This is a genomic window from Bradyrhizobium sp. 613_E4_N2_2, from assembly GCF_052075995.1.
Taxonomy (GTDB): Bacteria; Pseudomonadota; Alphaproteobacteria; order Rhizobiales; family Xanthobacteraceae; genus Bradyrhizobium; species Bradyrhizobium barranii.
The window spans coordinates 7,984,769-8,040,745 of record NZ_CP197234.1 but is presented as its reverse complement, the minus strand read 5'-3'; the positions used below and the strand labels follow the sequence as shown (position 1 = coordinate 8,040,745).

Here is a 55,977-nt window from a genome sequence, read left to right as displayed (position 1 = left end):
CCTTGCACTTTGTGCGTCGCGGCCGCATATTGTTGCGGTGCGGTAGCGCTCTGCGTTACCGCTGCCCTCCTTGGGCGTTTCCTCCCTAGACTTGGGCCGCTTCTTCATCAGAAGCGGCCCTTTTTTCTTTGAGCCTCGATCTTCACTTCGAGCGCGCGAAAACGCGAAGCGAAGATTCGGCGCACGATACGCTGGCAGCTTGATCTGATGTTTGATCGGCGGCGCGATCGCGCGGCGACGGCTCGCTATTATTCCGCCGCGGCCTGGAACGGGCCGAGATCGCCGAACGGGATCGTCGTCGCCAGCACGTCGGCGAGCACGCCGAAGTCGCTTGCCACTTGCGCAAAGCGCGGACTGCGCTCGCGCCGCCGCTCGTCCATGTAGATCGCGCGGTTGAGCTCGAGCTGCACCGCGTGCAGCCCGCTCGCGGGGTTGCCGTAATGCTCGGTAATGAATCCGCCGGCATAGGGCTTGTTGCGGCCGATCGAATAGCCGAGCCCGCCCATGGTCTCCTCGACCCTGTCCGGAAGCAGCGGCGTGCAGCTCGTGCCGTAGCGGTCGCCGATCACGATGTCGGGCCGCCGCGGCTCGTCCCTGCTGACGCCGACCGAGGGCATCGAGTGGCAGTCGACCAGCACCACGGTGCCGAACATCTGGTGCACCTTGTTGATCAGCCGGCGCAGCGCGCGATGATAGGGCTTGTAGAGCGTCTCGATCCGCGCCAGCGCATCGTCGACCAGGATGCGTTCGCGATAGATCTCCTGGCCGTCGCCGACCACGCGCGGGATGGTGCCTAACCCGCCGGCGACCCGCATCGAGCGGGTATTGGCAAAGCTCGGCAGCCGTCCGGTGAACATGCGGGGATCGAGCTCATAAGGCTCGCGATTGACGTCGACATAGGAGCGGGGAAAGTTGACCCGCACGGTCGGAAAGCCGCGCTCGCTCAAATGGCCGATCAGCTCGTCCATGAAGGAATCTTCGGACCGCCGCAGCGTCGTCAGGTCGATCCTGGAGGCGCTGAGGAATTCGTCCGGATAGGTCGAGCCGGAATGGGGCGAGTTGAAGATGACAGGCGCGCGCCATTGCGCGGGCTCCACGATCTCGAAGGCGGGCGACACGTCGCCGTCAAACCGGGTCATCTTCTCAGGCTTCGTCCCTTCGCGCCGCGGGATCCGGGTCTCGGATCGAATTGATTCGGCCGGTGGAGCGGCTCTTATGTGTCGTCATTGTCTGGAATCGCAACCATTCTGCCAAGCGAAAAGATGTGATCGGCGCTGGAACATGTCTTAACCGTGTGGGCAGGGAAGCGGGGATGCGCCAGCGCGGCTCGATTGATTCGTGCCGCATTCGGGTTCACAAGGGACCGGCAGCGCAGCCAGCCCAGGGTAAAGATTTTCACCCCAAATTTACCCTCTGTCGGGCTTAGTAACCTCTGCTGATATCCTCTGGGGATTTGACGTTTCCTGCCATGCCCAAAATCCTGCTCGCCGAAGACGACAACGACATGCGCCGTTTCCTGGTCAAGGCGCTGGAAAACGCTGGTTTTCAGGTCTCGTCCCATGACAACGGCATGGCCGCCTATCAGCGGCTCCGGGAAGAGCCGTTCGAGATGCTGCTGACCGACATCGTGATGCCGGAGATGGACGGCATCGAGCTCGCCCGCCGGGCCTCGGAACTCGACCCCGACATCAAGATCATGTTCATCACCGGCTTCGCCGCGGTCGCCCTGAACTCGGATTCGGACGCCCCCAAGAACGCCAAGGTGCTGTCCAAGCCCGTGCATCTGCGCGAATTGGTCAGCGAAGTGAACAAGATGCTGGCGGCCTAAATCGGCCCCCTTCGGTCCTTGCACCGGCTCCCCTGAGCCGTTATAGGGACCCGACCCGATCTAGAGACATCTAGGGCGCGTAGCTCAGCGGGAGAGCACTACCTTGACATGGTAGGGGTCACAGGTTCGATCCCTGTCGCGCCCACCATCCTTCGCTCGCGATAGCGAGAGAAGGATGCCACGCCGAAGCCCAAAGGGCGCAGGCGGGCTGCCCGCGGCGAGCTTCGGCCAGGCAAGCCCAAACAATCCGCGATTGCGAAGCCTGCGTGTAGCCCGGATGGAGCGAAGCGCAGTCCGGGGTGTATCCTCTCCGACGCTGTCCCGGATTACGGTGCGCTCCATCCGGGCTACGATTCTGGATCGCGGCTATTTCAGTTCCGTGTTCGCGACCGGCAGGACCGAGGCGACGGACCAGCCGTTCGCATCCCGCACGTAGGTCTGGCTGATCAGAAACGTATTCTGTTGGGCCGGCTTGCCGGGAAGGCCGCGCGTGAAGACGATGGGAACGAGGACCTGCATCACCTCGTTCGAGATCACGGCGACGTGGAATTTCGACATATCGGGTTCGAGGTGCCAGGTGCCCTCGTAGTAGCCCTTGAAGCGGTCCGCGACCGCATCACGGCCTCTGGTTTCGATGCCTCTCGCAAACAACAGCGTGCCGGGCGAATTCCACAGCATGGCCTTCACATCGTCCGCGTTGTGCGCATTCTGCGCGGCAATGAATTTTTCGAAGATGGTTCGCGCCTCGGCATCATCTGCCGCGGCCAGCGCCGGCCCGGCTGACCAGGCGGTCGCCGCGAGAAACAGCGCTGCAGCAATTGCCGCAACATGACCGCGCCGTGCAAATCGTCGTAGCCTGATGGAGCCGCGAGACATCTTGGAAGGGGGCATGATCATCTCTCTTTTGGATGACAATGATCATACCATTGATCGTGCCGCCGGCTTTTCAGGATCGCGCGAGCGGCGGTCACCGTCGCATCACGGATGCGTTGGTTCAGGCCACGTCCGATACCGCGGACGTGGCGCATCGTCGTCACACCGCCATCCGCCTCACGTCAGCGGCAACAGATGATCCGGGATCGGCACGGGTGCGGCCGGCACCAGCGATGCGACCGAGACGTGCGGCCAGGTCAGCCCGGCGAAATCCAGCATGACCTTCTGTGAATACTGGATCTGCGTCGTCGCCACCCTGACGTGGCCGCCCTTGAATCCCTTGTTGGGCACGAACGGGATCGCGGCGACGAAGCTCGGAACCAGCGGCACGTTGCTCCTCTGGCGCGGTTGCAGGATCACCGGCGGCGTTCCGGGCGGCAGGGCCGGCACGTCGATGTCGTAAACCACCGTCTCGATCCAGAACACTGCGTCCATCTGGAAGGCGTTGGCGTTCGAGCCATTGCCGCCCGGTGTCGGAACGGGCAAGCCCTGAAGGAACGCGATGTTCGCGGCGCCGCCGGCAAAGCTCGGCGCCTGCGGATGCGGGCCGGGCGAGGGGATGGCCGGCAAGGGGCCGCCGGACAGCGGTGTGCCGGGCTTCGTCGAGGTCTCGATGACGATGGTCTGCGTGATGGTCTGATGCGCGATCTGATCGCGCAGCACCGTGTTCGGGTCGGTGATCATCGCCTGGGTGAGCTTGCCGGAAGCCATCAGTGCGGTCAGATCCTGAGGTAGCCTGCGAGTCGTCTTGTTGGTCGCGGTCTGGTTCTGGAATGTGATCTTGTTGCCCGGATTGCCGCCGATGAACGGTGTGATGTCGATGGCCGCGATGGTTGGCTTACCGGCGACCGGAGGCAGCGCGGTGCCTTGCGCAGTGATCGTCGTGCCGTGCGGGATCGACGCCATGCGCGCGACGGTGAACGGCTCGTGCGGATTGGTGGTGGCGGGCACCGCCAGCCAGATGCCGGGTTCGAAGTGAATGCCCACGGGCGTTCCCGTGGTGATGTCGTTGATGGTCTGGAGATACGGCACGCCGTTGAGGAATGCATCTGCCTGCTGCAGCGAGCCGCGATTGGGGATCGAGCCAAGATTGTTCGAGAACGACATCGTCTCGTCGGTGAGATTCAGCTCCAGCACGTTGTCGTCGGGGTCGGTGGTGCTGATCGGCCCCGGCATCGGCGTCGGCGTGATCTTGCTGTCGGGCCGGAAGATCGTATTGAATCCCTGTCCTGTGAAGGTGCCCGTGAAGGCCGACAGCGGACCGAGGATGGGCGGCAAGGTGACCGGCGGACGCGCAGCTCGCGCGGCGGCCCCCGCGGCGGGCTGCGCGGCGTCCCTGAACACCTCGTCGACCTCGTGGATGGAGAAATTCGCGGTCTTGGTGAATGCACTGGTGAGTGGTTTGGGCTCGTCCATGGTGATCCCTCGCGGTGCTGCAACTGTCGATGCCGGCATTTCCCCGGGCCGGCTGTCCGGGCAGGTGAGTCCTGCGCTGTTGCGCCTCGTGATCCCGATCGCGTCTCGTGATCCGCCCGATGCCGGGCATGACAACATCGTTCACGCGCGCTCATGCGCGCGTGCCGACTACGAACATTGATCGGCCCTACGTTGTTGGCCGGGCCGGATACTGAACGGATCTGCGTGAATCGATCGTGATTTTCAACTTGTGGTTCGGGCAAATATGCGGTCGGGAAATAGCCGAGCCCTGCGAACTGAGTGAAGCATTGCTTCCTTCTCCGTGCTCGAAAATGAGATCATCAAAATGGAGGTCGGGCGCCTGGCCGGCTTCGGTTATGCTGGGCTATCATACAACCTTAAGATGGTCGCAAATGTGTGCCAGGTCACAGGGCCAAAGAGTCGCAGCAACGAGAGACGAGCGAGGCTGCCCATGAGCGTTTCCGTCATCGAGCAAGCAAAGATCCAGGCGCAGGTGCTGGTGCCGCTGGTCAAGGCATTGCAGGCCGAGCTCGGCGAGGCGCGCGCCAACGCGCTGGTGCGCAAGGCGCTCGGCGATCTCTATCGCGGCTTCGGTGAGGAGTTCTGGAAAACGAAGAACGAGACCGATCTCGGCAACGCTGTATCGTCGGCGTTCAAGACCTATGCCCGCGACGACGCGCTCGCCTATGACGTCGTCGAGCAGACGGCGGACACCTTCGCGTTCGACGTGACGCGATGCGCCTATGCCGAGTTCTACAAGGCGCTGGGCGAACCGGAGCTCGGCTTCCTCCTGGTCTGCACCGCCGATTTCGCGACCGCGGAAGGGTTTGGTCCCGACGTCAGGCTCACGCGCACGCAGACGATCATGCAGGGCGCCAGCCATTGCGATTTTCGCTACCGGCGCGATGCGGGGGGATCACGGTGAAGGGAATGCAAATGATGCGGGCAAGCTGCCTTGCCATGGCTGCGCTGGCGCTGATGGCATCACGCGCCGATGCGGCGATCATCGATTGGCAGGCCGAGCTCCAGCGCTGCCGCGTGCTGCGGCAGAACGTGGCGCCGCTGCTTCAGGCCGGCGAGGGAATATCCGCCGTCGGCCGCTCCAACAGATCCGTCCGTCGCTGCATCTGGATCCAGCGCATGGCGGTGCGCAAGAAAATCCCCGGCGCGGAGGCGTGGTAGCAGGCGCCCGTCAGGTGGACTGGCTCTTCTGCCGGAGCAGCAGGTCCTTCAGTCCTGTCGGATAGAGGCTCGGTCCGCCCTGCGGAGCGGCGTCTTGCGTCGATCGACAGTCCTGCGGGCGTCGCCTCAGCCGGCGGACACGCCCGGCTTGAACAGGGCTCCGACCGGCAGCTTTTCCTGGAGGTCATACGAACTCGGCCGGTTCTCCTTGACCCATCTTGTTTCGGCGTGGGATTCGAATGGCGGCGGAATTTGCCCCTGAATCGACCAAAGGTCGGCCGGTAGCTCGTCGATGGTGACCTCCCAGTCGTATCCCCGGTCCTTGACGTAGGGCGCGATCAACTTGTCGACTGCTTTCACCCACCATTCCCTGATGACGGGGCCGGGCATCGTCCTCGCCATGTGGTCGATCTTGAAGCGGACGAATTTCTCGTGCGAAGCTCCGCCGACATAGACCGAACCTGCGGCGACTTCCTCGAAGATCATCACGGCGTAGAATTTCGGGATGGGAATCCTCGCATACATTGCGGTGACCTTCTCTGCGAATTCCTTCTTGTCATGAGCCGAGTAGGCCCCGACGGGGTGATAGACTTTCCACAACGGCACTCGAGTTCTCCTTGACGTTGGCTGGTTCTTAGGGAAGCCCGCGCAGCATTTGGTATGATGGGGATAATATCACTGACTGCGCCGTCGGCTCTTCAGGATCTGGCGACCCGCGGTAACCGCTGAATCACGTCTGCGTTGGCTCAGCCTTGTTGGGGCCGCCACAGCTGGGCGAGCCGGAGCTCGGCTTTTCTCCTTTGTCTGCACTTCCGACTTCGCGACTGCGGAAGGGTCCGGCCCCGACGTCAAGCTGACGCGGGCGCAGACCATCATGCAAGGCGCGCGAGCCATTGCGACTTCCGCTACCGGCGCGACGCGGGGGGATCACAGTGAAAGGAATGCGAACGATGCGGGCGACCTGTCTTGCAATGGCTGTGCTGGCGCTGATGGCGTCATGCGCGGATGCGGCGGTGATCGACTTGCAGGCCGAGCTCCAGCGCTGCCGGGCGCTGCGCGCGAACATCGCGCCGCTGCTTCAGGCCGGCGAGGGGATATCCGCCGTCGGCCGCTCCAACAGATCCGTCCGTCGCTGCATCTGGATCCAGCGCATGGTGGTGCGCAAGAAAATCCCCGGCGCGGAGGTTTGGTAGCCAGGCGCCCGTCAGGCGGACTGGCGCTTCCGTCGGAGCAGTACATCCTTCAACCCGTTCGGATAAAGGCTCGGCCCGCCCTCGACGTCGAGCTCCGCAAGATCGAACCAGCGTGCGACGATCTCTTCGCCGTTATCCTCGCGGAAGTCGATGCGGTCCTGGCCGCTGAACGCGCCGTCTGGAAGCGCGACCTCGGCGATGAACATCACCTCATGCCCGGTCGATCCCTCGTGCAAAAAAATGTTCTCCATCACCAGCGGCTCGCCCGTGATGGTGATGTCCACGCCGAGCTCTTCGTTGAATTCGCGCACCAGCGCAGTCCGCCAGCTCTCGCCGAACTCGATCTCGCCGCCGAGCGGGCGAACGCCCTTGATCCGCGCCGCATCGTCGCGCACCTCGGCCGCCAGCAGCCGCCCGCCCCGCCAGTGCAGGCCGAGCGCGACGACGCGGATGTGAGGGTGGGGCCGCCACGTGGACATGGGGGCATCGTTATCGTGCCCGCCGGCGCTGCGCAATGCGCGGTGGCGAGGCCTTGTCGGGCTTGATCCGCACTGCCTTCGGCATGCAAATGCTTCGCAGCCTTGATCCGTGAACCTCCGCCTGCCATTGTCCGGTCATCCATGACGGCGACGAGCCTGGTGAGATACAATTTGCGGGGTTCGGCGAAACGTGTCGCTTCGCCGGACGTGACGAGAAGGCAGTTTTCGAGATGAACAGCGTGAACAAGCCCGGCGGCAACTATTTGCCGGTGATCATCCATGGTGGAATTGCGTATGTCAGTGGTCAGCTGCCGCGTCGCGGTGAGGACCTGCTGTATGCGGGCAAGGTCGGCGCAAATGTCGATATCGCGGCCGCGCAGGAGGCCGCTGCTCTTTGCGCCGATCTCTGCATTTCGGCCATCAACCACGCAACAGGCGGAGAGGACAGGATCGTCCAGGTCCTGCAGCTCGTTGGATACATTGCTTCAGCGCCCGGATTTACCCAGCAGTCGCAAGTCATGAATGGGGCCTCCGACCGGCTGATCGAGCGCTTGGGCGATCGCGGTCGTCACACGCGCACGTCTGTCGGCGTCGCCGAGTTGCCGCGGGGCGCTCCCGTCGAGCTGAGTATGATTGCCGCTGTTCGGTCGTAAGAGGCGGTCTTATCAGACGAGATACTTCTTCACCGCTGCCTCGTCCCACGCGATCCCGTTGCCGGGCTCCTCGCCCGGCAGGGCAAAGCCGTCCTTGATCGTCAGCCGTGTCGCCAGCACCGCGTCGGCCCAGTCGACATATTCCAGCCAGTGCGCGGTCGGCGTCACGCAGAGCAGGTGCGCGCTGACCTCCGAGAACAGGTGCGTCGACATCTCGATGCCGGCGGCATGTGCGAGCGAGGCGGCGCGGAGCCACCCGGTGACGCCGCCGATGCGCTGCACGTCGGGCATCACGTAGTCGCAGGCCTCAGCGGACAGCGCCGCCTGCATCGAGAAGGCGCTGTCAAAATTCTCGCCGATCTGGACCGGCGTGCGGAGCGCATCCGCAATGCGCGCGTTACCAGCGTAATCGTCGTGGCGGATCGGCTCCTCGATCCAGGTCAGCCCCTCGTCGTCGAGCATCTCGCCGCGGCGGATGGCCTCGGTCACCGTCAGGGCCTGGTTGTAGTCGCACATCAGCGTGACCTGATCGCCGACGGCCTTGCGCACCGCGCGCACCACGGCGAGATCCTCCCGCGCATCGGGCCGGCCGACGCGGATCTTTGCCGCGTGAAAACCTTCGGCCAGCAGCTTGTGGGCTTCGTCCACCGCGGCGCCCGCCGGCATGATGCCGAGTCCCTTCGAATTGTAGGCCCTGACCGGCTTCGGCGCGCCGCCGAGCAGGCGCGCCAGCGGCAAGCCTTTGCTGCGCGCCAGCGCATCCCATGCCGCCATGTCGATGCCGGATTGCGCCAGCCGCTGCAGGCCGGCGAGGCCGAGCAGGGTGAAGCGCTGGGTCAGCTTGCGCTCGATCTCGAACGGCAGCAGCTCGTCGCCGGCGACGAGCTCCGACATTTCCGTGACCATCGCCGTCAGCGGCTTCAAGGCCGACGGCGTGATCGAGAACAGATAGGCATGCCCCACCGCGCCCTGGTCGGTCTCGCAGTCAATCAGCACCAGCGGCGCCTTTGCGACCGCGCCGGTCGAGGTCTTGAGCGGCAAATTCATCGGCACGATCACGGGGCGCGCATTGAAGCGCCTGATGCGGATGGTCTCGGTCATATGGAGGATCTCCCGGCGGAGTGAATGCAGGTTCATGCCGATCTTAAACATTCGCCATGAAACGAAAAGCCATTTGCTGCGACCCACCATGAAATGGGGTTGCGCGGCCTCGCATTTGCGGGCTCTGTGCCGCCGCAAGCTCTTGCCGCGAATTCCCGGGATTTGCGTCAAGATCGCACACGACGGAGCCACAGGGTGAAACAAGAGATCTCCGAAGAACAGCGCAAGAGCGGCATCCTCACGGGGGCCGTGATCGCCTTGCTCCTGCTCGCTTTGCCGGTCGCGGTGTGGCTGGACCTGACCGACCTCAGCAAGACCGCGCTGCGCCGGCAGGCCGCCGACCTCAACTCGGTGATCACGAGCGTGCGCAGCTACTATGCGTCCAACGTGGTCGGCCGCATCCTGGCTAACCCAAACGGCACCACCAGGGTCGTGCACAATTACGAATCCGTCCCCGGTGCGATCCCGATCCCGGCGACGCTGTCGCTGGAGCTCGGACGGGTGATCGGCGCGCAGCAGGAGAACATCGCCTACCGCTTCGTCTCGGATTTCCCGTTCCAGAACCGCGCCGCGCACCAGCTCGACAAGTTCGAGAAGGACGCGCTCGACGCGCTTCGCAAGGACCCCGAGCAGAAGATCGTCGAGACCGAGACCTCGCTGTTCTCCGACAAGGTCCGCCTGGTCGCGCCCGTCACGATGGGCCCGGCCTGCGTCAGCTGCCACAACAGCCACCCCGAGAGCCCGAAGAAGGACTGGAAGGTCGGTGACATCAGAGGCATCCAGGAGGTGATCATCGCGCAGCCGATCGCCGCCAACATCTTCTCGTTCAAGTTCCTGCTGGCCTATTTCCTGATCGCCGCCGGCTGCGGCCTGTCGTTCCTCTCGCTCCAGCGCCGCCAGGCCGGCCGTATCAAGGGCATGAACAAGGAGCTCGAATCCGCCAACGACTTTCTGGCTTCGTTGTCGATGAAGATCTCGCGCTACATCCCGCCGCAAGTCTACAAGAGCATCTTCAGCGGCCAGAAGGACGTCACCATCCACACCGAGCGCAAGAAGCTCACGATCTTCTTCTCCGATATCCAGAATTTCACGGCGACCGCCGAGCGGCTGCAGCCGGAATTGTTGACCCAGCTCCTCAACGAATACTTCACCGAGATGTCGGCGATCGCCCATGAATATGGCGGCACCATCGACAAATTCATCGGCGATGCCATGCTGATCTTCTTCGGCGACCCCGAGACCAGGGGCGACCGTGCGGACGCTGAGGCCTGCCTCCAGATGGCCTGGCGCATGCAGCAGCGTCTTGCCGAACTCAATGCGAAGTGGCGCGCCTCCGGCATCGAGCAGCCGTTCCGCTCGCGCATGGGTATCAATTCCGGCTATTGCAATGTCGGCAATTTCGGCAGCAGCGACCGCATGGACTACACCATCATCGGTGCCGAAGCGAACCTCGCCGCGCGTCTGCAATCGATCGCCGAGCCCGGCGGAATCGTGCTGAGCTACGAGACCTTCGCGCTGGTCAGCGACATCGTCCGCGCGCACGCGCTGCCCGCGATCACGATGAAGGGCATCAGCCGCGAAATCATTCCCTATTCGGTCGACGCGCTCAACGACGCTGCGGCGGAGAAGAGCGGTGTCATCACCGAGCGCGCGCCCGGCCTCGAGCTGTATCTCGACCCCGCCATGGTGAAGTCAGGCGATGCAGCACGCGTCCGCTCGCTGCTGGAAAACGCGCTGGCTTCGCTGAAGCCGGCGTGAAGGTGCTCTTACCCTCCCCTGGAGGGGGAGGGTCGATCGCGCGCAGCGCGAGCGGGGTGGGGTGATCTCTCAACACGGGCAGTGTTCGATGCGGAGAGACCGTCACCCCACCCCGCCTCATGTCTCGCTTCGCTCAACATGAGCCGACCCACGGGCGAGCTACGCTCGTCCCGGACCCCTCCAGGGGAGGGTAAGGGCCGACCTCTCACAACGCGACAGGTGCTCTCCCTCCCCCCTCTTGTCCGCCGCAGCCTTGGCGAAGGCGGATGCGGGGGAGGGCGGGGGAGAGGGGTGGCCCAGCAAAAGGTGCGTGCCTGAACGCCGCGCTGCACCAACCAGCGTCGACGCGAGACTCACCGCGCCGCGCCCTCCGTGAACGCGGTCTCGATCACATCGCCAAAAGGCTGCCAGGAACGGCCGTCGAACTGGACAAGCCGCATCTGCTTGATCGGCAGATAGCTGTTGGGCGAGGTGCTCATCCTGATGTTGGGCAACGCAACGGAGGGCTGCTGATCCCTCAGCGAAGCCGCCTGACGCATGATGTTCTCGCGCGACAGGTCGTCGCCGCATTGCTTCAGCACCTGTGTCAGCGCCTCGGCTGCGCCGTAGCCGTAGACCGCGGCGCTGTTGTTGGTGCTTTCGACGTGATGGTACTTGTCCATGAAGGCGAACCAGTCCTTCATGGCGGGGTCGTTCTTCCATGCGGGGTCGCTCGGATCCTTCAGGAAGGCCGCCGAGATCACGCCGGACGAATTCTCCAGGCCCGCGGGCGCCATCGCGTTGGCGATCGAGGCGGAGGCGTCGTTGACGATGATGACCGGGCGCCATTTGAGTGACGCCGCCAGCTTGATCACCTTGGACGCCGTCGACGGCACGCCGAGAAAGACGAAGATGTCCGCGCCCGCGCGCTTGAGGATCGAGACATGCCCTTCGAGATGCTCATCGGCAATGTCGAAGGCGATGTCGACGAGGACAAGGCGGTTCAGGTCGCCAAGACCTTCCTGGATGCCCCTGTAGAGCATGCGTCCGAACTGGTCGTTCTGCCAGAGCACCACGATCTTCTTCTTGGGGTAATAGGCCTGGATGTAGTTGGCATAGATGCGCCCCTCCGACCGGAACGACGGCTGCCAGCCCATGGTCCAGGGAAACGCCTTGGCCTGGCTCAGCTCCTCGTCGCCGGATGCGACGAACAGCTGCGGGATTCTCTTCTCGTTCAGGTACCAGCGCGTGGCGATATTGCCGGGCGTGCCGAACGAGCCGAACATCAGGTGTACGTCGTCCTTCTCGACCAGATTGCGCGTCAGCTCCAGCGCGGTGGCCGGATCGGAATTGTCGTCGCGCGTGATGAAGCGGATCTTGCGGCCGTTGATGCCGCCGCGCGCGTTGACCATGTCGAAATAGGCGGCCTCCGCCTGGCCGATGGCGCCGAATTCCGAGAGCGGTCCCGAATACGGCATCACGTTGCCGATGCGGATTTCATCGCCGCTCGCGGGTTGTTCGGCGTGTTGCTGGGACATCGCGCCAAGCGACGCGATAGCGATCATCGAAACGAACAGCATCCTGCCGATGACGCGCATGCTCGATACCTTGATATTGGCCCCTCCAAGAGGTCGGCTCAATCCGCACCAAGTCCGCTTGATCTACGTCAAGCGTTTGTCAAAGCTGTGGCTTGATCGCCCGCTTCAAGGCGACGCATCGCGAACGAAACGACAGCCGTGTTGACGGGCCATCAATCGACAGAGCGTGCCGTGTGGCACCCCTCTCCCTAACCCTCCCCCGCAAGGGGGGGAGGGAACGCATCTTTCGTTTGGCGAGTGACTCCATTCATTAGCGCGTCGGCGATGAGGGCACAGCGTGGCCACGTGCTCCGCTGCGCTCCCTCCCCCTTGCGGGGGAGGGCGGGGGAGAGGGGTGGCCCAGCAAAAGGTGAAAGTCGTCGCGCCGCCCGCAACGCGCCGCTACGGCAGCTCCCGCGCCTCGAGCTGATGCACCAGCAGCAGCGTCGGTTCGGCGAGGCTGTCGCCGGAGCCGTCGAGGCCGAAGGCGGCGGCGATGCCGTCGCGGCTGCGCAGCAGCGTGCTGCGCGGGCAGTGGCCGGCGCCGCACAGCGTCTTCTTCAAGGTCTCGCCCTGCGCCACGAGGCTCGCGGGATCGTTCGCGGCCCAGGCCAGCACGATCGGCGCATCGACGTTGAGGATGCCGGGGAAGACCGACCGCTTGTCATATTGGGTGGGGTCAGTGCCGAGATAGGCCTTCTCGCTGTCGCTCGCGTCCTTGCCCGCGCGGTAGATCCCGGACACCAGCACGACGGCGGCGACATCGGCGCGGTCGGTCTGGAACTCGGGATGCGCCAGCAAGGTGGCGACATGGAAGGCGCCGGCGCCGTAGCCGACCGCGACGATCTCGCGGGCATCGCCATTGAACAGGTCGATATTGCCGTGGACCCAGGATAGCGCCGCCGCGACGTCGGTTGCACCCATCGGCCAGGTCGCCGCAGGCGCAAAGCGATAGTTGACGCGCACGCCGATCATGCCGTTGCGCGCGGCAAAGCACATCGCCTGGTCCTGGACCTCGCGGGACAGGTCCGGCGCGCCGCGATCGCCGGTAAAGGTGTCGCCCCCCACGAACAGCAGCACGGGCCGGGGCGTATCCGCCTTGGTCTCGCTGCTGGTGGCGACGTCGAGCACATTGGCCTCGCTGTCGCCGTAGCGCAGCCCGCGCGAGAAGGAGATCTGCTCGCACAGCCGCGCGGTGCCACCGGCGGTCGTGTCGTTGTCGGTGAGGCCCACCCGGACGAGATTGGACGGCCCCGTGAGCCGCGCCGGCAATGGGCCGTGTGCCGAGGCTGCCGTCATGCCCAGGATGAGAAAGAAAGCGAGATAATTCTTCATGTTGGTATGTTGGTGCCGGCCCTGCGTGCCCGATATGGGTTCGCGCGTTTGGCCCGTCTTTTCAATTCGCCTTATTAGTTAGTTGGTCTTGAGGCGATTTCACGGCACCCGGTTTCTTGCCCATGTTCTTGCCCATGCGCGGTTCAATTCCCCGGCTGGAAGGTGCAGTCGGCTCCGCTCCCGTCCTTGCGGCGGATGGCATTGGGGTCGATCGTGCAGCTCAGCTTGCTCAGGCTCTCGAAGTTCGATCCCGCCGCACCATCGGGCGGAATGCCGGCGAGCGCTTCTGTCGCGAAAATTTCATTGGCCGTCGAGCCGTTCACGGTCCTGCTCTTCTTGCCGAAGGTCAGCTCGCAATTGCGTAACGTGATGTCGACATTGCCGGTGCGGCAGACGATTCTGTCCACAGTCACCACGATCGGCTTCTTGTAGGGAATCTCGGCATTGGCGGCGAACAGCATCGCCACCGCCTTCCTCTCGGCGCCGGTCAGGTCCGGCGACAGCGGCGCGATCACGCCCGCGAGCGCCAGCGCCGTCGAGCCCGAGACTTTCGCAGGCGTTGCCCCCGAGGCTCCGGTGGCGTTGAGCGCGCCGGCAAAAGCGAGCGCGGCGACGATGCGGGCCCAAATCCTGGATCGGGCCCTTGTCGTGAATGTCATTCGCGTCGCTTCCTCTCCGGTCACGGCTTCGCCGCCGCAAGGCGCCCCGAACCTATGACAGAATTGCTAGTCCGGGCAGAGCCATGCGCTTCAGGCTGCTTGTCGATGGCCTTGATGATCGCAGCCGCCGCCGTCTGGCCGGACTGGAGAGCCCCTTCCATGTAACCGAAATACGCAAAGCAGGTGTGCTCACCGGCAAAGAACAGGCGGTCCTCGAAGCCCTTGGCCAGCAACGGCCCGGCGAGGCAGACCTCGCCGGGGGCGGGACAGGAGTAGCCGGCGGCGGTCCATTCGTCGCGCGGCCAAGCCATGAACTCCGGCTGATCGGCCAGATGCGCGACATAGCCCTTGTAGACGCTGCCGATCTGCTGCGCGTAGAACAAGTCGACCTGCGTCTGGTCACCGGGCCGGTAGTGCTTGAGAGCTTCCGCCGCGACGTCGGCGCCGGCAAACAGGCTGAGCTCGACCGGTTGCTCCGGCGGGGCGATCTGGTTGTCCGTCCCTTCCCAGGTGACACCGAACTGGTTCGAGATGGCGGTCGGGGCGAGGCCCTCGCCGATCCAGAAGCGCTTCTTGAGCGGGCTGAGATATTTCACCGCCGTCCCCATCGTGACGTAGTAGTCGTGCGGCAGGTGGGGCGTGATCGTGATCTTGGCGTTGGGTGAGTCCGGCCACAGGCTCGGGGGTATCGCGAGCACGGCATAGTCGGCGGCGAAGGGCGCGCGTGCCGTTCCGTTGCCGGAGGGGCTGAATTCCAGGGTCACGCCTTCACTGTCGATGCGGATGGCGCGCACCGGCGTCGACAGGTGGGTGCTGGCGCCGTTGTCCTTGATGTCCTGCGCGAGACGAATGGCGAGCTCCTGATTGCCTTCCGAGCAGCGCAAAGTCTCGGTCTGGGTGAAGAAGGCGTCGATCTGGTCCTTCATCCGTCCGCCCGCGACGACGGCCAGATTAGCAAGAAGGCTCTGCTTGGTGGTCGGCTGGCCGGCGTCGTTGGAGAACTGCTCCTCCATGGCGTGCTTGGTGAGCTTCGAGCAGTCGAGGCTGGCGATCCACTCCGCAATCGTCCTGGCGTCGAGTTTCCTTGCGCCCTTGGCGCGCCAGGGCTTGTCAGGCTTGACCCTGCCGGCCCACCGACTGAGCTTGCCGAAAGCATCGTCCATCTCGTGATAGACCAGCTTCATCTGGCCGTCGGAGAGCTTGTGGCCGTCGAGAAACACCGGCATGTCGAGCTCGAGCGCGTCGAAATTGGTGTCCGAGGTGATGACGGACAGGCCGAGCTCGAACCGCTTGGCATATTTCAGCCAGAGCGGATGGTTGTAGCCGATCAGCTCGCCGCCGGCCTCGACGATCCCGCTCGGCTTCTTCTTGCTGAGAACCCGGCCGCCGAAGCGGTCGCGGGCCTCGAACAGCGTCACCTCGCAATGCGCGACGAGCTCGGAGGCCGCCATCAGGCCGGCGAAGCCGCCGCCGATGATCGCGACTTTCGGGCGTCGCACCGCCAGCGCGCGGAGCGCGGTGGGTGAGCGGATCGTGGGTGGGGTGGGTTGAAGGGCGAGCTTGTCCTTGACCCGCCGCTGGCGCTCCGCCCCCGAAATCCTGGGCCCGTAACGCCGGTGCAGCCGCGCAAACAGCGAACGCATCGCGAGCTTCCCTTGAAAATGTCTTCGGCCGGGACGGCGCCGTGCCGCGCCCTGAAATGCTGCAACATCGGCTAAAAATGGACCGGCCGATAGAATCGAGACTAACTTACAATCTTGCGGAGAGTCGAGTGGCGGCTTCTCTTCCGCCCGAAATCTTGCCCCTGCCCGGCAATTGAAGGGAAAATCCGCGAACCGCGCGGCGATTGCGCGGTGCGGCTGTTTTGGTCCGACGTGTCAAACATTTGGGGCGCGCGACCGCGGCCGCATGCCGGCCGCGCGTTCTACTGTGCATGGGGTTGTTTTCGCAGTTTTAGTTTTGGACCGGCCGTTACACCCGCTTCATCGTCCGGAAGGTGATGGAATAGCGGCGTGCCTCGACCGGCGGGATGCTGTGCTCCCATTGCGACCGCGCCTCGCCGTCCATCATGTAGAGCGAGCGCGGCAGGGCTTCGAGCGCGTGGCGCTTCCATTTGTCGCCGCTGCGGCGGCGGAAGCGGAATTTGCACGGCGAGCCCAGCGACAGGCCGAGGATCTCCTTGAAATGCGGCTTGTCGCGGTGCCAGCCGATGCCGACGCCGGTGTCATATTCGGTGCAGAGCACCTGCCGGACGCTGCCGCCAGCGAGGCCCGCCCAGGCCTCGACCTGCCGCACCACGGGCAGGACCCAGTCCGGGATCGGCTCGGCCTCGGCCAGCCGTTGCAGCGAATAATCATAACGATAGCCGAACGACGCCACCCGGCGGTTGCCCTCGAAGGCGCCGAACTGGAAGCGCTGCAGCGGCAATGCTGCGATGCGGCCGATCAAGTCCTGCTCGACGGCGGCCTCGACGAAGTCATCGGTATAGCGAAGCCCGCCAGGACCGGCTTGCGGTTCGGCGAACAGACCAAGTTGCATCATTCCTCGCATTTCCGTGATGGAACCTATTGGCGGCTGAAGCGACTTACATAGGACACGGAAAAAAACGTGCGAGGCTGTCATGGCAGAGAAGCATACCGCCGATCCGGCAGAGATCATGCGGGCGACCGGTCATCCCGAGCTGGAATATGCCGCCGGCTGGACCATCGCCGGTCTGGTCACCATCGGCACAATCGTCGCCGCCTGGGTGTTCGCGATCTAGGCTATCGGAAACTGGAGCTCGAAGGCCGCGCCCTCGTCGGTCGGCTTCAGCTTGATCGAGCCGCCATGGCTCGCCATCACCGCGCGCGCGATCGCCAGCCCCATCCCGGTGCCGCCCTGGTCGCGGCGGGTGGTGAAGAACGCATCAAAGATCCTGTCGCGGTTCGGCGCCGAAATCGGCTCGCCGTCATTGCAGACCGTCACAAGCAGGGTCGTCCGCTCGTCCACCGCCTCCAGCCTGATGGTCCTCGCCCGGTGCCGCATCGCGTTGTCGGCGAGATGCGACAGCACGATCAGCGCCTTCTCGCCGGACATACCGATCGTCCGATCGAGGCGGCCGCTGGCCTCGATTGAGCTTGCCGGAAACCGGCTCCTGAGGTCGGCGATCACGGGCGCAAGCTCGGTGCGTTCGTTCTGCGGCAGGCTTTCGGCGCGGGCGAGCTCGCGCAGCCGCTGCGCCATCGCCTCCAGCCGCTGCGTGTCCGACAGGATGTTGGCGATGAACGTCTTCTGCTCGGCCGGCGTCAGGCCTTCCGGCTTTCCTTGAAACGAATCCTGCAACAGCTCGGCCGCGCCCTTGATCGAGGTCAGCGGCGATTTCAGCTCGTGGGTGAGGTGGGCCGAGAACGTCGCGATATAGTCCGAGCGCCGCGCCAGCTGCTCGGCCATGCCGAGAAAACTGTGCGACAGCTGGGCGAATTCGCGGGTGCCGTAATGCCGGAGCGGCCGAAACGCCTCGCGATCGCCGCGGCCGATGCGCGCGGCGCGGTCGATCAGCTCGCGCATCGGCAGCGTGATGGTGCGCGAGAATACGAGGCCGATCGCGATCGTGCCGAGGATGACGGCGAGCCCCGCCAGCACGAACTTGGCCCGCTCCTGGTAGAGATGGTCAAAGATGTTGCTCGGCGTCCGCGTGGTGTAGATCACCCCGGCGACGCGGTTGTTGACGATGACGGGCATTGCCGAGAACACGTGCACGCCGAGGCCGCGGCTGAACGAATAGATTGGCGGCGGCGGCCGATCCGGGACGCGGTTGCGCAGCGTGGCGCGGTACTGCCCGTGCAGCGCGTCCGCGACCTCCTCGATATGGGCGAGCGATTGCCCGACCTCGTAGCGCCCGGCGATCACCACGCCCTGCGGATCGAGGATGCGAAAGCCCGCCAGCGTCACCTTCTGGGTCTCGCGGATGATCGGCGTCAGTCTTGCGCCGATCTCGACATAGGCTGGCTGCGCCGGCTGGGGCGCTGCTTGCGCATCCGGCCGCCGCCGCAAGAGATCGTTAGCGGTGAGGTCGAGCGCGGGACGGATCGGGGTGACCTGGTCGCCGGGGTCGGGCAGCACGTTGGGCGGCACCTCGGCGCCGAGTGTCAGGCCGCTGTCGAGCCGCGCTGTGACCTCCTGCGCATAGATCGTCGCGAGCACGCGGCTCTGCGCAATCAGCTCGGCCTGGGTCTGGCGGATGAGCTGGTTGTCGTAGAGGCGGAAGAAGAACAGGCCGACCAGCGGCAGCACGCCGACGGTCGCCAGCACCGTGAAGATCACGAGGGTGAGCGACGGCCGCCATTTGTCGGGCGCTGCGCTCATGCCTCTTTCTCGCAGCGGCCGAGCTTGAAGCCGACGCCGTGGATGGTCTCGATCACGTTGTCGCAGGCCAGCGCCGCGAGCTTGGCGCGGATGTTGCGGATGTGGCTGTCGATGGTGCGGTCGGAGACCTGGATGTTGAGCTGATAGGCCGCCCGCATCAGCTGCTCGCGGTTGAACACCGAGGTCGGCCGGGTCAGGAACGCGCGTAAAATGCCGAACTCGATCGCGGTCAGCTTTAGCGGCGTGCCGGCGAAGGTCGCGACATGCTGTTCGGGATCGATCAGCAGGCCGCCTTGCGACAGCGCGCCCGGCCCGGCCTTGGCCTCGCCATTGCGCGGGCTGAGGCGGCGCAGGATGACGTTGACCCGCGCCACCAACTCGCGCGGGCTGAACGGCTTCGTCACGTAATCGTCGCCGCCAATCTCGAGGCCGAGGATGCGGTCGATCTCCTCGTCGCGTGCCGACAGGAACAGGATCGGCACGTCGGAGGTCTTGCGGATCTCGCGGCAGACGTCGAGACCGTCGAACTCAGGCATGCCGATGTCGAGCACGATCAGATCGGGCCTGCCGGCGGCAAAGCGGGCGAGTGCCTCCTTGCCGTCGCGCGCCTCGATCACGTCCATGCCGGCCTTCTTCAAGGCGACGCGGATGACCTCGCGGATGTGGCCCTCGTCGTCGACGATGAGAATGCGATGCGCCAAGAACCTCTCCGCTTCCTCAGCCTGCCTGCTGATCCTTCGCCCGCGCGTCCAGCCTGCGCTGGAGCCGCCAGCTCCGAAAGCCCCAGCTCCGCCAGGCCAGATCCTGGCGCTGCTGTTCTACAAGGCGGTCGCGGCGCGACACAAGGCAGCTCTCGGGGGCGCCGGGCCGGAGCAAGATGGCCTTGTCGATGGCAGGCAGCGCCTGCGGCCCGAGCGTCAGGAGATAGTTGATGTCGATCTGCACGCCTTTGCCCGATGCTTCCCGGCTGTGGGTGACATTGTAGTCGGCAATGAACGCATCGAAGTTCACAAGCGAGCAGCCATAGAGCACGATCGCCAGCGCGATCAGATTGGCACCGACCAGCCATTGGTTGGACCGGTTGAGCGCGATGCGCGCCAAGATCAGGACCAGCCCGAGCGCCACCAGCCCCATCCAGATGAAGGCCGCGATCCGCCAATAGGTCAGCATGTAGATGTCGACATAGAGATCGAGGCGGAGGATGGAGGAGGCGACGAGCAGCACGTTCTGCCCGACCCAGAGATAGACCAGCGGCCGGATCACCTTCGATTTCTCGGCCGCCCCGCCCGGGCGCATCGCGACCAGCACGAAGGCAGCGGCGAGCAAAGCCGTCGCTATCAGCGGATAGGCGCCGCGATGGGCGTAGGCCGCATAGGTCAAATTGTCGGGCAGCGCCACATGGCCCCAGAGATAGATGCCGTCGAGGATGGACTGCGCCGCGAACAGCAGGTTGAACAGGATCAACGAGCGCAGAATGGTGGAGGGGTTCAGAAATTCGGCCGAGACCAAGGGCGGGAGCGGGGGCGGCACGGGGCCGTCGGCAACGGCGGTGGTGACAATCGTCCTGCGCCGCCAGCGCACATGGATGAACGGCCAAACCAGCGCCAGCATCATGGCCCAGAACAGCAGGCGCGGGATGCTGATATATTCGAGGATGAGCTTTGGATTGAGCAGGGACACCCACTGCTCGATCACCGGATTGGCCGCAGCGAACAGCGCGACGAAGACGGTGCTGAGCGTTGCCGGGAGCAGCCAGAGTGCAAGGCCGCGGGTGAACGCCGACATGTTGAAGACCTGGAGCGCCTCGAGGAAGAACCTGAAGGGACCGAACAGGACAAAGTTGCGCAGCGCGCGGGCACGCTCCGTGAGCTCGGTCGTTTCCGGATTGGTCGCGATCAAATGCGCAATGGCCAGCGCCATGGTGAGGATCAGGAAGGACAGCATGTTGAGCTCCTCGATGGCCGGAACGAGGCCGGCGACGAGAATGGCCGTGCCGATCATGGCGCGCCGCAGATCCAGGGCCGCATGATTGAAGAGCACCGACACGCAGGCCATCGCGATCGCAAAGAGCGTCAGCGACAGCCCGATCCGCTGGCCGTAGAACAGCCAGTCGGCGAGCGTGGCCAGCACCAGCGCGAGGCCGACCTTGGCCGGGATCGAGGAATGCCTGATCGGCTGGATTTCCGCTGCTATCGTCGAAGCCAGGCTCGTCATGTCCAAATGACCTTTCGTGATGGGTGGCATCACGAAGTCTGAACGGCGCTTGTGCAGAAGGCGGGACCATCGTCTGCACGGTTTCAGGAGTCTTTTGCAGTTTTCGTGCAGGCGCGCGTTTGCCTCTCGCACAGCGTGATTCGCTTTGATAGGTGCGAAGCATTCGCCACTCATAGCGTGTGACGCATCATGCAATTCCTCGGTCGTATCGGTCTCGTCCTGCTCTGGCTGGCCGCGCCTCTCGTCGCATTCGCGGCCGCCAACAAGAACGATCCCTATCTGGTCCCGCTGCGCGGCGCGGGAAACCTCGCGCTTGTCGTCGCAAGCCTCGCGATCGTCATCCTGCTGCTACGCAAAGGGCGTTGGCGTACCATCGCGGGCAAGCTGCTCGTCGTGCTCTGGTGCCTGCCGCCGGTCCTGATGTCGGCGGCGCATCTGAAGTTCGAGCTGCGCAAGCACGACGTGCTCGCCGCGAGCGCCACCGAGGCGCGTCAGCTCGGACCTCACTTCATGGTGGGCTATTCCTCCTTTCCCGAGGTTGCGCGCCTTGCCGAGCAGGGCTTGATCGGCGGCGTCTACGTGACCCGGCGCAACATCCACGGCCGGACCGTCGAGACGTTGCGCGCCGAGATCGCGGCGCTCCAGGACAAGCGGCGCGCCGCCGGCCTGCCGCCGCTGGTCGTTGCGGCAGACCAAGAGGGCGGCATCGTCGGACATCTCGCGCCGCCGCTGACGAAGGTGCCGGCGCTGGCGACGCTCAGCGGGCTCGCCCCCGACGAACAGCAGGCCAGGGCCCAAGAGTTCGGCCGTATCCACGGCCGCGAGCTCGCCGGGCTCGGCGTCAACCTCAACCTCGCGCCGGTGCTCGACCTCAAGCCGCCGGTTCGGCGCAATCGTCTCGATTTTCACACGCTGATCGGTCAGCGCGCGATCGCGACCGACCCTGCCGTCGTCAGCACGATCGCGAGCGCCTATGTGCGCGGGCTGGAAGAGTCAGGCGTCGGTGCTACGCTGAAGCATTTTCCCGGCATCGGCCGCGTCCGCACGGACACGCATCATTTCAGCGCCAAGCTCGATACGCCGGTAAAAGAGCTCGAAGCCACCGACTGGCTGCCGTTCCGCGAGGTGTTGTCGCATTCGCGCAGCGCGCTCATGGTTGGGCACGTGACGCTCACGACCGTCGATCCCGATCGCGCCGCCTCGCATTCGAAACGCGTTATTGATGGCATCATCCGCGACAAGTGGGGTTACCAGGGCATGGTGATGACCGACGACCTCGTGATGGGTGCGATCTACCAGCACGACGTCTGCAAAGCCGTGGTCGAGGCGATCAACGCCGGCGTCGATTTGCTGCTGGTTGCCTATGACGGCGCGCAATTCTACCGGGTCTTCGCCTGTGCGCTGGATGGGGCGCGGCAGGGCAAGCTCGACGCCGCGATGCTGCGCACCAGCGCGGCACGGTTGGCGCTGGGCTTTCCGACCGAGCAGGCGCGGGCCGCCTCGGACGTCGTCCGCGTTGTCGAGCGGCATCAGCCCTTCGCGAACTGGCGGTAGTCGGGTTCGCGGTGAAACCAGAACTCGTAGCCGGTGATGGCCTTCTGCATGGCGACGTCGTGGATCGGCTGGTTGAGCGGAACGACGGGAACGTCGCGCATGCAGAGCGCGATGAAATCCTTCACGCACCGGTCGTATTCCGCCGCATCCGCCGTGAAGCGCGCCTTGTCGATCAGCGCGTCCATCGCCTTGTTCTGGTATGACGAGATGTTGAAGATCGAATTGTTGCCGTGGAAATTCCAGTAGAAATAGTACTCGGGATAATCGAGCCAACCGCTGAAGCGGTTGAGCGCGAGCGGCAGCTCCTTCTTGTTCAGCGTCGTGCGCCAGTTCGCGCCGGGGATTTTTTCGATGGACGCCTTGATGCCGATCTTGGCGAGGTTCTCCTGGATCAGAATGGCGGTCGGCTCGCCGACGGTCGCAGTGCCCGTGTCGAGCGACAAGGTCGTCTCCAGGCCAGACTCAAAGCCTGCTTCCTTCATCAACGCCTTGGCCTTGTCGAGATCGGTGACATAGGGAAACGGCTGCGGCCAGACCGGCTTTGAGACTTCGGCGGCTCCGCCATACATAGGAACGGCGCGGCCGAAGAACGCGCTGCTCTGGATCTGCTCATAAGGCATCGCCCAGGCGATGGCCTGCCGTAGCTTCACATTGTCGAACGGCGGCTTCGCCGTGTTGAGTGCGATGTACCAGAGCGCATTCGGGATCGGCACCCCCGATACCTTGACCTTGCCCTCCCGAATGATCTGCTCGAAATCGCGCGGCGCAAAGCCGCTGGAAATATCCGCATCGCCCCGCTCCAGCATCGCGCGGCGCGTGCCGGCCGAGGGGACGTCGCGCGCGATCACGCGCCTGATCTTCGGCAGCGGTCCGCTCTTCCAGTCGTCGAAGCGCGCCAGCACGGTCTCGCTTCCTGGCTTCCAGCTTTCGATCCTGTAGGCGCCGCCACCGGCCTCGTTGGTCCTCAGCCAAGCCAGCGCCCAGGGATCTTCCGCCGTCGCGTTCTTCTTGGCGAGTTCGGAATTGATGATAAAGGGCACGACGACGGCGACGTTGAACAGCAGCATCTTGTCCTTGCGGATATAATCGATACGGAAGGTGTGATCGTCGACCACCACGAACTGCTCGGGCTTCTCCAGCGAACCCGCCGACATCTGGAAGGTCGGAAAGCCGCCGACCTTCACGGCGCGGTCGAACGACCATTTGACGTCCTTGGCGGTAACAGGCGTGCCGTCGTGGAATTTCGCGTCCTTGCGAAGCTTGAAGGTGCAGGACATGTCGTCGGCTGCGACCTCCCAGCTCTCGGCGAGTTCAGGCGCGAGCTTCTCGCGATCATAGGACGCGGTCCCGTCGGGCAACGTCTTGGAGGCGTAGGTCAGCAGGCGGTCGTAGCAGTTCCAGGACAGGCCGTTCACGGTCTGGTTGGAGCCGACGCCCTGCATGTCGAGCGAGTTCGGCCCGAGCTCCTGCACCACCAGCAGTGTCTCGCTACGCCCTTGGGCAGTGGCGAAGCGAGGTGCGATGGCGGTCAATCCAGCTGCGCCAAGGCCTCCCAGCAACACATTGCGGCGGCTGATGTCGAAAGACGATGCATTCATCGATGCCTCCTTGAGCCAATTGCGACCAAAGGAGGCAAGCGCCATGCCAGTAAATGCGACGCATGGTGTCGCAGCCCGCTGTGCCCGCGGAACGGTCCGGCGCGTCGCTCATGGCGTCTGCTTCATGTCGGTCGCGAGATAGTCCACCAGAGCGCGCACCTTGGTCGAGGGGCGGCGGCCACCCGGGAAGACGGCGTAGACGTCGATGGGCGAAAGCTTGTAGCTCTTCAACAGGGGGACCAGCGTGCCGGCGGCGATCTCGGGTCCGGCCATGATTGGCGATGTGATCGCGATGCCGAGCCCCGCCTGCACACAGGCGAATACGCCGGGGCCGGAATCGGTGGTGATGCGGCCGCGGACATCGACCGATGTCTCCGTTCCGTTCCGCGTGAACGACCAACTGGTGCGGCCGGACTGGCCTGGTCCGAAAATGCAATCGTGGGACGCGAGGTCCGCCGGCGTTTTCGGTGTGCCACAGATGGCAAGATAAGACGGCGATGCCACCACGAGGCGCGGCAATATCCCGAGACTTCGCGCGCCAAAGCCGGAGTCGTTGAGCAGGCCGAGCCGAATGGCGACATCGGTCCCCTCGGCGACGAGGTCCTGGCGTTCGTCGACCACGGATAGCTCGACGCGCAGCAGCGGATGCGCAGCCAGGAATTTCGGCAGGCGCGGGATGATGTTCCGGGCGCCGTACATGACGGGCATCGTGATGCGGATCGTGCCACGCAGCGAGTCGATGCCGCGCGCGGCGTCCTCGGCGTCCTCGATATCGGCCAGCACTTCGCGTGCGCGGGTGAGGAACAGCGCGCCGGCGTCGGTGACGGTGATGCGGCGCGTGGTTCGCAGCAGCAGCTTGACGCCCAGCCGGGCCTCCAGCTCGCCGATGATGCGGGACACCGAGGGCTGCGACAGGCCGAGCTCGCGTGCGGCCTTCGAAAAGCTGCCGCTCTCCGCCGCGCGGACGAACACGGCCAATTCTTGCAGTCGATCACTCATTTGAAATCCAGATAAATGTTGTCCGTATCGACCGTATACCCCTTCATTTTCAAATGATCCAGATAGGACGGGCCAACAGCAAAAGATGGAGCTACCCATGGCCCTGCAAGACAAACTCGATGCCTTCAAAGCCGACTTCGAAGCCGGCCGCTTCCCGCTCAAGCCCAGCAAGGAGGCGCTCGACACCATGCACCGCGCCACCGCCGAACTGATCGCGAGCGGCCAGGCGCAGCGCGCCAAGAAGGCCGGCGACGCCGCGCCGGAATTCATCCTCAGGGATCCCGACGGCAAGCAGGTCGCGTCGCGCGACCTGCTCGCGAAGGGACCGCTGGTCGTGTCGTTCTATCGCGGCGTCTGGTGCCCGTATTGCAACCTCGAGCTCCAGGCGCTGCAGGAGACGCTGCCGGAGATCGCCGCGCGTGGTGCGAGCCTCGTTGCGATCTCGCCGCAGACAGCGCCGAACAGCCGCAAGTCGGAGCGCGAGAACAAGCTGTCGTTCCCGATCCTGAGCGACGTCGCGAGCGGCCTCGCCGACGCCTTCGGCATCCGCTTCGCGCTGCCGGCCGATCTCGTCTCGCTCTACAAGTCCTTCAAGAACGACCTGCCGACGTTCAACGACAATCCGGCCTGGGTGCTGCCGATGCCCGCGCGCTACGTCATCGGCCGCGACGGCATCATCGCCTATGCGGAGGTGAACCCGGACTATACGCAACGCCCCGATCCGTCCGAACTGTTGCCGGTGCTCGACCGGTTGCGGGCCGGCAAGGCGGCCTGATCGTTACGGCGTCACCGCTCCGCGTGTGACCGCACGCGGGGCGGTCAGTTGCTTCCACGTCGAGTTGGCGACATGCACCGGCGAGAACGCCGGACGCTCGACATAGTGCCCGTCGCCGGCCTCGGCGCGCAGATCGCCAGCCTTCCAGACGATGCGGCCACGCGACAGCGTCGCGGCCGGTCCGCCGGTGCAGGCAAAGCCTTCGAACACGTTGTAGTCGATCCGGCTCATCTGCCGCTTCGCGCTGATGGTCTTGCTCGCCCTGGGGTCCCACACCACGACATCGGCGTCCGAACCGACGGCGACGGCGCCCTTGCGCGGGTAGATATTGAGGATGCGCGCGATGTTCGCCGAGGTCACCGCGACGAATTCTTCCTTCGTGAGCCGCCCCGTCGCGACGCCCGCGGTCCACAACAATGCGAGCCGATCTTCGAGGCCGCCGGTGCCGTTCGGGATCTTCCTGAAATCGCCGAGCCCGAACCGCTTCTGCTCGGTGGTGAAGGCGCAATGGTCGGTGGCGACCACCTGGAGCGAGCCTGATTGCAGGCCGGCCCAAAGACTGTCCTGATGCGATCTGTCGCGGAACGGCGGCGACATCACGCGCTGCGCGGAATGATCCCAGTCCCTGTTCTGGTACTCGCCGGCATCCAGCAGCAGATGCTGGATCAACGGCTCGCCGTAGACGCGTTTCCCAGCAGCCCGTGCGCGGGCAATCGCCTCATGCGCTTCGCGGCAGCTCGTGTGCACGATATAGACCGGCGTGCCCGTCATGTCGGCGATCATGATGGCGCGGTTGGTGGCCTCGCCCTCGACCTCCGGCGGCCGCGAGTAGGCGTGGCCCTCGGGGCCGGTGACGCCGCGCGCGATCAGCGCTTCCTGCATCAAGGCGACGACGTCGCCGTTTTCCGCATGCACCACCGGCATGGCGCCGAGATGGGCGCAGCGCGCGAACGAGTTGTAGAGCTCGTCATCGTTCACCATTAGCGCGCCCTTGTAGGCCATGAAATGCTTGAAGGTGTTGATGCCGTAGGTTTTGACCACGGTCTCCATCTCGTCATAGATCTGCTTCGACCACGACGTCACCGCCATGTGGAAGCCGTAGTCGATCGCCGCCTTCTCGGATTTGTGCCGCCACTCCTGATAGGCCGCGAGCATCGACTGGCCGGGATCGGGCAGGCAGAAATCCACCACCATGGTGGTGCCGCCGGTCAGCGCCGCCTTCGTCCCGGATTCGAAATCGTCGGCGGTCACCGTGCCCATGAACGGCATTTCGAGATGGGTGTGCGGATCGATCCCGCCCGGGATGACATAGGCGCCGCCGGCATCGACGATCTCCGCGCCCGTCGGTGCATCGAGCGATGTTCCCATCGCGACGATGGTCTCGCCGTCGATCAGCACGTCCGCACGGCGCGAATGATCATGATTGACGACGGTGCCGCCGCGGATGAGGAGGGGCATGGGAGACTCCGGAGAGAGGACGAGATGCGGCGAAAGCTAAGCGTGCTGCCAGCGATGCGACAGGCGAAATTTTAGTCAGGCGTCGCCGCCGGTTTCGCTGCGCTCTCTCGGCTTCTACGCCGCCCGCGCGATCAAGCCGTCGATCATCGCCCGCACCAGGCCCGCGATTTCCTTCCGCAGCGCCGGCAGCGGCACGGCGACCAGCCTCTGCTCGAGCCCCAGCGCCACCATGCCATGCACGGCCGAGAACAGGCTGCGTGCGGTGATGCCGAGCTCTTCGGTCCCTCTGTCCGGAAACAACGCTGCCAGCGGCGCGTAGATGTGGCGGAACAGCTGCAACTGGTCGTCGACGGACCAGTCGGGGACTTCCTTGCCGGGCGCCATGCGATGCTCGAACATTGCGCGCCAGAGCTCGAGATTTTCTGCGGCGAAATCGCAATAGGCGATCGCGATGCGGACCAGCGTCTCCTGCGGCGACGGATTGCCCGCGCTCACCGCCGCGCTGAGCACCTTGTCGAGCCGGAGTAACGTGCGCGAGCCGACGCGCAGGACCAACTCGTCCACGTCGGCGACGAGATTGTAGACCGCGCCATTGGCGCAGCCGATCTCGCGGGCGAGATCGCGGGTTTTGAGACCCGCCAACCCGCGCTCAGCGATCATCCGCTCGGCCGCCTGGATCAGGTCGGCCCGCAATTTCTCTCGACGTTCCAAGGCTTTAGTCATTTATTAATCAAATTCTTGAGCGACGCTCAAATATTTATTGAACGATGTTCAAGGTTTCTGCTACAAACCATCTGTGAGCAACGCTCATAACAGGGAGCAGCAAATGTTCAAGACCGTAGTGACACTTTTCCGCGGCAGCGTGGCCGCCGCAGGCGAGGAACTGGAAGACCGTACGACCCTTCTGATCCTCGACCAGCAGATGCGCGACGCGGCCGCCGCCGTCGAGCGCAGCAAGCGGACCCTGGCGCTGGCAATCGCCCAGGACCAGCAGGAAGGCCGCAAGCTCGAGGCGACCGTGGCCCGCATCGCCGACCTCGAGACCCGCGCGGTTGCGGCGCTCGACGGTGGCCGCGAGGACCTCGCCAAGGATGCTGCCGAAGCCATCGCAGGCTTGGAGGCCGATCGCGATGCGGCGATGACCGCACGCGCATTGTTCGCGACCGAGATCATCAGGCTGAAGCGCCACGTCGCAAGCGCGCAGGCCCGCATCACCGAGCTCGATCGCGGCCGTCGTGTCGCCCGTGCCTCGGAAGCGGTGCGCTCGCTTCGTCGCAGCGGCATTGAGGCGGCACGCCCTTACGAATCCACGCTGCCGGAGGCGGAGAGCACCTTGAGGCGCCTGCGCGACCGGCAGATGGAAGCCCAGGCCGCTGACGACGCGCTGGTCGAGCTCGATGCGGCCAGCGGTCCGCTCGCCACCGCCGAACGGCTCGCCGAGCAGGGCTTTGGCCCCCGGCTCAAGACGACCGCGGACGACGTGCTGGCGCGGTTGAAGTCCAAGCGCATGCCGACCGCCTGATCCCAAACCCAATCATCATTCGAACCAACAGGAGACCATCATGAACCAGAACGGCCAGCCCCACAGCAGCGCCTGGGTGACCTTCACTTACGCGTCCTTCGCAGCCTCCGCGTTCCTCGTCGCCATCGGCATCTTCTTCCTGCCGATCGATCTCTGGATGAAGGGATATCTCACCATGGGCATCGTGATGCTGATCCAGACCTGCATCACCTTGACCAAGACGGTGCGCGACAATCACGAGAGCAGCCGGCTGGTGAACCGGATCGAGGATGCCAAGGCCGAGCGACTGCTGATGGAAGTGTCCAAGGCGGCTTGAGGCGAGAGCGCATAAAAGCGCGAAATAGCTGCAGTATGGAGCGGCGGATGCCGTAGCATCCACCGCTCGCGCCGTGAGACCATCCACCATCGAGCGGTCGCCGCGTGCGACGAATCGCGGATCTTCATATCGCGCCTGCGAAATGCAACCGAGCCATGACGGATCGCGCGGGCGGGCGACCTTGCGCGCCGGCACGGGCAGGGGCACTCTGCGCAAGCGGCGCACAAGAACGCCGCCAATAAGATTGCACGAGGAAGCTCCATGGCGGTGACGCGGATCGACTGCGACATCCACCCGGCGGTTGGTGGCACGCGCACGACGCTGCTTCCTTATCTCAGCGATCACTGGAAAGAGCAGGTCGTGAGCCGCGCCATCGACGGGCTTGATCTCACCTCCTATCCGCCGAGCATGCCGCTGACCGGCCGTGCCGACTGGCGGCCGGCCAATGGCGTCAAGCCCGGCTCCGACCTCGCCATGGTGCAGAAGGGCGCCTTTGATCAATTGGGCGCCAGCCACGCGATCCTCAACGTGCTCTATGGCGCGCAGGCCGTGTTCGACGCCTACATGGCGGCAGACTTCTGCAAGGCTATCAACGACTGGATCGCCGCCGAATGGCTGTCGCGCGATCCGCGCCTTCGGGCCTCCATCGTGGTGCCGATGCAGGATCCGGATCTCGCGATCGAGGAGATCGAGCGCCGCGCCGGCGACAATCGTTTCGTCTCCATCCTGGTATTGGCGCAGGGCGAGACGCTGTTGGGTCGGCCGCATTTCTGGCCGGTGTACCGGCTCGCCGAGAAGTACCAGCTACCGCTGGCGATCCATGCCGGTACGCAATATCGTCAGGCGCCGAGCTCGGCCGGCTGGCCGTCGCACCGCTACGAATATTACTTCGTCGAGGCGCAGGCGTTTCAGGCGCAGATCCTGAGCCTCATTTATGAAGGCGTTTTCGGCAAGTTTCCCAACCTGAAGGTCGTGCTGATGGAATCCGGCGTGAGCTGGCTGCCGGCCTTCATGTGGCGCGCCAACAAGACCTGGCGCGGCGTCCGCGTCGAGGTTCCCTGGGTCGAACGCGAGCCGGCTGCAATCATCCGCGACAATTTCCGCGTCACCATGCAGCCCTTCGATGCGCCGGGCGACGCCAAAAGCGTCGAGGAGATCATCGACCAGATCGGCTCGGAAAAGATGTTCCTGTTCGCGTCCGACTATCCACACTGGCAGTTCGACGGCGACGATCCGATTCCGCCGAACCTGCCGAAGAGCATCATCGCGAAGATGTGCGTCGACAATCCGCTGGAGACGTTTCCGCGGTTGTCGCTGAATTGACGCATGATCCGGAAAAGTGGGTACCGGTTTTCCGATAAGATCATGCGCAAACAAAAAGTTTGGAGGATCGCATGAGTGACGTCATCGACCGCCCGCTGCTCGACGAAGAAAAGCCCGCCGCCTCGCGGTTGCGCATCGTCGATTGCGACGTGCATCCGAGCTTGCGCTCGACCGATGATCTCAACGAGTTCCTGCCGAAACGCTGGCAGCAGCATCTGAAGGAGTATGGCAGCCATCTGCGCACGCCTTATCTCTTCACCACGCCCTATCCGCGGTCATCGCCCTTGATCGCACGGCGTGATGCGTGGCCGCCGACCGGCGGGCCGCCCGGCTCTGATCTCGCCTTCATGCAGAAGCAGCATCTCGATCCGCTCGATGTCGAGTTCGGCATTTTGCAGGTGCTCGATCTCTTCATCTTCTCGCAGCAGAACCTGGAATTCGGCGCCGCGATCCAGCGCGCCATCAACGATTGGCAACTGGCGTTCTGGTCGCATCGCGATCCGCGCCTGAAGGCGTCGATCCTGGTCGGGCAGGACGGCGTGGATCTCGCCATCGCCGAGATCGAGCGCTGCGCCAAAATCGGCGAATACATCCAGATCAACGTCTCGCCGCGCGCCAACGAGCCGCTCGGCCGCCGTCGCTACTGGCCGATCTACGAGCGCGCCGAGGCGCTGGACCTGCCACTCGGCATCCATGTCGGCGGCTATGGCGGGCATGCGCCGACCGGCGGCGGCTGGCCGTCCTATTATGTCGAGGAGCACCAGTCCAACGCACACACCATCGCGGCGCAGCTTGCGAGCCTCGTCATCGAAGGCGTGCCGGAGCGGTTTCCGAAGCTGAAGATCGTCTTCATCGAGGGCGGCTTCGGCTGGATCCCCTCGGCGGTGTGGCGGATGGACCAGCATTTCGAGCGCTTCCGCAGTGAGGTGCCGCATCTCAGGCGCAAGCCGTCGGAATATGTGCGCGAGCATTTCTGGTTCACGACGCAGCCGATCGACGAGCCCGACGAGGCGCGGCATCTGCGTTCGCTGATCGAATGGGTCGGCATCGACAGGCTGTTGTTCTCGTCGGACTATCCGCACTGGGATTTCGACGATCCGCGCTTCGCCTTCAAGACGCCGCTCTCTGAAGCCGAGCGGAAGAAGATCTTCAGCACCAATGCCCGCGCGGTCTACAAGTTCTGAGCAAAGAGGTTCTGAACGGATATGGCCCGTCACATCGTCGCGCGCACCTCGGAGATCCCGCCCGGCGGCAACAAGGTCGTCGATATCGCGGGCCGCGACATCGTCGTGTTCCACGTCAATGGCGAGTTCTTCGCACTGTTGAACCGCTGCCCGCACGAGGGCGCGCCGCTGGAGAAGGCCGCTTGCGTGGCGCGGCTGACCTCGCCCGAGCCCGGAATCTATGAGCGCTCGCGCGTCGGCGAGATGCTGCGCTGTCCCTGGCACGGCTGGGAATTCGACATGCGCAACGGCCAGTCCTGGTTCGATCCGAAACGGGTCAAGATCCGGTCCTATCCGGTCGCGGTGGAACGTGGCGAAGAGTTGCAGAAGGGCCCATATGTCGCCGAGACGTTTCCGGTGCATGTCGAAGACAGCTATGTGATTGTCGAGGTCTGAGCCGGCATTGCCGATTGAGATTCCAACGCAGGTGCGTTATGGCTCTCGCGCTTTCCAGAGGCGGAGATGAGCTTTGTCGAAACAATCCCTGCGTGAGGAGGCCGAGCGCCTGATCCGCGAATCGATGGAAAAGAAGACCATCGTCGTCAAGCAGGGCTCGACCCGCATCGAGGCCGTCTGCGGCAAGTGCGGCGCCCCGAACCGGGTGCAGGCGGAAAAGGGCCAGAGCCGGGTCAAATTCGCGTGCAAGAATTGCGGGCATCAGCAGGAAACGCTGTAGGGCGCTTGCGCGGTATTGCTGCGCCGCGAGGCTCTAGCTCCTCATCCTGAGGAGCCCGCTGAAAGCGGGCGTCTCGAAGGATAGAGGCCGAGCTGTCGCAGCGGGGCCTTCATGGTTCGAGACGCGCGTTCCGCGCTCCTCACCATGAGGGTCTGATAGTCAGTCCCCCTTCACGAACTTCGCGAACGCGTCGGCATAGTCCGGGTGCCAGCGCGACAGCGGCGGGCGGTTCTCGACGATGTCTCCCGCCGCCCACAGCATCCGCTTCTCGTCGAGCTCGCGCGGCACGTCGTTGTCCGGGCAGAGGATGTAGAAGTCGCCGGCTTCCAGCCGTGCCAGCATGAAATCCACGGTCTGCTCAGCCGTCCAGGCCCCGGCCGGCTTCTCGGTGCGGCCCTTCGCGGTCAGGCCGGTGAAGACGAAGCCGGGGATCAGCAGATGCGCGGTGATGCGGCAGTCCTTCGTGTTGCGCAGCTCGTGTTGGAGCGCTTCCGTAAAAGCCTTCACGCCGGCCTTGGAGACGTTGTAGGCGGGATCGCCGGGCGGCGTGGTGATGCCCTGCTTCGAGCCGGTGTTGATGATCAGCCCAGCCTTGCCGCGCGCGATCATGCCGGGTGCGAAGATGCGCGAGCCGTTGATGATGCCCCACATGTTGACGCCGATGATCCGCTGCCAGTTGTCGGGCTCGCCGAACAGCGTGCTGCCCGGCTGGATGCCGGCATTGTTCATGAGGATGTCGGTGCCGCCGAAGCGCTCGCGCACGCCGCGTTCCAGTTCCGTCACGCTCTCGGCCTTGCTGACATCGACCGCGAACGTCATCACATGTGTGGCAGGCGTGACGGATGACAGTTTTGTTGCAGCTTCCGCCAGCCGCGCCTGATCCACATCTGCGATGCACACCTTCATGCCGGCGCGCGCGAAGGCCAGCGCGGCAGCCAATCCGATACCGGATGCGCCGCCCGTGATCACGGCGACATTGTCTTTGACGATGGCGGAATGTGGCATGGTTGGTCTCCGGGGAAGGGCTCGGTCGAGCTATAACATGGCACTCGCGCGACCCTGCACAAGTCGGCATGGGAGGTCTTCGTTCCACGCCGCCTTTACGCCTTTCCGGCGGCGCTGTATTCTATTTGACCTAACGATCCCGCCCAGATCGAACCAATCAATCATTTGACAGGGAGTGCAGCCATGGCTGTGTCGCAGGCTATTCCGATCACGCGCCATCCGTTCGCCAACGGGTCCTACAAGCAGATGCTGATCGACGGGAAGTGGGTCGATGCTGCCTCAGGCAAGCGCTTCGAGACCCACAACCCCGCCACCGGCGAATTGCTGGCGACGGTCGCCGAGGGCGACAAGGAAGACATCGACCGTGCGGTCGCCGCCGCTCGCCGTGCCTTCGAAGGCCCCTGGAGCAAAGTCAAACCGTTCGAGCGGCAGAACCTGCTGCTCAAGCTCGCCGACCTCGTCGAGAAGAATTTCGACGAATTGTCGCAGCTCGACACGCTCGACATGGGCGCGCCCCTCAGCCGCACCCGCGCCTATCGTCTGCGCGCCGTCGGCATGCTGCGCTATTACGCCGGCCAGACCACCGCGATCCATGGCGAGACCATCGAGAACTCGCTGCCCGGCGAAATCTTCTCCTACACGCTGAAGGAGCCGATCGGCGTCGTCGGCGCCATCATTCCCTGGAACGGCCCGCTTACCGCGACGATCTGGAAGATCGGCCCGGCCATCGCGACCGGCTGCACCGTGGTGCTGAAGCCTGCCGAAGAGGCGCCGCTCACCTCGCTGCGCATCGCCGAACTGGCGATGGAAGCCGGCATTCCGCCCGGCGTCATCAACGTCGTGCCCGGCTATGGCGAGACCGCGGGCGCCGCGCTTGCTTCGCATCACGACGTCGACAAGGTCGCCTTCACCGGCTCGCATGTCACGGGACAATCGATCATCCGCGCCTCGGCCGGCAACCTCAAGCGCGTCTCGCTCGAGCTCGGCGGAAAGTCGCCGGACATCGTGTTTGCCGATGCTGATCTCGATGCCGCCGTCCCCGGCGCCGCGATGGCGGTGTTCGCCAATTCCGGCCAGATCTGCAGCGCCGGCACGCGCCTGTTCGTCGAGCAGTCGGTCTACGAAGAGTTCGTCGGCCGCGTCGCCGAGTTCGGCAAGAAGCTGCAGGTCGGCAACGGCCTCGATCCCAATGTGCAGATCGGCCCGCTCGTGTCCGAGGAGCAACTCAAGCGCGTCACCGGCTATCTCGACATCGGCCAGAAGGAAGGCGCGCGTGCGCTCGCCGGCGGCGGCCGCGTCACCGAAGGCGCGCTGTCGAAGGGCTTCTTCGTCTCGCCGACGGTGTTCGCGGGCGTGCAGGACAACATGCGCATCGCGCAGGAGGAGATTTTTGGTCCCGTCATCTCCGCGATCGCGTTCAAGGACATGGACGAGCTGGTCAAGCGCGCCAACAACACCACCTTCGGCCTCGGCTCGGGCCTGTGGACGCGCGACGTCAGCAAGGCCCATGCGGTGGCGAAGAGCTTGCGCGCCGGCTCGGTGTGGGTGAACTGCTACCAGGCGATGGACCCGGCCGTACCCTTCGGCGGCTACAAGATGAGCGGCTACGGCCGCGAATCCGGCAAGCAGCATGTCGAGGAATATCTCAACGTGAAGGCCGTCTGGATCAAGACGGCGTAGGGCGTTTCTGCTGCCGCGTCCGGGTTTCAGCGGCTGATCTTGCTTGCGGCGACGAGAGGCTGCTTGCGACGACCAGAAGTTGTTGCCCGGGCGCTACAAGCGTTTTGAAACGGCTGTTGTCCGCGATCTCGCAAGGATTGTTATCCCATTTCGAACGTCGGCCCGTTACTGCTGGTCAACGTCAATGTTCGGGTTGGGATATCGAGAATGCTTCGCTTCACTTCGATCATGCTTGTGGCTTTGGGCGTCGCCTCGACGCAGCCCGCGGTCGCAGCCGATATCGCCGCGCGTGCGCCGCTCTACAAGGCGCCGCAATTGCCCGTCGCCTACAACTGGTCGGGCTTCTACGCCGGCGTGAATGTCGGATATGGCTGGAGCGATGATGCGATCAAGCTCGTGCCGCACGACCCGGTTTTCACCGCGGGTGTGCTCGACGTGGCCCTCGCGGGTGGCCTTGTCCCGCCGTCATTGGCAACAAACCCGCGTGGTGTGCTGGGCGGCGTGCAGGCCGGCTACAATGTGCAGACGGGCTCCCTGGTATGGGGCGTCGAAGCCGATATCGCGGCCGCCGGCATCAAGGGCAGTTCGACGGTCTCCCGAACCCTGCCGGTCTTTCCGGACATCATGACCAGGCAAGAGCAGAAGGTCGACTGGTTGGGGACCGTGCGCGGCCGGATCGGTGCCACCGTTACACCCGACCTGATGCTCTACGCGACCGGCGGTCTTGCCTATGGACATGTCAAGGCGTCGACGTCGATCGTGGATCCCACGCTTGCGGCCGGCACGCCCTGCCTCAACGTGATCTGTGGGGCGGGGACGTCGGAAAGCTGGCGCGCGGGCTGGGCCGTCGGCGGTGGCGGCGAGTACCGCTTTGCGTCGAACTGGAGCGTCAAGCTCGAATATCTCTATTATGATCTCGGCAGCGAGAAATACACTTTCTTCAATCCGCTGTTCCCGTTCACTCCGGGCCCCGCGCGTGGCTTTGACGCAACCGCGGATTTCACCGGCCACATCGCGCGGGTCGGCCTGAACTACAAGTTCGGCTCGGGCCCGGTCGTCGCGAAATACTGATCCGCCGTTCTGGACGGACAGCAAGCCCCGGGCCCGGCCCGGGGCTTTTTGCTTCTGCCGCTTCTTTCGGCTGGCCAGCCATCCACCCAAGCGACTTCCGGGCTGCCACTCTTTCTCATATGATCCCCGTCCTCTCATCGATCATTCCGGGGATCACATGAAATTCGAGGCGTTGTTCAAACCGTTGCAGGTCGGTCCGTACAAGCTGGCGCATCGCGTCGCGTTGGCGCCGCTGACGCGCATGCGCGCCGAGCGCGCGAGTTTTTCGCCGCGGCCGCTCAACGCCGAATATTACGGTCAGCGCGCCACGCAAGGCGGCTTGATCATCGCTGAAGCGTCCCCCGTGCTCTCGCATGGCCGCGGCAACCCCGCGACGCCCGGCATCTATTCGGAGGCGCAGATCGCCGGCTGGCGCAAGGTGACGGATGCCGTGCACGCCAAGGGCGGCATCATCTTCCTTCAGCTCTGGCATGTCGGCCGCGTTTCGCATTCGTCCTTCCACGGCGGTGAGCCGCCGGTCTCGGCTTCGGCGATTGCGATCAAGGCCGAAGGCATGAAGGCGATGACCGCCGACGGCAAGATTTCTGATTACGAGACCCCGCGCGCGCTGGAGACCGACGAGGTCAAGGGCGTCGTTGAGGCGTTCCGGCAGGGCGCGAAGAACGCGCTTGCCGCCGGCTTCGACGGCGTCGAGATCCACGGCGCCAACGGCTATCTGCTCGAGCAATTCCTGCAATCACGCAGCAACCAGCGCACCGATCAATATGGCGGTTCGATCGAGAACCGCGCGCGGCTGCTCCTGGAAGTCACGCAGGCGGCCATCGACGTCTGGGGCGCGAACCGCGTCGGCGTGCGGCTGTCGCCCCACGGCATCGCCAACGATTCCGGCGAGCCCGATCCGATGCCCCTCTACACCCACGTCGTGAAGACGCTCGACAAGCTCGGCCTTGCCTATCTTCACTTCATCGAGCCGCGCTCCAGCGGCGCTGGCCGTGCCGACGTCCACTGGGAGAACGTGCCGTCGGCGATGGTGCTGTTTCGTCCGCTCTACAGCGGCGTGCTGATGACCGCCGGCGGCTTCACCGGCGAGACCGCGAATGCGGCGATCGCCGACGGCCATGCCGACATCATCGCCTTCGGCCGCATCTTCATCTCCAACCCAGATCTGCCGCGCCGCCTTCGGCACGACTATCCGATCACGCCGTATAACCGCGCGACGTTCTACGGCGGCGAGGAGAAGGGGTATACGGATTACCCGGTGTATGACGAGCTCGCGACGGCGTAGAGACCTTCGTAGCCCGGATGGAGCGCAGCGAAATCCGGGTTTCTCACCTCGCCGATAGACTTCCCCGGATTGCGCTTCGCTCCATCCGGGCTACAGGTCTATATTCGTAGCTCCGACGAGCCCACAAACTCCGTCATTGCGAGCGTAGCGAAGCCATCCAGAGTCTTTCCGCAGAGGCAGTCTGGATTGCTTCGCTGCGCTCGCAATGACGACGGAAGGACCTACCATGGCCAAAGCCGCAGTCGCCGCAGGAACCGCCACCGGCCAATGCCTCTGCGGCAAGGTCACCTTCGAGATCGACGTCCCCGCGCGTTGGGCCTGGCATGATCATTCGGCCAGTAGCCGCCGTGCCCACGGCGCGGCCTATGCGACCTATGTCGGAAGCTGGAAGAAGCGCTTTCGCATCACCTCGGGGAAAACCGCGCTCGCCCGCTACGAGGACAAGGCCACCAGGACCGCGCGCAGCTTCTGCGCCCATTGCGGCACGCCGATCGCGTACGAGCGGCCGCGCGGACCGCACATGGTCAACATCCCCCGCGCACTATTCAACGAGCGCACCGGCCGCCAGCCGCTCTATCACATCGCGATCGAAGAGCTTCAGGAATGGGCCTATACCGGCGAGCCGCTGGTGCCGCTGAAGGGCTTTCCGGGCGTGGTCTGGCAGCGCTCGAAAAAGAAGAAGCGCGCTAGCGGCGAAGACCCTTTCGAGCTCGGCCGCGAGGAGGTGCTTTAGCCTTGGCGGCGACCTTGGTCTTCGCCGCAACAGCCTTCCGCGGCGCCGCTTTGCGTCCCGCCGCATTCGCCGCCACGAAGTCGAGCCCGCGCTTGACCCATTTTTTCAGATCGGCATCGCTCTGATAGCCGTCCGGCGCGACGCGCACAAAGCCGGTCATGATGCGCCCGCGCATTTCCATCGGGCTGGCGTGCGGCTCCTGCAGCATGCGTGCATGCGCGTCCGGGCCGACACGGATCAGCATGCCGCCGCGCCCGCTTACGGTGCAGCACATGGTGTTGTTCACCATGAAGCAGAGGCCGCCCATCATCTTCTTTTCCGCGACGTCTCGCTGACCCGCCAGCAATTTGCGCACCCGCGCCGCGGTGTTCTCGTCATAGGCCATCGCGTCTCCCCGTGCAGGTTTACGCCCGAGCATGTTCCCAGCTTGCCCGCGCCGACGCAAGTCTGCCATGACGGCGCTTCCTTGCGTGCCTCGGCCAAGTTCGGCCATCATGCCTCACCTTGCGGCAGCGCCCGCGGGGCCTGGAGGAAACATGAAGAACAAGATTACCGGCCGCTCCGCTTTTCTCGCGCTGCTCAAGGACGAGGGCATCACCCATCTGTTCGGCAATCCCGGCACCACTGAGCTGCCGATCATGCACGCGCTGAAGGACCATCCTGATCTCACCTATGTGATGGCAATGCAGGAGAGCCTGGTGGTGGCGATCGCGGATGGCTACAGCCGCGCCTCCGGCAAGCTCGTCGCCTGCAACGTCCATGTCGCGCCGGGGCTCGGCAACGCGATGGGCTCGCTCTACAACGCCCAGTTCACGGGCACGCCGATGATCCTGACCGCCGGCCAGCAGGAGCAGGGCCACGGCCTGATGGAGCCGGTGCTTTATGGCCCGCTGGTGCGTATGGCCGAGCCGCTGGTGAAATGGGCGGTCGAGGTGACGCGGCTGGAAGATCTGCCGCGCATCGTCCGCCGCGCCGCCAAGGTCGCGATGACGCCGCCGACCGGGCCGGTGTTCATCTCGCTGCCGGGCGACATCCTCAACAGCGAGGCCGGCATCGATCTCGGTCGCTCCACCCGGATCGATGCTCGCGTAAAGCCGTCGGACGAGGCGCTGAAGGCGTTTGCCGCGCGGCTGCTCAAGGCTGAACGTCCCGTCATCGTCACCATGGACGAGGTGGTCAAGAGCGATGCACTGAAGGAGGCCGCCGAACTCGCCGAGCTGCTTGGTGCGGCCGCCTATCAATCCTCGACGCCCTACGGCTCGCATTTCCTCTCGGAAAGCCCGAGCTTCCTCGGTACGTTGGCCCGCGTGCAGAAGGTCGCGCGCGACACACTCGCACCTTACGATCTTCTGATCGCGCTTGGCGGCGATCCCTTGCGCATGTCCGTCTACAGCGAAGTCGATGCGCTGCCGGATGGCCTGGGCATCGTGCAGATCGGCCTCGTCGATTGGGAGATCGCCAAGAACTACGGGGCTGAAATCGCGCTGAAGGCGGATCTGAAGGAAACGCTGCGGGCGCTGATCCCGATGCTGAAGGAGATGGGCGGCGCCGCGCTGGCAAGCCGTGCAAAGCAGCGCCTCGTCGAACTCGCGCCGAAGAACTGGACCGCGCGGCGTGCCGCGCTGGTCGAGCAGATCGGCAAGAGCGCCGGCCGCAGCCCCATCGATCCCGACTTCCTGGTGCTGCAAATGGTCGAGGCCATGCCCGATCATGCGATCCTCGTCGACGAAGGGCTCACCTCGAGCCGCCAGATCACGGCGCTGCGTCCGCACCGCGACCGCTTCGGCTATCATGGGCTTGCCTCCGGCGGCATCGGCTGGGGCCTGCCGGCCTCCGTCGGCGCCAGCATCGCCAATCCGGATCGCCCGGTGGTTTGCTTCTCCGGCGACGGCAGCGCGATGTATTCGATCCAGTCGCTGTGGACGGCGGCGCATCACAAGCTGCCGCTCAACGTCGTCATCGCCAACAATGGCGGCTACCGCATCATCAAGCAGCGCCTGCTCGCCTTCCATGGTGACGACAATTACGTCGGCATGGATTTCGTCGATCCGCCGGTGGATTTCGCAGGGATTGCGAAGGCGCTCGGCTGCGAGGCGATCAAGGTGAGTGATCCCCGCGAGTTGAAGGCGACGCTGGCGTCGGCGTTCGGTCGGCCGGGGACGAAGCTGATCGAGGTAATGGTGGACGGGAAGGTGTAGGGCAGCGCGCCATCGCGTCGGTGCTCGCCACGTTCTCAGCTGTCATCGCCCGACTTGATCGGGCGATCCAGTATTCCAGAGACGGCTGTGATTCCTCGATAGGCCGCGGCGTACTGGATGCCCCGGTCCCGGCTCCGCCAAGGCTACGCCGGGACCACAAGGGTACTCGGCCGCCGAAGCCTTTTGGCGAAGGCGGCAAGCCGGGGCATGACAGCGTACCTAGCGGCTTCTACCCCTTCTTCCCCACCCGATACCCCGCCGCCGGATGCGGTGCGTCGAGCCGCGCACGGCCGTCGCCGAACAGCTTCTCCCGCAGCGTGCCCTTTGCATATTCCGGCTTGTAGCGGCCGCGCTTGGTCAGCTCCGGCACCAGCATGTCGGCGATATCCTCGAAATCGCCGGGCGAGATCGCAAAGGCGACGTTGAGGCCGTCGACGTCAGTCTTCTCGAACCAATCCTCGATCTTGTCGGCGACGCTCTCGGGCGTGCCGACCACGACCGGGCCGGCGCCACCGATGCCGACATGCTCGATGACGTCGCGGACGGTCCAGACGCGGTCGGGGTCGCCGCGGGTGACGTTATCGAGTGCGCTGCGGCCGGCGTCGTTCTGGACGTGACGCACCTGCTGGTCGAGCTCGTAGCCGGAGAAGTCGATGCCGGTCCATCCCGACATCAGGGCCAGCGCGCCTTCCGGACTGATATGCGACCGGTAGTCGGCATACTTGGCCGCCGCTTCGGCTTCCGTGTTGCCGAGGATGATCGTCATCATGTTGAACATCAGGATCTCCGCCGGATTGCGGCCGAGCGCGGCGGCTTCCTGGCGGATCGCGGAGACGCGCGGCGCAATGATCTTGGCCGACGGTCCTGACATGAACACGCATTCGGCATGCTTCGCCGCGAATTGCCGGCCGCGCGGCGAGGTGCCGGCCTGGTACAGCACGGGCGTCCGCTGCGGCGATGGCTCGCTGAGATGGATGGTGTTGTTGATGCGGTAATTCGCGCTCTCATGATTGATGCGATGAACCTTGCTCGGATCGGTGAAGATGCCGCGCTTGCGGTCGCGCAGCACCGCGTCGTCCTCCCAGCTCCCTTCCCAGAGCTTGTAGACCACCTCCATATATTCGTCGGCGATGTCGTAGCGATCGTCGTGTCCGGTCTGCTTGTCCTTGCCGGCGCCGCGCGCGGCGCTGTCGAGATAGCCGGTGACGACATTCCAGCCGATCCGTCCCTCGGTGAGATGGTCGAGCGTCGACATCCGCCGCGCGAACGGGTAGGGCGGCTCGAAGGACAGGTTGCTGGTGACGCCGAAGCCGAGATTTTTCGTCACCGCCGCCATCGCCGAGAGCAGCAGCAGCGGCTCGTTCGACGGCGTCTGCGCTGCATTGCGCAAGGCCGCGTCAGGGCTGTTGCCATAGACGTCATAGACCCCGAGCACGTCGGCCAGGAACAAACCGTCGAAACGGCCGCGTTCCAGTGTCCTGGCGAGATCGATCCAGTAGGGCAGGCGGTTATATTCGGCGGTGCGATCGCGCGGGTGGGTCCACAGCCCGGGTGATTGATGCGCGACGCAATTCATCGCAAAGGCGTTGAGCCTGATCTGCTTGGCCATGATGATCCCCCGGCGCCCTATACCGAGCGCTCTTCGAATGATAAACGTGCGCCTCAACTTGGCGAAGTTCTTGCATATTCTTGGCCCTTGGCAAGGGCCAAGAATAGAAAGGCTTGCGCTTGGCAAGGCCAAAATCAGCGGCGCTCCCGCTCTTGGCAAGCCAATCTCAAGAGAGCAAGAACGAAATCGCAAGAGAACTACAAGAACTGTCCAAGTCCCCGCCACTTTCGAAGGCCACCCTGTCTCGGGTAGGGTCCTTCGCCTCGAAGTCCGAAAAGCAAATCATGACCAGAGCCGACGCCATCTCCCGCGCCCGTGAGGATTTCAAATCCGGCGCGTTCCTCGCTGAACTCGACCGCCGCGTCGCCTTCAAGACCGAGAGCCAGAATCCGTCGCGCGGCGCCGAACTGCGTTCCTATCTGGAACAGGAGATGATGCCCTCCTTTGCTGCGCTCGACTTTACCAGCCGCATCGTCGAATCCCCGAGCGGCAAGGCGCCGTTCCTGTTCGCCGAGCATCACGAGAGCGCGTCAGCGCCAACCGTGCTGATCTACGGCCATGGTGACGTCGTCGACGGCATGGAGGGGGAGTGGCGCGACGGCCGCGATCCCTGGCGCACGACGGTTGCGGGCACGCGGCTCTATGGCCGTGGCACCGCCGACAACAAGGGCCAGCACAGCATCAACATGGCAGCACTCCGCGCAGTGCGCGAGGCCCGCGGCGGCAAGCTCGGCTTCAACGCAAAATTCATCGTCGAAATGGGCGAGGAAATCGGCTCGCCCGACCTCGGCAAGGTCTGCGACCTCAATCGCGATGCGCTCAAGGCCGATTTGTTCATGGCCTCCGACGGACCGCGCCTGTCGGCCGACCGGCCGACCTTGTTCCTGGGCTGCCGCGGCGGCATCCGCATTCATCTCGACGTCAATCTGCGCGATGGCGGCCATCATTCCGGCAATTGGGGCGGCGTGCTCGCCAACCCCGCGACCATTCTCGTCAACGCGATCTCGACGCTGGTCGACGGCCATGGCCGGCTTCAACTCGACGCGCTGAAGCCGCCGCGGCTCACCAACCAGATCCGCAGCTATCTCGCCGACGTGCAGGTGGTGCCGACCGAGGACGAGCCGGCGCTCGCGGAGAACTGGGGCGAGGAAGGGCTGTCGGCCGCCGAGCGGCTCTATGCCTGGAACACGCTCGAAGTGCTGGCGATGTCGTCCGGAAATATCGAGAAGCCCGCGAATGCCATCCCCGGCCACGCCAATGCCGTGCTGCAACTGCGTTTCGTGGTCGGCACCAAGGTCGACGGCCTGATCGATGCGGTCCGCGCGCATCTGGTGCAAAAGGGCTTTCCGATGGTCGAGGTGCGGGCCGCCCAGAGCTTTGCGGCGTCGCGCACCGATTTCGACAGCCCCTGGATCACGTGGGCGGCGGATTCGGTGAAGGAGACCACCGGCAAGGCGCCGGCCGTTTTGCCGAATTTCGGCGGCTCGCTGCCCAACGACGTGTTTTCCGAGATCCTGGGCCTGCCGACGATCTGGGTCCCGCACTCCTATCCCGGCTGCTCCCAGCATGCGCCCAATGAGCACATCCTGCTGCCATTGACCGAAGAGGCCTTGACGGTGATGGCCGGGCTGTTCTGGGATCTCGGGGAATTGCCCAAGCCACTCGGCTGAGCCATTAACCTGAGCCGCAATCCAGCCGAAAGTCACATTCTAATCCGGCCCAATCTGTGCTTGCATCCGGGCCGCATCATCCTGAAAGGGGAATAAAAAAGTGAGACATTTCCGTAGCATCGGCCTCGCGCTCGCCGCGACCTTCGCCGTCAGCCAGGCCGGGGCCCAGGAGCTGACCGGCACGCTGAAGAACATCAAGGACACCGGCGCCATCACGCTCGGCTTCCGCGATTCCTCGATCCCGTTCTCCTATCTCGACGACAACCAGAAGCCCGTCGGGTTCGCGATGGACATCTGCTACAAGATCGTCGACGCCGTGAAGAAGGAGCTCAAGCTCGACAAGCTCGAGGTCAAGCTCAATCCGGTGACCTCGGCGACCCGTATTCCGCTGATGGCCAACGGCACGATCGACCTCGAATGCGGCTCGACCACCAACAATGCCGACCGCCAGAAGCAGGTGGCCTTCACCAACACGCACTATCTGACTGCCAGCCGCTACGTCTTCAAGAAGTCGAGCGGCCTGAAGTCGATCGACGATCTCAAGGGCAAGACGGTGGTCTCCACCGCCGGCACCACCAACATCAAGCAGCTCACCGAGGCCAATGTCGCGAAGAGCCTGGGTGCCAATATCATCCCGGCCAAAGACCATGCCGAGGCCTTCCTGATGGTCGAGACCGACCGCGCGGTCGCCTTCGTGATGGACGACGTTCTGCTCGCGAGCCTCGTTGCCGGCTCGAAGACGCCGGACGACTATGTCATCTCCAAGGACGCGTTCTCCAAGCCTGAGCCCTACGGCATCATGCTGCGCAAGGACGACGCGCCGTTCAAGAAGGTGGTCGATGCAGCAACCGCTGCGCTCTACACCTCCGGCGAGGGCCTGAAAATCTACGATAAGTGGTTCACGGCCAAGATCCCGCCGAAGGGCCTCAACCTCAACACCCCGATCTCGGCCGAGCTGAAGAACGAGTTCGCGAAACCTTCGGACTCGCCGAACCCGGACGACTATAAGTAAAATATAACCTCGGTCTCCGGATCGGGATCATGTCCGGCCACTCTTGACACCAGAGTGGCCGGACATTTGCATAGGCGCCGGGACATCCATAGCTGGCGCGTTCGCGCGGGGGACACGTGAACTACCACTGGAACTGGGGAATCTTCTTCGAGCCGAACCCGATGGGGACCGGCACCTATCTCGATATGCTGCTGTCGGGACTGGTGTTGACCCTCAAGACGGCGGCGCTCGCCTGGATCATCGCGCTGATCTTCGGCTCGCTCGTCGGCGTCATGCGCACGCTGCCGTCCAAGGGCGCCTACTGGTTCGGCTTCTGCTGGGTCGAGTTCTTCCGCAACATGCCGCTGCTGGTGCAGCTGTTCCTGTGGTTCTTCGTGCTGCCGGAATTGCTGCCGAAGGCCGCCGGCCTCTGGCTGAAGCAGCTGCCGAACGCGCCGTTCTGGACGGCCGCGATCGGCATCGGCTTCTTCATGTCGGCCCGCGTCGCGATACAATTGCAGGCCGGTATCGGCTCGCTGCCGCGCGGCCAAAAAATGGCGGCGACCGCGCTCGGGCTGACCACCATGCAAGGCTATCGCTACGTGCTGCTGCCGATGGCGTTCCGCATCATCCTGCCGCCGCTGACCTCCGAGTTCCTCAACACCATCAAGAACACGGCTGTCGCCATCACGATCGGCCTGATCGAATTGACTGGTCAGGCGCGCTCGATGCAGGAATTCTCGTTCCAGGTGTTCGAGGCTTTCACGGCAGCGACCCTGCTCTATCTCCTTGTCAACGCCATTGTCGTGACGGCGATGCGCTTCCTCGAGCGCTGGGTCGCGATCCCCGGCTACATCACGGGGAAATAGCACCATGTTCAGCAATCTCGATTTCGAGGTCATCCGCCGCTCGCTGCCCTATCTGTTCTACGAGGGCATGACCTTCACGGTGACGCTGACGGCGCTCGCCGCCTTCGGCGGCCTGATCTTCGGCACGGCGATCGCCCTGATGCGGCTGTCCGGCTACAAGACACTCGGGCGCATCGCGGGTGTCTATGTCGACTTCATGCGCTCGCTGCCGCTGGTGCTGGTGATCTTCTGGTTCTATTTCCTGGTGCCCTATATCGGGCAGTGGGTGACCGGCGCCTCGCGTCCGATCAGCGTCGGCGCGTTCGCATCCTCGCTCATCACCTTCATCATGTTCGAGGCGGCGTACTTCTCCGAGATCATGCGCGCCGGGATCCAGTCGATCTCGCGCGGCCAGCCGGCCGCCGCCAACGCGCTCGGCCTGACTTACGCGCAGACCATGCGCTACGTCGTGCTGCCGCAGGCGTTCCGCAACATGCTGCCGGTGTTGCTGACGCAGACCATCGTGCTGTTCCAGGACACCTCGCTGGTCTATGTGCTGTCGATCCCGGACTTCCTCGGCGCGGCCAGCAAGGTCGCGCAGCGCGATGGCCGTCTGGTCGAGATGTATCTGTTTGCCGCCGTCGTCTACTTCACCATTTCCTGCATCGCGTCTTTCGGCGTTCGCCGCCTCCAGTCGCGCATCGCCATCATTCGATAGAGCGCATCGGTCATGATCGAAATCAGCCACGTCAACAAATGGTACACCCCGACCTTCCAGGTGCTGACCGACTGCACCACCAGCGTGACCAAGGGCGAGGTCGTCGTGGTCTGCGGCCCCTCGGGCTCGGGCAAGTCGACGCTGATCAAATGCGTCAATGCGCTGGAGCCGTTCCAGGAGGGCGACATCAGCGTCGACGGCACCAAGGTCAATGACCCCAAGACCAATCTGCCGAAACTGCGTTCGCGCGTCGGCATGGTGTTCCAGCATTTCGAGCTGTTCCCGCATCTGAAGATCATCGACAACCTCTGCCTCGCGCAGCAGAAGGTGCTAGGACGGTCGTCCGACACGGCTGTGGCAAAGGGTATGCAGCTCCTGGACCGCGTCGGCTTGAAGGAGCAGGCGCAGAAATTTCCGGCGCAGCTCTCCGGCGGCCAGCAGCAGCGCGTCGCGATCGCCCGTGCGCTCGCCATGGACCCGATCGTCATGCTGTTCGATGAGCCGACCTCGGCGCTCGACCCCGAGATGGTGAGCGAGGTGCTCGACGTCATGGTCGATCTCGCCCGCGAAGGCATGACCATGATGGTCGTCACCCACGAGATGGGCTTTGCCCGCAAGGTCGCCAACCGCGTCATCTTCATGGACCGCGGCGAGATCGTCGAGGACGCGGCGAAGGAGGACTTCTTCGGCAAGCCGCGCAGCGACCGCGCGCAGAAGTTCCTGTCGAAGATTTTGTCGCATTAACCTCTGCTGTCGTTCCGGGACGCGCCTCTTGGCGCGGGCCCGGAATCCATAACCACCGGCCGGGGTTATGGATTCCGGGCTCGTCGCTTCGCGCCGCCCCGTAATGACGGGTTGAGGGTTTCGTGGCCCCAACAAATCCCGTATACGGGCAGGCAAATCCCCCTTTCCCTCCCCAGGAGACCTGCCTTGGACTCGATCGCCTACGTCAACGGCTCATTCGTCCCGCTCTCGGACGCCAAAATCTCGGTCCTCGATCGCGGCTTCCTGTTCGCCGACGGCATCTACGAGGTCTCGGCGGTGCTCGACGGCAAGCTGGTCGACAACGCTTCGCACCTGACGCGCCTGGAGCGCTCGGTGGGCGAGATCAAGCTGAAGTTGCCGGAGACGGTCGAGCGCATCACCGAGCTCCAGAAGGAGCTGATCGCGCGCAACAAGGTCGAGAACGGCCTCGTCTATCTGCAGGTCACGCGCGGCGCCGACAAGGGCCGCGACTTCGCCTTCCCCAAGGGCGACGTCAAGTCGAGCCTGGTGATGTTCACCTCCGAGAAGGACATCATCAACGCCGCCTCGGCCAAGACCGGCATCAACGTGATCACCGTGCCCGACATCCGGTGGGAGCGGCGCGACATCAAGAGCGTGGCACTGCTCGCGCAGGTTCTGGCGAAGCAGGCTGCGGCCGAAGCCGGTGCCGGCGAGGCCTGGATGCTGGAAGACGGCTACGTCACCGAGGGCGGTTCGTCCTCGGCGTTCATCCTGACCAAGGACGACGTCATCGTGACCCGCAAGAACTCCAACGCGATCCTGCCGGGCTGCACCCGCAAGGCCGTTGTGGCGCTCGCCGAAGAGCGTCAGCTTCGCGTCGAGGAACGTTCCTTCACGGTCGCCGAGGCGCTCGCCGCCAAGGAAGCCTTCGCCACCTCGGCGTCGCTGTTCGTCCAGCCGGTGGTTGCGATCGACGGCAAGAAGGTCGCCGATGGCAAGCCCGGCCCGATGGCCACGCGGCTGCGGGAGATTTATATCGAGTTCGCCAAGGCGACGGCGGTCTGAGCCGCACGCTCAGCTGTCATCGCCCGGCTTGACCGGGCGATCCAGTACGCTGCGGCCTCGCGGTTGAATCAGTACGGCCTCTGGAATACTGGATGCCCCGCCTTCGCGGGGCATGACAGTTGTGCGTGGGGAAACACCACCCCTCACGCCACGGACGCCTTCACCTTCACCGGATGCACCGCGCGGAACGCGATCGCGATTCGGTTCCAGGCATTGATCGCCCCGATCAGCATCGTCAGGTTCACCGTCTCCGCATCGGAGAATTGCGCGCGGACCTGCTCGTAGACGTCGTCCGGCGCGTGGGTCTCGGAGATCAGCGTCACTGATTCCGTCCAGGCGAGCGCGGCCCGCTCGCGATCGGTATAGAGCGGGGATTCGCGCCAGGCGTTGAGCAGATAGATGCGCTGTTCGGTCTCGCCGCGCTTGCGGGCGTCCTCGGTGTGCATGTTGATGCAGAAGGCGCAGCCGTTGATCTGCGACGCCCGGATCTTGACGAGCTCGATCAGCGATTTCTCGAGTCCCGTGGATTGGATCTGCTCCTCCAGCGCCATCAGCGCCTTCATCGTGTCGGGGGCGGCCTGGTAGAAGTTCATGCGGGGCTTCATGGTCGTTCTCCTTTGCTTGAGTTAGTCTCTTGGGTTGATCTCAGTGAGCTCCACCGGTCGAGGTCTGGCCGGGTTTCTTCAGGAAGAATACGGCGATCAGGGCCACGATCAGTGCCATGCCGAGCAGGTAGAAGGTGTCGCTGAAGGCGAAGATGTAAGCCTGCTTCTGCACGGTGTGGCCGATCGCGACATAGGCGCGATGCGCGGCGTCGGCGCGGTCGAGCACGCCGTGATTGATGAAATATTGGGTAAGCTGCTCCAGCCGCGTCCGCGTCGCCTGCTCGAACACCGAGACCGACTGCATCAGCACGTTGGAGTGATATTGCTCGCGCTTGGTCAGCACGGTCTGGAGCAGGGCGATGCCGACGGCGCCGCCGAGATTACGCATCATGTTGAACAGGCCCGAGGCCGAGCCAGCATTCTCCGCTTCGATGCCGGCGGTCGCCACAGCCGACAACGGCGCCATCACGAGCGCTTGGCCGATCGCACGGACGACATTGGGCCACAACAGCTGGTCGGCAGCGTAATCGTTGGTCATATAAATGTTCAGGAAGTTCGAGGCCGCGAACAGGACGAAGCCGACGCCGATGATGATCCGCGCGTCGAACTTCTGCATCAGGCGCGGCACCAGCGGGATCAGCACGAGTTGCGGCAGTCCGGTCCAGGCCAGCACCATGCCGATCTGCTCGGCATTGTAGCCCTGAATGCGCGCCAGATATTGCGGCAGGATGAACACCGAACCGTAGAGCGCGACACCGAGCAGGAAGTTCGCGAGCATGCCGAAGCCGAAATTGCGACGCACCAGCAGGCGCAAGTTGAGCAGCGGCTTCTTCGCCGTGAGCTCGATGATCAGGAAGGCGGTCAGCGCGGTGGCCGCGATGACCGACAGCTTGACGATGAAAGGCGAGCCGAACCAGTCGTCCTTGTTGCCCTCTTCCAGCACGGTCTGAAGCGCCGACAGGCCGATCGCCATGGTGATGATGCCGGCCCAATCGCCCTCGCGCAGCAGCGCAAGCTTCATGGGCTTGGCGTCGAGCGCGTACCAGAGCATGCCGACCATGATCGCGCCGGGCACGAGGTTGACGTAGAAGATGTACTGCCAGCCGAAATTCTCGGTGAGATAGCCGCCGATGGTCGGGCCGATCGCCGGTGCGAACGTCGCCGACAGCGCGAACAGCGCAAGGCCGACGGGCTGCTTGGTGCGCGGCAGCAGCGTGATGATGAGCGTGAAGGCCATCGGGATCAGCACGCCGCCGGTGAAACCTTGCACCGCGCGCAGCACGATCATTTGCGGCAGGTCCTGCGCCAGCGCGCAGGCCGCGGACAGAACCAGGAACAGGACCGCATTGGTGAGCAAATAGATGCGGATCGAGAACACCTGCGCGAGCCAGCCGGAGAGCGGGATCACGACGATCTCGGCGATCAGGTAGGAGGTCGAGATCCAGCCACCGTCGTCGATGCCGGCGCCGATCGCGCCCTGGATGTCGGCGAGCGAAGCGTTGACGATCTGGATATTCAGCACTGCCATGAAGGCGCCGAGAGTCGCGCCGATCACCGCGATCCAGGTTTTTGCGGAAACGGCCGGCGTGGCGGGCGCAGCAGGGGCGGGAATGCTGGCAGTGGAGGCGGCGTCGACGGTCGGTTGGAGCGTGCTCATGGAAGCCTCGTCTCGGTCACGGAGACAGGATGCATTAGGCGGTTGGTTTCGATAATCGAGGAAGTGTGGGAAGGATCGTCCGGCAGGACTTGATAATCTGCCGGTCTTCCCCGCCTCAGCCGCCGTTCGGGCGGGGTGTGTTGTCGGCGAGTCGCTTGGCCGTCTCGCGCTCGGCCAGCACCGTCGCCTTGGTGTCGATGGTCGGCACCGCCGACATGCCGGGCCTGAGCAGGCCGGTCAGGCTGTGGTCATCGAGCACGATCTTCACCGGCACGCGTTGCACGATCTTGGTGAAATTTCCGGTGGCGTTATCGGGCGGCAGCAGCGCGAATTCAAGTCCGCTGGCCGGCGAAAGGCTGTCGACGTGACCGCGAAGCGTGCGATTGCGAAAACTGTCGACCTGCAGCTCGACCGGCTGGCCCGCACGCACATGCGTGAGCTGCGTCTCCTTGAAGTTCGCGACGACATAGACCGCATCGAGCGGCACCACCGCCATCAATTGCGTGCCGGCCTGCACATACTGGCCGACGCGTAATGAGCGTGCGCCGACCGTGCCGTCCACCGGTGCGGTGATCTCGGTGTAGGACAGGTTCAGCTCTGCCTGCAGTGCGACCGCGCGGGCGCGGTCGAGCTGCGCCGTGGCCTGGGCGCGCTGGGTGGTGAGCACATCGACCTTGCGCTGTGCGGCCACCAGGCCCGACTTGGCGTGCTGCAATTGCGCGTTGCTGGCGCGCAGTGCCGCATCGGTCTGCTGCGCACGCTGGATCGTGCCGGAGCCCGACTTCATCAGGTCGTCGTAGCGGGCGCGTTCTTCCTGGGCGAATTTCAGATTGGCGTCGGCCGCGGCCACGTCGGCCGTGCTCTGCTCGATGATCGGCTGCTGCAGCTCGAGCTGGGCGTCGATGTTGCGCACCGAGGCTTCGCCGGCGGCGACGTCGGCGCGGGCCTGGTCGAGCGCGGCTTTGAAGTCGCGGTCGTCGATCTTGGCGAGGAGCTGGCCGGCCCGGACCTTCTCGTTGTCGCCAACCAGCACCTTCGCGATGTAGCCGGAAACCTTGGGTGCGATGATGGTGGAATCCGCCTTCACATAGGCGTCGTCGGTGGATTCGAGGTAGCGGCCGGTGCTCAGGTAGTTGTAGCCGAAGTCGCCGGCCGCGGCGATTCCGAGGGCCAGTGCCAAGCCGATGGCCGCCCGCTTGACCGCCTGCCGGGACGGGCGAAAGCTGAGTTTCTGATTGGTTTCAGTGACATAAGAAGCGCTCGACATGGCATCCTCGGAATTCCCAACCGCCCCGATCCGAACGGTGCGCCGTTGATGCCGGCAAGATGCGCTGTCTTCCCGCTTGTGATAATCCCGGAAGAAATGGAAGCATTATCCACCCATAGCGGATAATCCGGAGCCAGACCGATGGACCGCTTCACCAGTCTCACCGCCTTCGTCCGGGTGGTCGAAAATGGCGGATTTTCCGCCGCCGCCCGCCGGCTCAACATGTCCACGACCATGGTGAGCAACCACGTCCAGGCGCTGGAGGACCGGCTCGGGGTTCGTCTGCTGAACCGCACCACGCGAAAAGTGAGCCTCACCGAAATCGGCAAGGCCTATTACGACCGCTCGACCCAGATCCTCGCCGATCTCGAACAAGCCGATGACATCGCCGGCGCGCTGCAATCGACGCCGCGCGGCACGCTGCGCATTCACACCGCCACCCACATGGTGCCGTTCGTCGCGCCCGTGATGGCCGAATTCCTCGCGACCTATCCGGAGGTCAAGGTCGATCTGCGCATGGGCGAGACCAATGTCGACCTGATCGAGGAGGGCTTTGATCTCGCGCTGCGCATGGTCGCGCCGCCGGACTCCAGCCTGATCGTGCGGAGCCTGGCGACCTGGCGGCACGTGCTGTGCTGCTCGCACGGCTATATCGAGGCGCATGGGCGCGTGCAGACGCTCGAAGAACTCGCCGGGCACAATTGCGTACGCCACATCAACTATCCCTTCGACGAGTGGCGCTTCTTCGATCGCAAGGGCACGCCGGCCTCGGTGCGCGTCTCAGGCAATCTGATCACCAATAGCGGCGAAGCGCTGCGCGAGGCCGCGTTGCAGGGCGCCGGCATCAGTCTTGCGGCCGGCTTTCTGGTGGGTGATGACCTCGATGCGGGCCGGCTGGTGCGCCTCCTGCCGGAGTACCGGCCGGTCGAGATGTCGATGAACGCGGTCTATCCGCATCGGCATCATCTGTCGGCGAAGGTCAGGACCTTCATCGACATGCTCGTCCAGCACAGCGCCGAGCAGCAGAAGCTGATCAATCCGTATGCGTGAGACGTCATCGTTCCTCATCCTGAGGAGCGCGGAACGCGCGTCTCGAAGGATGAGGGCCCCGCTGGTGGCCTCGCCCTTCGAGACGCTTGCTTCGCAAGCTCCTCAGGGTGAGGAGGTGGATATGTGCTTGCCTCAAGTGCGGCGGCGGCAGAACTGTAGGGTGGGCAAAGGCGCGAAGCGCTGTGCCCACCATCTTTTCTAATCGGCACCAATGGTGGGCACGCTTCGCTTTGCCCACCCTACAATAGCGTTAGTGTGGCGCGGGCAGCCGCCCAAACACGCTGTCGAGCGCCATGCCGATCCCAAGCAGGCGGCGATCGCTGCCCGCCGGGCCATCCAGCTCAAGTCCGATCGGCAATTTGCTTGTCGCGCCAAGCGCGATCGGGATCTGGACGCCGGGAATGCCGGCATTGCTGCCGGGATCGGTGTTCTGGATGATCAGGCCGAAATTCTCGAGACTGCTGGCGTCCGGGTTGGAGGCAATTGCAACGCGCGGCGTGGTCGGGAAGGCGACGGCGTCGAGCTTGTTGCTGGCAAACGTATTGCCGTAGAGCGCCTGGAGCGCGGGGCGTGCGGTCTTGATCGCGGCGTCATAGATCGGCCTCGCGTCGAACAGCGCGTTGTCGGGTCCGGGCAGTTTTCGCGGGATCACCATGCCATCATAGATGCCTTTCACGTCGGCGCTGGAGATATTCTCTGCCAGCGCCTCGACGCTGAGGCCGGTCCCGGTGTGCTTGAGATAGGCGACCATGTCGTCATAGGCCTCATACAACGCGACGGGAAAGCTGACCTGGCCGTTGAGCTCGGCGAGCTCAGGCATCTCGATCTCGACGACCGTGACGCCCTGCGCCTTCACTTTTGCGATCGCCGCGTGGAACGCGGCTTCCGTATCGGCGTCGAGATTGGTCAGCATCGATCTTGCGATGCCGATCCGCACCTGCTTCAGATCAGCCGGCGTAACCTCGTCGCCGCCGGCGATCACGCGATCGAGCAGCGCGACATCTGCCATCGTCGCGGCCATAGGCCCCGCGGTGTCGCGGGTGTGCGAGATCGGCGCGATGCCAGCTTGCGGATAGCGCCCGACCGTCGGGCGCAACGCGGCGCATCCGTTCAGCGCGGCGGGGACCCGGACCGATCCGCCGGTGTCGGTGCCGAGCCCGCCCGCGACGATCCGCGCGCCGAGCGCGGCGCCCGTGCCGGACGAGGAGCCGCCGGCGATCAGCGTGCGGTCATAAGCGTTGCGCACGCCGAACTCCGCGCCGGTCTTGAACGCGGTGTTGTAGCCGGAGATGCCGAAGGCGAGCTCGTGCATGCTGGTCTTGCCGATGATGACGGCGCCTGCAGCCCGCAGCTTCGCGACTACGGGCGCATCGGCCTTCGGAACGTAGTCCTTCAGTGCCCGTGTGCCGGCGCTGCAGGGCAGTCCCGCGACCTCGATATTGTCCTTGATCACGATGGGCACGCCGCCGAGCGGTTTTGTCTTGTCGCCCGATGCGTCGAACGCAGCCGCGGCCTTCAGGGCGCCCGCCTCGTCCAGCGTGACGAAGGCATTGAGCTCGGCATGGGCTTTGGCGCGGCTCAGTGCTTCCGTCGTGAGTGCGGTGCTCGTGACTTTCCCGGCGCGCAGGTCGACGACGGCCTGACTCAGGGTCAACTGGTCGAAATCCATGATGCGTCATCCGATTGCAGGGGCGCCAACAGGGTGCCGCCTAAAGTCCGGAGGCTGAGGCCTCACTGGTGCCGCGTCAACCGTGGGCGTGCATCTTTTGCGTTACCGACGTCGTCAAATTCGTGAGCAGCCGCGCGACCTCGGGCTTCACCTTGGCGATCGCGGTGTCCTTCACTGGTCCGTAGCCGCGGATCTCCATCGGCGCCTTTGCGACGGCAACGAGGTCGGGTAGATGCGCTGCGTCGAGCTGCCCGAGCATGCGTTCGATCAGGCCTTCATACCAGGCGATCAATTCCCGTTCAGTGCGCCGCTCATCCGTGTAGCCGAACGGATCGAACGGTGTCCCGCGCAATCCCTTCAACCGCGCCAGCATCGCGAGCGGCATCTGGATCCACTGGCCGAAAGCGCGCTTGCGCGGACGGCCGCGTGCGTCAGGTTTTGACGGCAGGAACGGTGGCGCGAGGTGATATTGGACGCGAAAACCGTCCTCGAACTCGCGCTTCAGCTCGCCGAGGAAACCGCTCTGCATGTGCAGACGCGCCACCTCGTATTCGTCCTTGTAGGCCATCAGCTTGAACAGGGCGCGCGCGACCGCCTCGGTCAGCACCTCACTGCTCAGAGCGGCTTCGGCCCGGCGGACCCTCGCGACGGTCGCCCGATAGCGCATCGCATAGGCGGCGTCTTGATAGGCGGCGAGGAAATCGGCGCGGCGATCGATGATCTGATCGAGCGTCTCGGCTTCGGGCGCCTCGTCGCCCCCCGGCAAAAATTCCGGATCGGCTACGGCGATCCGGCCCCAGGCAAGGGCCTGCTTGTTGCGCTCGACCGCGACGCCGTTGAGCTCGATCGCGCGCAGCAGCGCCGGCAGCGCGACCGGAATCAGCCCGCGCTGCCAGGCGAAACCGAGCATGATGATGTTGGCATAGACGGCATCGCCGAGCAGCCGCTCGGCGAGCGCGTTGGCGTTGATGGTGTCGAGATTGTCGTTGCCAATGACTTGCCGGATCGCGCGCAGGCGGGCAGGCGAGGCGAGATCGGCGTCGCGGAAGCGGACGACGTCGCCGGTCGGCATCTCCGCGGTGTTGACCGCGGCGCGCATGCCGCGGCGATAGGTGCCGGACGCCTTAGGTGAGGAACTGACGACGAGGTCGCAGCCGATCAGCGCGTCGGCCGCGCCCTGGTCGATGCGGACCTGGTGCAGCGCGTCCGGACTTGACGCAAGGCGGATGAAGCTCAGCACGGGACCAAATTTCTGTGCAAAGCCGGTGAAATCCAGCACGGAGACGCCACGCCGCTCCAGATGCGCGGCCATGCCGATCAGCGCGCCGACCGTGATCACGCCGGTGCCGCCGACGCCGGTCACGAGCAAATCGTAGGGACGATCGAGCGTGGCGGGAGCGGGCAGGGGAAGCGTAGCCGCGCGACCGACTACGTCGATCTCGCTCGCACTCTTCTTCCGGCGCGTCGCGCCTTCGACGGTGACGAAGCTCGGGCAGAAGCCGTTGAGGCAGGAAAAATCCTTGTTGCAGGACGAGAGATTGATCTGGCGCTTGCGACCGAACGGCGTCTCCCTCGGCTCGACACTGAGGCAGTTGGATTCGACCGAGCAGTCGCCGCAGCCTTCGCAGACGAGATCGTTGATATAGGCAAAGCGCCTTGGGTCGGCCATCTGTCCGCGTTTGCGCCGGCGACGCTTCTCGGTGGCGCAGGTCTGTTGATAGATCAGGACAGAGACGCCGGAAATGTCTCGCAGCTCGCGCTGCACGGCGTCCATTTCCTCGCGAGGATGGATGGTCACGCCGATCGGCAGGTCTGCCGGCAAGAACTGCGCGGGATCGTCCGACACCAGCGCGATGCGCCCCACGCCTTCGGCGCGAACGCTGTGGGCGATAGCATGCACGCTGATGGGACCGTCGACCGGCTGGCCGCCGGTCATCGCCACGGCATCGTTGAACAGGATCTTGTAGGTGATGTTGGCCCTGGCGGCGATCGCCTGCCGGATCGCCATCGAGCC

The 55,977-nt window shown here is 64.5% G+C and carries 53 protein-coding genes and 1 tRNA gene (1 of these 54 running past the window's edge); 28 read left to right on the top strand and 26 right to left on the bottom strand.

The genetic code is table 11. The annotated features are described in order from the left end of the window. Window positions 1–248: 248 nt before the first annotated feature. Complete coding sequence (locus AB7290_RS38110) at window positions 249–1,139, bottom strand: N-formylglutamate amidohydrolase (RefSeq protein ID WP_014491809.1); 891 nt, start codon at window positions 1,137–1,139, stop codon at window positions 249–251. A gap of 329 nt (window positions 1,140–1,468) precedes the next feature. Between AB7290_RS38110 and cpdR the strand changes: the two genes are divergently transcribed. Both cpdR and AB7290_RS38100 read left to right on the top strand, forming a co-directional pair. Further along, entirely contained in the window at window positions 1,469–1,828 is a 360-nt protein-coding gene (gene cpdR, locus AB7290_RS38105) for a cell cycle two-component system response regulator CpdR (protein ID WP_007597092.1), read from the top strand. Between the two features lie 73 nt (window positions 1,829–1,901). After that, window positions 1,902–1,976, top strand: a tRNA-Val gene (locus tag AB7290_RS38100). 218 nt (window positions 1,977–2,194) lie between these two features. On the opposite strand, the gene AB7290_RS38095 is transcribed toward AB7290_RS38100, so the two are convergent. Together AB7290_RS38095 and AB7290_RS38090 are read right to left on the bottom strand one after the other, a co-directional pair. Then, the gene (locus tag AB7290_RS38095) at window positions 2,195–2,719 is read right to left on the bottom strand and encodes a DUF4440 domain-containing protein (RefSeq protein ID WP_085398768.1); all 525 of its coding nucleotides are present in this window, start codon (window positions 2,717–2,719) and stop codon (window positions 2,195–2,197) included. A gap of 159 nt (window positions 2,720–2,878) precedes the next feature. Next, entirely contained in the window at window positions 2,879–4,177 is a 1,299-nt protein-coding gene (locus AB7290_RS38090) for a heme-binding protein (protein WP_085398762.1), read from the bottom strand. 472 nt (window positions 4,178–4,649) lie between these two features. Here AB7290_RS38090 and AB7290_RS38085 point away from each other — a divergent pair, with 472 nt between their 5' ends. Then, window positions 4,650–5,123: an L-2-amino-thiazoline-4-carboxylic acid hydrolase gene (locus AB7290_RS38085; protein ID WP_085398769.1), complete on the top strand. Its 474-nt coding sequence runs from the start codon at window positions 4,650–4,652 to the stop codon at window positions 5,121–5,123. Window positions 5,124–5,134: 11 nt separating this feature from the next. After that, a complete protein-coding gene (locus tag AB7290_RS38080; protein WP_085398770.1) occupies window positions 5,135–5,380 on the top strand; it encodes a hypothetical protein in 246 nt (81 codons plus the stop codon). A gap of 126 nt (window positions 5,381–5,506) precedes the next feature. Here AB7290_RS38080 and AB7290_RS38075 read toward each other — a convergent pair whose 3' ends face one another. Beyond that, window positions 5,507–5,986 (bottom strand): tautomerase family protein, encoded by a 480-nt coding sequence (locus tag AB7290_RS38075; RefSeq protein WP_085398764.1) that lies wholly within the window; start codon window positions 5,984–5,986, stop codon window positions 5,507–5,509. A gap of 344 nt (window positions 5,987–6,330) precedes the next feature. Here AB7290_RS38075 and AB7290_RS38070 point away from each other — a divergent pair, with 344 nt between their 5' ends. Then, the gene (locus tag AB7290_RS38070) at window positions 6,331–6,573 is read left to right on the top strand and encodes a hypothetical protein (protein WP_085398765.1); all 243 of its coding nucleotides are present in this window, start codon (window positions 6,331–6,333) and stop codon (window positions 6,571–6,573) included. Window positions 6,574–6,584: 11 nt separating this feature from the next. Here the strand turns inward: AB7290_RS38070 and AB7290_RS38065 are convergent, their stop codons facing one another. Continuing rightward, on the bottom strand, window positions 6,585–7,052 hold the full coding sequence (locus AB7290_RS38065) for an NUDIX hydrolase (RefSeq protein WP_085398766.1): 468 nt from the start codon (window positions 7,050–7,052) through the stop codon (window positions 6,585–6,587). A 230-nt stretch (window positions 7,053–7,282) separates the two neighbouring features. Here AB7290_RS38065 and AB7290_RS38060 point away from each other — a divergent pair, with 230 nt between their 5' ends. Beyond that, on the top strand, window positions 7,283–7,705 hold the full coding sequence (locus AB7290_RS38060) for a RidA family protein (RefSeq protein WP_063985690.1): 423 nt from the start codon (window positions 7,283–7,285) through the stop codon (window positions 7,703–7,705). A 12-nt stretch (window positions 7,706–7,717) separates the two neighbouring features. On the opposite strand, the gene AB7290_RS38055 is transcribed toward AB7290_RS38060, so the two are convergent. After that, complete coding sequence (locus AB7290_RS38055) at window positions 7,718–8,806, bottom strand: enolase C-terminal domain-like protein (protein ID WP_085398771.1); 1,089 nt, start codon at window positions 8,804–8,806, stop codon at window positions 7,718–7,720. Between the two features lie 195 nt (window positions 8,807–9,001). On the opposite strand from AB7290_RS38055, the gene AB7290_RS38050 reads away from it, so the two are divergent. Then, window positions 9,002–10,564 (top strand): adenylate/guanylate cyclase domain-containing protein, encoded by a 1,563-nt coding sequence (locus AB7290_RS38050; protein ID WP_085398767.1) that lies wholly within the window; start codon window positions 9,002–9,004, stop codon window positions 10,562–10,564. Between the two features lie 353 nt (window positions 10,565–10,917). Here AB7290_RS38050 and AB7290_RS38045 read toward each other — a convergent pair whose 3' ends face one another. From AB7290_RS38045 to AB7290_RS38025, 5 genes are all read right to left on the bottom strand, one after another. After that, complete coding sequence (locus AB7290_RS38045; RefSeq protein WP_135214796.1) at window positions 10,918–12,141, bottom strand: ABC transporter substrate-binding protein; 1,224 nt, start codon at window positions 12,139–12,141, stop codon at window positions 10,918–10,920. Between the two features lie 381 nt (window positions 12,142–12,522). After that, the gene (locus AB7290_RS38040) at window positions 12,523–13,455 is read right to left on the bottom strand and encodes an alpha/beta hydrolase (protein ID WP_085403430.1); all 933 of its coding nucleotides are present in this window, start codon (window positions 13,453–13,455) and stop codon (window positions 12,523–12,525) included. 143 nt (window positions 13,456–13,598) lie between these two features. Further along, on the bottom strand, window positions 13,599–14,114 hold the full coding sequence (locus AB7290_RS38035) for a hypothetical protein (protein WP_094184312.1): 516 nt from the start codon (window positions 14,112–14,114) through the stop codon (window positions 13,599–13,601). A gap of 20 nt (window positions 14,115–14,134) precedes the next feature. Next, window positions 14,135–15,757, bottom strand: a complete 1,623-nt coding sequence (locus AB7290_RS38030) for a flavin monoamine oxidase family protein (protein WP_135214797.1) — start codon at window positions 15,755–15,757, stop codon at window positions 14,135–14,137. Between the two features lie 328 nt (window positions 15,758–16,085). Beyond that, the gene (locus AB7290_RS38025; RefSeq protein WP_085403428.1) at window positions 16,086–16,655 is read right to left on the bottom strand and encodes an alpha-ketoglutarate-dependent dioxygenase AlkB; all 570 of its coding nucleotides are present in this window, start codon (window positions 16,653–16,655) and stop codon (window positions 16,086–16,088) included. 79 nt (window positions 16,656–16,734) lie between these two features. Between AB7290_RS38025 and AB7290_RS38020 the strand changes: the two genes are divergently transcribed. Further along, the gene (locus AB7290_RS38020; protein ID WP_007597071.1) at window positions 16,735–16,875 is read left to right on the top strand and encodes a hypothetical protein; all 141 of its coding nucleotides are present in this window, start codon (window positions 16,735–16,737) and stop codon (window positions 16,873–16,875) included. Here AB7290_RS38020 and AB7290_RS38015 read toward each other — a convergent pair. Genes AB7290_RS38015 through AB7290_RS38005 form a run of 3 tightly spaced genes read right to left on the bottom strand, consistent with a single transcriptional unit; the run spans window position 16,872 to window position 20,672 of the window. After that, complete coding sequence (locus AB7290_RS38015; protein WP_085403427.1) at window positions 16,872–18,458, bottom strand: ATP-binding protein; 1,587 nt, start codon at window positions 18,456–18,458, stop codon at window positions 16,872–16,874. The two genes, AB7290_RS38020 and AB7290_RS38015, sit on opposite strands and share 4 nt — an antisense overlap. Then, a complete protein-coding gene (locus tag AB7290_RS38010) occupies window positions 18,455–19,159 on the bottom strand; it encodes a response regulator (RefSeq protein WP_085403426.1) in 705 nt (234 codons plus the stop codon). The genes AB7290_RS38015 and AB7290_RS38010 overlap by 4 nt, the downstream gene beginning before the upstream one ends. 16 nt (window positions 19,160–19,175) lie before the next feature. Continuing rightward, on the bottom strand, window positions 19,176–20,672 hold the full coding sequence (locus tag AB7290_RS38005; protein WP_085403425.1) for a DUF4153 domain-containing protein: 1,497 nt from the start codon (window positions 20,670–20,672) through the stop codon (window positions 19,176–19,178). Window positions 20,673–20,861: 189 nt separating this feature from the next. Here AB7290_RS38005 and AB7290_RS38000 point away from each other — a divergent pair, with 189 nt between their 5' ends. Continuing rightward, window positions 20,862–22,226 carry a glycoside hydrolase family 3 N-terminal domain-containing protein gene (locus AB7290_RS38000; RefSeq protein ID WP_085403424.1) on the top strand — a complete coding sequence of 455 codons (1,365 nt, stop codon included), beginning with the start codon at window positions 20,862–20,864 and terminating at the stop codon, window positions 22,224–22,226. On the opposite strand, the gene AB7290_RS37995 is transcribed toward AB7290_RS38000, so the two are convergent. Both AB7290_RS37995 and AB7290_RS37990 read right to left on the bottom strand, forming a co-directional pair. Next, the gene (locus AB7290_RS37995) at window positions 22,202–23,824 is read right to left on the bottom strand and encodes an ABC transporter substrate-binding protein (protein ID WP_085403443.1); all 1,623 of its coding nucleotides are present in this window, start codon (window positions 23,822–23,824) and stop codon (window positions 22,202–22,204) included. The two genes, AB7290_RS38000 and AB7290_RS37995, sit on opposite strands and share 25 nt — an antisense overlap. Before the next feature lie 108 nt (window positions 23,825–23,932). Beyond that, complete coding sequence (locus AB7290_RS37990) at window positions 23,933–24,823, bottom strand: LysR family transcriptional regulator (protein ID WP_071909447.1); 891 nt, start codon at window positions 24,821–24,823, stop codon at window positions 23,933–23,935. A gap of 97 nt (window positions 24,824–24,920) precedes the next feature. Between AB7290_RS37990 and AB7290_RS37985 the strand changes: the two genes are divergently transcribed. Then, window positions 24,921–25,598, top strand: a complete 678-nt coding sequence (locus AB7290_RS37985) for a peroxiredoxin-like family protein (protein ID WP_085403442.1) — start codon at window positions 24,921–24,923, stop codon at window positions 25,596–25,598. 3 nt (window positions 25,599–25,601) lie between these two features. Here AB7290_RS37985 and hydA read toward each other — a convergent pair whose 3' ends face one another. Together hydA and AB7290_RS37975 are read right to left on the bottom strand one after the other, a co-directional pair. Then, on the bottom strand, window positions 25,602–27,056 hold the full coding sequence (gene hydA, locus AB7290_RS37980; protein ID WP_085403423.1) for a dihydropyrimidinase: 1,455 nt from the start codon (window positions 27,054–27,056) through the stop codon (window positions 25,602–25,604). 114 nt (window positions 27,057–27,170) lie between these two features. Then, window positions 27,171–27,779, bottom strand: a complete 609-nt coding sequence (locus AB7290_RS37975; protein ID WP_085403422.1) for a TetR/AcrR family transcriptional regulator — start codon at window positions 27,777–27,779, stop codon at window positions 27,171–27,173. 103 nt (window positions 27,780–27,882) lie between these two features. Here AB7290_RS37975 and AB7290_RS37970 point away from each other — a divergent pair, with 103 nt between their 5' ends. The 6 genes from AB7290_RS37970 to AB7290_RS37945 all read left to right on the top strand — a co-directional run bounded on the left by AB7290_RS37970 (window position 27,883) and on the right by AB7290_RS37945 (window position 32,116). Then, entirely contained in the window at window positions 27,883–28,578 is a 696-nt protein-coding gene (locus tag AB7290_RS37970) for a PspA/IM30 family protein (protein ID WP_085403421.1), read from the top strand. A gap of 40 nt (window positions 28,579–28,618) precedes the next feature. Next, window positions 28,619–28,894, top strand: a complete 276-nt coding sequence (locus tag AB7290_RS37965; protein ID WP_014491840.1) for a YiaA/YiaB family inner membrane protein — start codon at window positions 28,619–28,621, stop codon at window positions 28,892–28,894. Window positions 28,895–29,155: 261 nt separating this feature from the next. Next, complete coding sequence (locus tag AB7290_RS37960; RefSeq protein ID WP_085403420.1) at window positions 29,156–30,217, top strand: amidohydrolase family protein; 1,062 nt, start codon at window positions 29,156–29,158, stop codon at window positions 30,215–30,217. Between the two features lie 71 nt (window positions 30,218–30,288). After that, window positions 30,289–31,401 (top strand): amidohydrolase family protein, encoded by a 1,113-nt coding sequence (locus AB7290_RS37955; protein ID WP_167768044.1) that lies wholly within the window; start codon window positions 30,289–30,291, stop codon window positions 31,399–31,401. Between the two features lie 21 nt (window positions 31,402–31,422). Further along, window positions 31,423–31,836, top strand: coding sequence for a Rieske (2Fe-2S) protein (locus AB7290_RS37950; protein WP_014491843.1), 414 nt, complete (start codon window positions 31,423–31,425; stop codon window positions 31,834–31,836). 73 nt (window positions 31,837–31,909) lie between these two features. Beyond that, window positions 31,910–32,116, top strand: a complete 207-nt coding sequence (locus AB7290_RS37945; protein WP_014491844.1) for a hypothetical protein — start codon at window positions 31,910–31,912, stop codon at window positions 32,114–32,116. Window positions 32,117–32,275: 159 nt separating this feature from the next. Here the strand turns inward: AB7290_RS37945 and AB7290_RS37940 are convergent, their stop codons facing one another. Next, complete coding sequence (locus AB7290_RS37940; protein WP_085403419.1) at window positions 32,276–33,121, bottom strand: SDR family NAD(P)-dependent oxidoreductase; 846 nt, start codon at window positions 33,119–33,121, stop codon at window positions 32,276–32,278. Window positions 33,122–33,304: 183 nt separating this feature from the next. Here AB7290_RS37940 and AB7290_RS37935 point away from each other — a divergent pair, with 183 nt between their 5' ends. The 4 genes from AB7290_RS37935 (at window position 33,305) to AB7290_RS37920 (ending at window position 37,890) form a co-directional block, all read left to right on the top strand. Continuing rightward, window positions 33,305–34,801, top strand: a complete 1,497-nt coding sequence (locus tag AB7290_RS37935) for an aldehyde dehydrogenase family protein (protein ID WP_135214800.1) — start codon at window positions 33,305–33,307, stop codon at window positions 34,799–34,801. Window positions 34,802–35,008: 207 nt separating this feature from the next. Then, window positions 35,009–35,872 carry an outer membrane protein gene (locus AB7290_RS37930; protein WP_085403417.1) on the top strand — a complete coding sequence of 288 codons (864 nt, stop codon included), beginning with the start codon at window positions 35,009–35,011 and terminating at the stop codon, window positions 35,870–35,872. A gap of 157 nt (window positions 35,873–36,029) precedes the next feature. Next, window positions 36,030–37,157 (top strand): alkene reductase, encoded by a 1,128-nt coding sequence (locus AB7290_RS37925; protein ID WP_085403416.1) that lies wholly within the window; start codon window positions 36,030–36,032, stop codon window positions 37,155–37,157. Window positions 37,158–37,383: 226 nt separating this feature from the next. Then, a complete protein-coding gene (locus tag AB7290_RS37920; RefSeq protein ID WP_041954128.1) occupies window positions 37,384–37,890 on the top strand; it encodes a GFA family protein in 507 nt (168 codons plus the stop codon). On the opposite strand, the gene AB7290_RS37915 is transcribed toward AB7290_RS37920, so the two are convergent. Further along, window positions 37,844–38,275 (bottom strand): TfoX/Sxy family protein, encoded by a 432-nt coding sequence (locus tag AB7290_RS37915; RefSeq protein WP_085403415.1) that lies wholly within the window; start codon window positions 38,273–38,275, stop codon window positions 37,844–37,846. The genes AB7290_RS37920 and AB7290_RS37915 overlap by 47 nt on opposite strands. A gap of 151 nt (window positions 38,276–38,426) precedes the next feature. Here AB7290_RS37915 and AB7290_RS37910 point away from each other — a divergent pair, with 151 nt between their 5' ends. After that, entirely contained in the window at window positions 38,427–40,088 is a 1,662-nt protein-coding gene (locus AB7290_RS37910) for a thiamine pyrophosphate-binding protein (protein WP_085403414.1), read from the top strand. 229 nt (window positions 40,089–40,317) lie between these two features. On the opposite strand, the gene AB7290_RS37905 is transcribed toward AB7290_RS37910, so the two are convergent. After that, window positions 40,318–41,697, bottom strand: coding sequence for an LLM class flavin-dependent oxidoreductase (locus AB7290_RS37905; RefSeq protein WP_085403413.1), 1,380 nt, complete (start codon window positions 41,695–41,697; stop codon window positions 40,318–40,320). A 284-nt stretch (window positions 41,698–41,981) separates the two neighbouring features. On the opposite strand from AB7290_RS37905, the gene AB7290_RS37900 reads away from it, so the two are divergent. The 6 genes from AB7290_RS37900 (at window position 41,982) to AB7290_RS37875 (ending at window position 47,715) form a co-directional block, all read left to right on the top strand. Beyond that, the gene (locus AB7290_RS37900) at window positions 41,982–43,367 is read left to right on the top strand and encodes a M20 family metallopeptidase (RefSeq protein WP_085403412.1); all 1,386 of its coding nucleotides are present in this window, start codon (window positions 41,982–41,984) and stop codon (window positions 43,365–43,367) included. Between the two features lie 100 nt (window positions 43,368–43,467). Beyond that, window positions 43,468–44,379, top strand: coding sequence for an amino acid ABC transporter substrate-binding protein (locus tag AB7290_RS37895; protein ID WP_063985668.1), 912 nt, complete (start codon window positions 43,468–43,470; stop codon window positions 44,377–44,379). Window positions 44,380–44,495: 116 nt separating this feature from the next. Further along, the gene (locus tag AB7290_RS37890) at window positions 44,496–45,227 is read left to right on the top strand and encodes an amino acid ABC transporter permease (protein WP_085403411.1); all 732 of its coding nucleotides are present in this window, start codon (window positions 44,496–44,498) and stop codon (window positions 45,225–45,227) included. 4 nt (window positions 45,228–45,231) lie between these two features. After that, window positions 45,232–45,924 (top strand): amino acid ABC transporter permease, encoded by a 693-nt coding sequence (locus tag AB7290_RS37885; RefSeq protein ID WP_063985666.1) that lies wholly within the window; start codon window positions 45,232–45,234, stop codon window positions 45,922–45,924. 12 nt (window positions 45,925–45,936) lie between these two features. Then, a complete protein-coding gene (locus tag AB7290_RS37880) occupies window positions 45,937–46,668 on the top strand; it encodes an amino acid ABC transporter ATP-binding protein (protein ID WP_014491857.1) in 732 nt (243 codons plus the stop codon). Between the two features lie 186 nt (window positions 46,669–46,854). After that, window positions 46,855–47,715: a D-amino-acid transaminase gene (locus AB7290_RS37875; RefSeq protein WP_063985665.1), complete on the top strand. Its 861-nt coding sequence runs from the start codon at window positions 46,855–46,857 to the stop codon at window positions 47,713–47,715. Window positions 47,716–47,858: 143 nt separating this feature from the next. Here the strand turns inward: AB7290_RS37875 and AB7290_RS37870 are convergent, their stop codons facing one another. The 3 genes from AB7290_RS37870 to AB7290_RS37860 all read right to left on the bottom strand — a co-directional run bounded on the left by AB7290_RS37870 (window position 47,859) and on the right by AB7290_RS37860 (window position 51,244). After that, window positions 47,859–48,320: a carboxymuconolactone decarboxylase family protein gene (locus tag AB7290_RS37870; RefSeq protein WP_007615070.1), complete on the bottom strand. Its 462-nt coding sequence runs from the start codon at window positions 48,318–48,320 to the stop codon at window positions 47,859–47,861. Between the two features lie 40 nt (window positions 48,321–48,360). Beyond that, window positions 48,361–49,977 (bottom strand): MDR family MFS transporter, encoded by a 1,617-nt coding sequence (locus AB7290_RS37865; protein WP_085403410.1) that lies wholly within the window; start codon window positions 49,975–49,977, stop codon window positions 48,361–48,363. A 115-nt stretch (window positions 49,978–50,092) separates the two neighbouring features. After that, entirely contained in the window at window positions 50,093–51,244 is a 1,152-nt protein-coding gene (locus tag AB7290_RS37860; RefSeq protein WP_085403409.1) for an HlyD family secretion protein, read from the bottom strand. 141 nt (window positions 51,245–51,385) lie between these two features. On the opposite strand from AB7290_RS37860, the gene AB7290_RS37855 reads away from it, so the two are divergent. Then, complete coding sequence (locus tag AB7290_RS37855; protein ID WP_085403408.1) at window positions 51,386–52,294, top strand: LysR family transcriptional regulator; 909 nt, start codon at window positions 51,386–51,388, stop codon at window positions 52,292–52,294. Between the two features lie 250 nt (window positions 52,295–52,544). On the opposite strand, the gene iaaH is transcribed toward AB7290_RS37855, so the two are convergent. Beyond that, window positions 52,545–53,963, bottom strand: coding sequence for an indoleacetamide hydrolase (iaaH, locus tag AB7290_RS37850; RefSeq protein WP_085403407.1), 1,419 nt, complete (start codon window positions 53,961–53,963; stop codon window positions 52,545–52,547). A 76-nt stretch (window positions 53,964–54,039) separates the two neighbouring features. After that, window positions 54,040–55,977: the 3' portion of an indolepyruvate ferredoxin oxidoreductase family protein gene (locus AB7290_RS37845; protein ID WP_085403406.1), read on the bottom strand. It continues 1,512 nt past the right edge of the window; the window shows 1,938 of its 3,450 coding nt (coding positions 1,513–3,450); the start codon falls outside the window, past its right edge; it ends in the stop codon at window positions 54,040–54,042.

Coding starts and splice junctions, on each gene's coding strand:
- AB7290_RS38110 (WP_014491809.1), bottom strand. CDS start 1,139: ATGACCCGGTTTGACGGCGACGTGTCGCCCGCCTTCGAGATCGTGGAG.
- cpdR (WP_007597092.1), top strand. CDS start 1,469: ATGCCCAAAATCCTGCTCGCCGAAGACGACAACGACATGCGCCGTTTC.
- AB7290_RS38095 (WP_085398768.1), bottom strand. CDS start 2,719: ATGCCCCCTTCCAAGATGTCTCGCGGCTCCATCAGGCTACGACGATTT.
- AB7290_RS38090 (WP_085398762.1), bottom strand. CDS start 4,177: ATGGACGAGCCCAAACCACTCACCAGTGCATTCACCAAGACCGCGAAT.
- AB7290_RS38085 (WP_085398769.1), top strand. CDS start 4,650: ATGAGCGTTTCCGTCATCGAGCAAGCAAAGATCCAGGCGCAGGTGCTG.
- AB7290_RS38080 (WP_085398770.1), top strand. CDS start 5,135: ATGATGCGGGCAAGCTGCCTTGCCATGGCTGCGCTGGCGCTGATGGCA.
- AB7290_RS38070 (WP_085398765.1), top strand. CDS start 6,331: ATGCGGGCGACCTGTCTTGCAATGGCTGTGCTGGCGCTGATGGCGTCA.
- AB7290_RS38065 (WP_085398766.1), bottom strand. CDS start 7,052: ATGTCCACGTGGCGGCCCCACCCTCACATCCGCGTCGTCGCGCTCGGC.
- AB7290_RS38060 (WP_063985690.1), top strand. CDS start 7,283: ATGAACAGCGTGAACAAGCCCGGCGGCAACTATTTGCCGGTGATCATC.
- AB7290_RS38055 (WP_085398771.1), bottom strand. CDS start 8,806: ATGACCGAGACCATCCGCATCAGGCGCTTCAATGCGCGCCCCGTGATC.
- AB7290_RS38045 (WP_135214796.1), bottom strand. CDS start 12,141: ATGCGCGTCATCGGCAGGATGCTGTTCGTTTCGATGATCGCTATCGCG.
- AB7290_RS38040 (WP_085403430.1), bottom strand. CDS start 13,455: ATGAAGAATTATCTCGCTTTCTTTCTCATCCTGGGCATGACGGCAGCC.
- AB7290_RS38035 (WP_094184312.1), bottom strand. CDS start 14,114: ATGACATTCACGACAAGGGCCCGATCCAGGATTTGGGCCCGCATCGTC.
- AB7290_RS38030 (WP_135214797.1), bottom strand. CDS start 15,757: ATGCGTTCGCTGTTTGCGCGGCTGCACCGGCGTTACGGGCCCAGGATT.
- AB7290_RS38025 (WP_085403428.1), bottom strand. CDS start 16,655: ATGATGCAACTTGGTCTGTTCGCCGAACCGCAAGCCGGTCCTGGCGGG.
- AB7290_RS38020 (WP_007597071.1), top strand. CDS start 16,735: ATGGCAGAGAAGCATACCGCCGATCCGGCAGAGATCATGCGGGCGACC.
- AB7290_RS38015 (WP_085403427.1), bottom strand. CDS start 18,458: ATGAGCGCAGCGCCCGACAAATGGCGGCCGTCGCTCACCCTCGTGATC.
- AB7290_RS38005 (WP_085403425.1), bottom strand. CDS start 20,672: ATGACGAGCCTGGCTTCGACGATAGCAGCGGAAATCCAGCCGATCAGG.
- AB7290_RS38000 (WP_085403424.1), top strand. CDS start 20,862: ATGCAATTCCTCGGTCGTATCGGTCTCGTCCTGCTCTGGCTGGCCGCG.
- AB7290_RS37995 (WP_085403443.1), bottom strand. CDS start 23,824: ATGAATGCATCGTCTTTCGACATCAGCCGCCGCAATGTGTTGCTGGGA.
- AB7290_RS37990 (WP_071909447.1), bottom strand. CDS start 24,823: ATGAGTGATCGACTGCAAGAATTGGCCGTGTTCGTCCGCGCGGCGGAG.
- AB7290_RS37985 (WP_085403442.1), top strand. CDS start 24,921: ATGGCCCTGCAAGACAAACTCGATGCCTTCAAAGCCGACTTCGAAGCC.
- hydA (WP_085403423.1), bottom strand. CDS start 27,056: ATGCCCCTCCTCATCCGCGGCGGCACCGTCGTCAATCATGATCATTCG.
- AB7290_RS37975 (WP_085403422.1), bottom strand. CDS start 27,779: ATGACTAAAGCCTTGGAACGTCGAGAGAAATTGCGGGCCGACCTGATC.
- AB7290_RS37970 (WP_085403421.1), top strand. CDS start 27,883: ATGTTCAAGACCGTAGTGACACTTTTCCGCGGCAGCGTGGCCGCCGCA.
- AB7290_RS37965 (WP_014491840.1), top strand. CDS start 28,619: ATGAACCAGAACGGCCAGCCCCACAGCAGCGCCTGGGTGACCTTCACT.
- AB7290_RS37960 (WP_085403420.1), top strand. CDS start 29,156: ATGGCGGTGACGCGGATCGACTGCGACATCCACCCGGCGGTTGGTGGC.
- AB7290_RS37955 (WP_167768044.1), top strand. CDS start 30,289: ATGAGTGACGTCATCGACCGCCCGCTGCTCGACGAAGAAAAGCCCGCC.
- AB7290_RS37950 (WP_014491843.1), top strand. CDS start 31,423: ATGGCCCGTCACATCGTCGCGCGCACCTCGGAGATCCCGCCCGGCGGC.
- AB7290_RS37940 (WP_085403419.1), bottom strand. CDS start 33,121: ATGCCACATTCCGCCATCGTCAAAGACAATGTCGCCGTGATCACGGGC.
- AB7290_RS37935 (WP_135214800.1), top strand. CDS start 33,305: ATGGCTGTGTCGCAGGCTATTCCGATCACGCGCCATCCGTTCGCCAAC.
- AB7290_RS37930 (WP_085403417.1), top strand. CDS start 35,009: ATGCTTCGCTTCACTTCGATCATGCTTGTGGCTTTGGGCGTCGCCTCG.
- AB7290_RS37925 (WP_085403416.1), top strand. CDS start 36,030: ATGAAATTCGAGGCGTTGTTCAAACCGTTGCAGGTCGGTCCGTACAAG.
- AB7290_RS37920 (WP_041954128.1), top strand. CDS start 37,384: ATGGCCAAAGCCGCAGTCGCCGCAGGAACCGCCACCGGCCAATGCCTC.
- AB7290_RS37915 (WP_085403415.1), bottom strand. CDS start 38,275: ATGGCCTATGACGAGAACACCGCGGCGCGGGTGCGCAAATTGCTGGCG.
- AB7290_RS37910 (WP_085403414.1), top strand. CDS start 38,427: ATGAAGAACAAGATTACCGGCCGCTCCGCTTTTCTCGCGCTGCTCAAG.
- AB7290_RS37905 (WP_085403413.1), bottom strand. CDS start 41,697: ATGGCCAAGCAGATCAGGCTCAACGCCTTTGCGATGAATTGCGTCGCG.
- AB7290_RS37900 (WP_085403412.1), top strand. CDS start 41,982: ATGACCAGAGCCGACGCCATCTCCCGCGCCCGTGAGGATTTCAAATCC.
- AB7290_RS37885 (WP_063985666.1), top strand. CDS start 45,232: ATGTTCAGCAATCTCGATTTCGAGGTCATCCGCCGCTCGCTGCCCTAT.
- AB7290_RS37880 (WP_014491857.1), top strand. CDS start 45,937: ATGATCGAAATCAGCCACGTCAACAAATGGTACACCCCGACCTTCCAG.
- AB7290_RS37870 (WP_007615070.1), bottom strand. CDS start 48,320: ATGAAGCCCCGCATGAACTTCTACCAGGCCGCCCCCGACACGATGAAG.
- AB7290_RS37865 (WP_085403410.1), bottom strand. CDS start 49,977: ATGAGCACGCTCCAACCGACCGTCGACGCCGCCTCCACTGCCAGCATT.
- AB7290_RS37860 (WP_085403409.1), bottom strand. CDS start 51,244: ATGTCGAGCGCTTCTTATGTCACTGAAACCAATCAGAAACTCAGCTTT.
- AB7290_RS37855 (WP_085403408.1), top strand. CDS start 51,386: ATGGACCGCTTCACCAGTCTCACCGCCTTCGTCCGGGTGGTCGAAAAT.
- iaaH (WP_085403407.1), bottom strand. CDS start 53,963: ATGGATTTCGACCAGTTGACCCTGAGTCAGGCCGTCGTCGACCTGCGC.